The 57671-nt window shown below is 59.2% G+C and carries 48 protein-coding genes, 1 tRNA gene and 1 pseudogene (2 of these 50 cut by a window edge); 20 read left to right on the forward strand and 30 right to left on the reverse strand.

What is annotated here, in order from left to right; translation table 11 throughout:
* On the forward strand, positions 1-820 hold the end of the coding sequence (locus J3R75_RS16975; RefSeq protein WP_307264116.1) for a right-handed parallel beta-helix repeat-containing protein. Its footprint begins 2132 nt before the window's first position; the window shows 820 of its 2952 coding nt (coding positions 2133-2952); its start codon lies off the left edge, out of view; its stop codon occupies positions 818-820.
* Positions 821-1052: 232 nt separating this feature from the next.
* Positions 1053-2357 carry a PQQ-binding-like beta-propeller repeat protein gene (locus J3R75_RS16980; protein WP_307264118.1) on the forward strand — a complete coding sequence of 435 codons (1305 nt, stop codon included), beginning with the start codon at positions 1053-1055 and terminating at the stop codon, positions 2355-2357.
* Positions 2358-2434: 77 nt separating this feature from the next.
* Here the strand turns inward: J3R75_RS16980 and J3R75_RS16985 are convergent, their stop codons facing one another.
* Entirely contained in the window at positions 2435-3073 is a 639-nt protein-coding gene (locus tag J3R75_RS16985) for a sugar O-acetyltransferase (protein ID WP_307264120.1), read from the reverse strand.
* Positions 3074-3765: 692 nt separating this feature from the next.
* Here J3R75_RS16985 and J3R75_RS16990 point away from each other — a divergent pair.
* Positions 3766-4506 (forward strand): IclR family transcriptional regulator domain-containing protein, encoded by a 741-nt coding sequence (locus tag J3R75_RS16990; protein ID WP_307264121.1) that lies wholly within the window; start codon positions 3766-3768, stop codon positions 4504-4506.
* Positions 4507-5312: 806 nt separating this feature from the next.
* A complete protein-coding gene (locus tag J3R75_RS16995; protein ID WP_307264123.1) occupies positions 5313-7637 on the forward strand; it encodes a hypothetical protein in 2325 nt (774 codons plus the stop codon).
* 285 nt (positions 7638-7922) lie between these two features.
* Here the strand turns inward: J3R75_RS16995 and J3R75_RS17000 are convergent, their stop codons facing one another.
* The 3 genes from J3R75_RS17000 to J3R75_RS17010 form a co-directional block, all read right to left on the reverse strand.
* Positions 7923-9632, reverse strand: coding sequence for an ankyrin repeat domain-containing protein (locus J3R75_RS17000; RefSeq protein ID WP_307264126.1), 1710 nt, complete (start codon positions 9630-9632; stop codon positions 7923-7925).
* A gap of 35 nt (positions 9633-9667) precedes the next feature.
* On the reverse strand, positions 9668-11287 hold the full coding sequence (locus J3R75_RS17005; RefSeq protein WP_307264128.1) for a glucosidase family protein: 1620 nt from the start codon (positions 11285-11287) through the stop codon (positions 9668-9670).
* 230 nt (positions 11288-11517) lie between these two features.
* The gene (locus tag J3R75_RS17010) at positions 11518-12363 is read right to left on the reverse strand and encodes a sulfite exporter TauE/SafE family protein (protein WP_307264130.1); all 846 of its coding nucleotides are present in this window, start codon (positions 12361-12363) and stop codon (positions 11518-11520) included.
* Between the two features lie 273 nt (positions 12364-12636).
* Between J3R75_RS17010 and J3R75_RS17015 the strand changes: the two genes are divergently transcribed.
* Complete coding sequence (locus tag J3R75_RS17015) at positions 12637-12759, forward strand: hypothetical protein (RefSeq protein WP_307264133.1); 123 nt, start codon at positions 12637-12639, stop codon at positions 12757-12759.
* A gap of 297 nt (positions 12760-13056) precedes the next feature.
* Here the strand turns inward: J3R75_RS17015 and J3R75_RS17020 are convergent, their stop codons facing one another.
* Genes J3R75_RS17020 through J3R75_RS17060 form a run of 9 tightly spaced genes read right to left on the reverse strand, consistent with a single transcriptional unit; the run spans position 13057 to position 20968 of the window.
* Positions 13057-14133 (reverse strand): type IV pilus twitching motility protein PilT, encoded by a 1077-nt coding sequence (locus J3R75_RS17020; protein WP_307264135.1) that lies wholly within the window; start codon positions 14131-14133, stop codon positions 13057-13059.
* A gap of 43 nt (positions 14134-14176) precedes the next feature.
* Positions 14177-14962 carry a tetratricopeptide repeat protein gene (locus J3R75_RS17025; RefSeq protein WP_307264137.1) on the reverse strand — a complete coding sequence of 262 codons (786 nt, stop codon included), beginning with the start codon at positions 14960-14962 and terminating at the stop codon, positions 14177-14179.
* Positions 14963-15004: 42 nt separating this feature from the next.
* Complete coding sequence (locus tag J3R75_RS17030) at positions 15005-16033, reverse strand: S26 family signal peptidase (RefSeq protein ID WP_307264139.1); 1029 nt, start codon at positions 16031-16033, stop codon at positions 15005-15007.
* The gene (locus J3R75_RS17035; protein WP_307264142.1) at positions 16030-16236 is read right to left on the reverse strand and encodes a DUF2997 domain-containing protein; all 207 of its coding nucleotides are present in this window, start codon (positions 16234-16236) and stop codon (positions 16030-16032) included. The genes J3R75_RS17030 and J3R75_RS17035 overlap by 4 nt, the downstream gene beginning before the upstream one ends.
* A gap of 3 nt (positions 16237-16239) precedes the next feature.
* Positions 16240-16713 carry a hypothetical protein gene (locus tag J3R75_RS17040; protein WP_307264144.1) on the reverse strand — a complete coding sequence of 158 codons (474 nt, stop codon included), beginning with the start codon at positions 16711-16713 and terminating at the stop codon, positions 16240-16242.
* 15 nt (positions 16714-16728) lie between these two features.
* Complete coding sequence (locus J3R75_RS17045) at positions 16729-18291, reverse strand: Ycf46 family AAA ATPase (RefSeq protein WP_307264147.1); 1563 nt, start codon at positions 18289-18291, stop codon at positions 16729-16731.
* A 2-nt stretch (positions 18292-18293) separates the two neighbouring features.
* The gene (locus J3R75_RS17050) at positions 18294-18953 is read right to left on the reverse strand and encodes a hypothetical protein (protein WP_307264150.1); all 660 of its coding nucleotides are present in this window, start codon (positions 18951-18953) and stop codon (positions 18294-18296) included.
* A complete protein-coding gene (locus tag J3R75_RS17055; RefSeq protein ID WP_307264152.1) occupies positions 18940-19944 on the reverse strand; it encodes a 4Fe-4S cluster-binding domain-containing protein in 1005 nt (334 codons plus the stop codon). The genes J3R75_RS17050 and J3R75_RS17055 overlap by 14 nt, the downstream gene beginning before the upstream one ends.
* 58 nt (positions 19945-20002) lie before the next feature.
* Positions 20003-20968, reverse strand: a complete 966-nt coding sequence (locus J3R75_RS17060; protein ID WP_307264155.1) for an aldo/keto reductase — start codon at positions 20966-20968, stop codon at positions 20003-20005.
* Between the two features lie 148 nt (positions 20969-21116).
* On the opposite strand from J3R75_RS17060, the gene J3R75_RS17065 reads away from it, so the two are divergent.
* Positions 21117-21812 carry a DUF1559 family PulG-like putative transporter gene (locus J3R75_RS17065; protein ID WP_307264158.1) on the forward strand — a complete coding sequence of 232 codons (696 nt, stop codon included), beginning with the start codon at positions 21117-21119 and terminating at the stop codon, positions 21810-21812.
* Positions 21813-21980: 168 nt separating this feature from the next.
* On the opposite strand, the gene J3R75_RS17070 is transcribed toward J3R75_RS17065, so the two are convergent.
* The gene (locus J3R75_RS17070; RefSeq protein ID WP_307264160.1) at positions 21981-22457 is read right to left on the reverse strand and encodes a hypothetical protein; all 477 of its coding nucleotides are present in this window, start codon (positions 22455-22457) and stop codon (positions 21981-21983) included.
* A 242-nt stretch (positions 22458-22699) separates the two neighbouring features.
* Between J3R75_RS17070 and tnpA the strand changes: the two genes are divergently transcribed.
* The 3 genes from tnpA to tnpC all read left to right on the forward strand — a co-directional run bounded on the left by tnpA (position 22700) and on the right by tnpC (position 25106).
* Positions 22700-23038, forward strand: a complete 339-nt coding sequence (gene tnpA / locus J3R75_RS17075) for an IS66 family insertion sequence element accessory protein TnpA (protein WP_307261294.1) — start codon at positions 22700-22702, stop codon at positions 23036-23038.
* Positions 23038-23379 (forward strand): IS66 family insertion sequence element accessory protein TnpB, encoded by a 342-nt coding sequence (gene tnpB, locus J3R75_RS17080; RefSeq protein ID WP_307264163.1) that lies wholly within the window; start codon positions 23038-23040, stop codon positions 23377-23379. Before tnpA ends, tnpB begins: the two co-directional genes overlap by 1 nt.
* Before the next feature lie 62 nt (positions 23380-23441).
* Positions 23442-25106: an IS66 family transposase gene (tnpC, locus tag J3R75_RS17085; RefSeq protein WP_307261298.1), complete on the forward strand. Its 1665-nt coding sequence runs from the start codon at positions 23442-23444 to the stop codon at positions 25104-25106.
* A 64-nt stretch (positions 25107-25170) separates the two neighbouring features.
* On the opposite strand, the gene J3R75_RS17090 is transcribed toward tnpC, so the two are convergent.
* From J3R75_RS17090 to J3R75_RS17105, 4 genes are all read right to left on the reverse strand, one after another.
* The gene (locus tag J3R75_RS17090) at positions 25171-25719 is read right to left on the reverse strand and encodes a hypothetical protein (RefSeq protein ID WP_307264165.1); all 549 of its coding nucleotides are present in this window, start codon (positions 25717-25719) and stop codon (positions 25171-25173) included.
* Positions 25716-26405, reverse strand: coding sequence for a DUF1573 domain-containing protein (locus tag J3R75_RS17095; protein ID WP_307264168.1), 690 nt, complete (start codon positions 26403-26405; stop codon positions 25716-25718). The genes J3R75_RS17090 and J3R75_RS17095 overlap by 4 nt, the downstream gene beginning before the upstream one ends.
* Before the next feature lie 310 nt (positions 26406-26715).
* On the reverse strand, positions 26716-27264 hold the full coding sequence (locus tag J3R75_RS17100) for a hypothetical protein (RefSeq protein ID WP_307264172.1): 549 nt from the start codon (positions 27262-27264) through the stop codon (positions 26716-26718).
* A gap of 71 nt (positions 27265-27335) precedes the next feature.
* The gene (locus J3R75_RS17105) at positions 27336-27512 is read right to left on the reverse strand and encodes a hypothetical protein (protein ID WP_307264173.1); all 177 of its coding nucleotides are present in this window, start codon (positions 27510-27512) and stop codon (positions 27336-27338) included.
* Positions 27513-28155: 643 nt separating this feature from the next.
* Between J3R75_RS17105 and J3R75_RS19920 the strand changes: the two are divergent.
* Positions 28156-28371 (forward strand): annotated as a pseudogene (locus J3R75_RS19920) (DUF4372 domain-containing protein); the annotation flags it as partial.
* Positions 28372-29010: 639 nt separating this feature from the next.
* On the opposite strand, the gene J3R75_RS17115 reads toward J3R75_RS19920, so the two are convergent.
* The 5 genes from J3R75_RS17115 to J3R75_RS17135 all read right to left on the reverse strand — a co-directional run bounded on the left by J3R75_RS17115 (position 29011) and on the right by J3R75_RS17135 (position 35013).
* Complete coding sequence (locus J3R75_RS17115) at positions 29011-30666, reverse strand: IS1634 family transposase (RefSeq protein ID WP_307259061.1); 1656 nt, start codon at positions 30664-30666, stop codon at positions 29011-29013.
* Between the two features lie 485 nt (positions 30667-31151).
* Complete coding sequence (locus J3R75_RS17120) at positions 31152-31373, reverse strand: hypothetical protein (RefSeq protein WP_307264178.1); 222 nt, start codon at positions 31371-31373, stop codon at positions 31152-31154.
* A 1-nt stretch (position 31374) separates the two neighbouring features.
* Positions 31375-33963, reverse strand: a complete 2589-nt coding sequence (locus J3R75_RS17125) for an RHS repeat domain-containing protein (protein ID WP_307264180.1) — start codon at positions 33961-33963, stop codon at positions 31375-31377.
* Positions 33964-34096: 133 nt separating this feature from the next.
* Complete coding sequence (locus J3R75_RS17130) at positions 34097-34498, reverse strand: hypothetical protein (protein WP_307264183.1); 402 nt, start codon at positions 34496-34498, stop codon at positions 34097-34099.
* Entirely contained in the window at positions 34495-35013 is a 519-nt protein-coding gene (locus tag J3R75_RS17135; protein WP_307264185.1) for a recombinase zinc ribbon domain-containing protein, read from the reverse strand. The genes J3R75_RS17130 and J3R75_RS17135 overlap by 4 nt, the downstream gene beginning before the upstream one ends.
* 663 nt (positions 35014-35676) lie before the next feature.
* Here J3R75_RS17135 and J3R75_RS17140 point away from each other — a divergent pair.
* Together J3R75_RS17140 and ltrA are read left to right on the forward strand one after the other, a co-directional pair.
* Positions 35677-35826, forward strand: a complete 150-nt coding sequence (locus tag J3R75_RS17140; RefSeq protein WP_307260211.1) for a hypothetical protein — start codon at positions 35677-35679, stop codon at positions 35824-35826.
* Positions 35827-35828: 2 nt separating this feature from the next.
* A complete protein-coding gene (gene ltrA / locus J3R75_RS17145) occupies positions 35829-37106 on the forward strand; it encodes a group II intron reverse transcriptase/maturase (protein ID WP_307260209.1) in 1278 nt (425 codons plus the stop codon).
* A gap of 570 nt (positions 37107-37676) precedes the next feature.
* Here the strand turns inward: ltrA and J3R75_RS17150 are convergent.
* Positions 37677-37847 (reverse strand): hypothetical protein, encoded by a 171-nt coding sequence (locus tag J3R75_RS17150; RefSeq protein WP_307264187.1) that lies wholly within the window; start codon positions 37845-37847, stop codon positions 37677-37679.
* 447 nt (positions 37848-38294) lie between these two features.
* On the opposite strand from J3R75_RS17150, the gene J3R75_RS17155 reads away from it, so the two are divergent.
* Positions 38295-39881, forward strand: a complete 1587-nt coding sequence (locus J3R75_RS17155; RefSeq protein ID WP_307264190.1) for a family 78 glycoside hydrolase catalytic domain — start codon at positions 38295-38297, stop codon at positions 39879-39881.
* Positions 39882-40143: 262 nt separating this feature from the next.
* Here the strand turns inward: J3R75_RS17155 and J3R75_RS17160 are convergent, their stop codons facing one another.
* Positions 40144-40332 carry a hypothetical protein gene (locus J3R75_RS17160; RefSeq protein WP_307264193.1) on the reverse strand — a complete coding sequence of 63 codons (189 nt, stop codon included), beginning with the start codon at positions 40330-40332 and terminating at the stop codon, positions 40144-40146.
* A 210-nt stretch (positions 40333-40542) separates the two neighbouring features.
* Complete coding sequence (locus J3R75_RS17165; RefSeq protein ID WP_307264195.1) at positions 40543-41817, reverse strand: amidohydrolase; 1275 nt, start codon at positions 41815-41817, stop codon at positions 40543-40545.
* Positions 41818-42032: 215 nt separating this feature from the next.
* Between J3R75_RS17165 and J3R75_RS17170 the strand changes: the two genes are divergently transcribed.
* From J3R75_RS17170 to J3R75_RS17190, 5 genes are all read left to right on the forward strand, one after another.
* Positions 42033-44369 carry a right-handed parallel beta-helix repeat-containing protein gene (locus J3R75_RS17170; RefSeq protein WP_307264198.1) on the forward strand — a complete coding sequence of 779 codons (2337 nt, stop codon included), beginning with the start codon at positions 42033-42035 and terminating at the stop codon, positions 44367-44369.
* A 92-nt stretch (positions 44370-44461) separates the two neighbouring features.
* Positions 44462-47875: an FAD-dependent oxidoreductase gene (locus J3R75_RS17175; protein WP_307264199.1), complete on the forward strand. Its 3414-nt coding sequence runs from the start codon at positions 44462-44464 to the stop codon at positions 47873-47875.
* A gap of 42 nt (positions 47876-47917) precedes the next feature.
* Positions 47918-49255 (forward strand): lysoplasmalogenase family protein, encoded by a 1338-nt coding sequence (locus J3R75_RS17180; RefSeq protein ID WP_307264201.1) that lies wholly within the window; start codon positions 47918-47920, stop codon positions 49253-49255.
* Between the two features lie 1154 nt (positions 49256-50409).
* A complete protein-coding gene (locus tag J3R75_RS17185; protein WP_307264203.1) occupies positions 50410-52053 on the forward strand; it encodes a hypothetical protein in 1644 nt (547 codons plus the stop codon).
* 179 nt (positions 52054-52232) lie between these two features.
* On the forward strand, positions 52233-52931 hold the full coding sequence (locus tag J3R75_RS17190; protein WP_307264206.1) for an alpha/beta hydrolase: 699 nt from the start codon (positions 52233-52235) through the stop codon (positions 52929-52931).
* A 160-nt stretch (positions 52932-53091) separates the two neighbouring features.
* Here J3R75_RS17190 and J3R75_RS17195 read toward each other — a convergent pair.
* Positions 53092-53168: transfer RNA gene (locus tag J3R75_RS17195), tRNA-Ala, on the reverse strand.
* A complete protein-coding gene (locus J3R75_RS17200; protein WP_307264209.1) occupies positions 53159-53323 on the reverse strand; it encodes a hypothetical protein in 165 nt (54 codons plus the stop codon). Before J3R75_RS17200 ends, J3R75_RS17195 begins: the two co-directional genes overlap by 10 nt.
* Before the next feature lie 355 nt (positions 53324-53678).
* On the opposite strand from J3R75_RS17200, the gene J3R75_RS17205 reads away from it, so the two are divergent.
* Complete coding sequence (locus J3R75_RS17205) at positions 53679-54215, forward strand: GNAT family N-acetyltransferase (RefSeq protein WP_307264212.1); 537 nt, start codon at positions 53679-53681, stop codon at positions 54213-54215.
* Positions 54216-54327: 112 nt separating this feature from the next.
* Here the strand turns inward: J3R75_RS17205 and J3R75_RS17210 are convergent, their stop codons facing one another.
* Complete coding sequence (locus J3R75_RS17210; RefSeq protein WP_307264215.1) at positions 54328-54699, reverse strand: carboxymuconolactone decarboxylase family protein; 372 nt, start codon at positions 54697-54699, stop codon at positions 54328-54330.
* A gap of 243 nt (positions 54700-54942) precedes the next feature.
* Between J3R75_RS17210 and J3R75_RS17215 the strand changes: the two genes are divergently transcribed.
* On the forward strand, positions 54943-56721 hold the full coding sequence (locus J3R75_RS17215) for a putative glycosyltransferase family protein (protein ID WP_307264218.1): 1779 nt from the start codon (positions 54943-54945) through the stop codon (positions 56719-56721).
* A 20-nt stretch (positions 56722-56741) separates the two neighbouring features.
* Here J3R75_RS17215 and hemW read toward each other — a convergent pair whose 3' ends face one another.
* Positions 56742-57671: the 3' portion of a radical SAM family heme chaperone HemW gene (hemW, locus tag J3R75_RS17220; RefSeq protein WP_307264220.1), read on the reverse strand. The gene runs 168 nt beyond the window's last position; the window shows 930 of its 1098 coding nt (coding positions 169-1098); the start codon falls outside the window, past its right edge — the gene reads right to left on this strand; the stop codon is at positions 56742-56744.

The following is a 57671-nucleotide window of genomic DNA, read 5'->3' on the forward strand; positions in this document are numbered from 1 at the left end:
GCAGGAGCAGGCCGAAGCGTTCCGTAGCGGCGTGCAGTACGCGGCAGGCGTTGACAGGCTGGTTTGGCGCAGCGAGTGGGGGGTGCCCACCAAGGCGTTGGGGCTCACGCCTGGCGAAAAGACCACGCTCCGCTTTAACATGACGGCATACCGCAGTGAAGACGATGTCTTTGCCCAGCTCGCCGGCACCATGGGGGAGACTTGGGATCTGGAACGCGGCGCGGTGCTGATGCTCAATTGGGACGCGCCCGCAGCCCAAGCGGCGAAAGACACGCCGTTGGTGCCGGCCTTGACCGGCGCCATCGCTGCCGACTGGAAAGGCCTGGCGCTGGAGCTGGCGCAGACGCCAGCGGGGGTGCCGTTGTCGGCGACGCCGGCGCAAGCGCTGTTGGCGCGCAGTGGCGATACACTGTTGGTACGCGTGGTCGTGCCAACGGCGCAGGTGACCAAGGGCGCCACCTGGCGCCAGGATGACGGCGCGGAAGTATGCCTGGCTGGCAAGACCGCCGATGGCAAGGCCGTCGTGTGGGTGATACGCGGTTACGCAAATGGCCAGCTGGAGCTCAGCGACGAGGCCGGCGCGCCCCCTGCGGCCGGCGACGCCCAGCGACCGCAGCTGCAGTTTCAGGCTACAGTCAACGCCGGCAATTGGCAGGCCGAATGGCGGCTGCCGATCGCAGCACTGGGTCTTGACAGTACGAAGCCCGTGCCCTTCAATATCGGCGTGTTCCGCCAGCAGGACCGGCAGTGGATCAACTGGATTGGCACTGGCGGCGCGACCTGGAAGCTGGCCAATGCCGGCGCCATCCGACTGCAATGACGTGCGTTACGGCGCGCGAACGGCACCTCAACCGTGAATTTGGCGCGAGGGCGCGCGCGGTGCTGGCCGCCAGACCGCGCGCGGTGTTTGCATTGTGTCGTGTTTTGTTTGTGCTGGCATGCAGCCATTGCCGGCGGTGCGGGTCAAAAGACGATCTGCCGCTATGGCTTTCCCGAACGTCAATAGCCGGTTTGTAAGCATTCACCCCCAAAAGCCCTGAGGACCCTTGCCTATGACAACTACACGTTCTTTCTGTGTAGAGTTTATGTCACGCTCTGTTGCCAAGAGCATTCTTGGCGCTGCGCTGGTGCTGTTGGCGGCGCGCGGCGTGGCAGCTGACGACGTCCCGTACTGGCGTGGCCAAGGGCATCATGGTATTTACACTGAGCAGGGCACGCGTTCAACGTGGCCCGAGGGTGGTCCGGCGCAGCAGTGGAAGACGCCGGGTGTCGGCGCGGGTTATTCCTCGCCCGTCGTAGTAGGCCGACGGGTCTATGTCACTGGCTACAAAGAACGTGATGGGCAGCGGGTGGAAATGCTCTGCTGCCTCGACCGCGATACCGGCGCCGTGCTGTGGCAGAGCGATTACGGCCAAGCGTGGAGTAAGGACTACCCCGGTTCGCGCAGCACGCCGACCTTCAGCAAGGGCGAAATTTTTGCCATCAGCGGTTCCGGGGAGGTGGCGAAGCTCGATGCGGCTAGCGGCGCGCTGCTCTGGAAGGTCAACGCCAAGCAGCTGTACAAGGGCGTCAATGGCGGCTGGGGCAGCGCCGAATCGCCGCTGGTTGATGATCGCGCGGTGTATTTTACCGCCGGCGGTTCACAGACGACCATGGTCGCGCTCAATCGCCTGGACGGCAGTGCGCTCTGGCAAAGCCGCTCGTTCAACGATAAGGCCAGCTACGTCAGTCCCACCGAAATTATCCACAACGGTCAGCGGCAAATCGTCGGGGCAACGACCAATATGCTCTTCGGCATCAAACCCGAGAGTGGCGAACTGGCGTGGTCCTGTAATTTTGGCCAGATACTGGACGGGGGCCGGACCATCAAGCGCTACGACATCATCGCCAACTCCATCGTCTATCGCGACGGCCGGCTACTCTTGTCCAACGGCTACGGCCATGGCACGGCGATGTTCAAGCTCAATGACGATGCCAGCGCTGTGGAAACGCTGTGGACGAACCAGGACCTCAGCTCGCAGCACCATGGCTTTGTCTGGCTGGGCGACGTCATATACGGCGCTTCGCACAATCGCAAGTGGACCTGTGTTGATGCCGCGACGGGACGGACCCTGTTTTCCGAGCGGGTGCCGCAACTGGGGCAGGCGCAGGTGATTGCCGTGGACGGTCGGCTACTGGTCTATGACTCTGAGCGCGGCAATGTCATTCTTGCCAAAGCCGAGACCGGCGCCCTCGCGGAAATCTGCCGTTTTGTCATCCGTGATGGCGAGCAGCAACACTGGTGCCACCCGGTGGTCGCCGGTGGCGTCCTCTATCTGCGTCGCGGCGATGTCGCCATGGCCTATGACCTGAAATGACGCTTCGCGCGCTTGGCGGTGGACATGATATTCCGCCGTCAAGCGTTGTGGCTATGGTGGACGCCGAGTGTTGCTAATTAGATGGTTGGTCGATAGCCGGCACAGATTTCCGGCTTGTTGACCATGCTGTCGGCGTCGCTGATTTCACGAATGACCTTGCAGGGCACGCCGGCGGCGAGGGAATTGGCGGGAATATCGCGGGTGACGACGCTGCCGGCGCCGATCACGCAGTTGTCGCCGATGCTGACGCCGGGGCAGACCACGACGTTTGCGCCCAGCCAGCAGTCCTTGCCGATGTTCACCGGCTTGGCGTAGCAGAGGTGTTTTGGGTTGCCGGCTTGGTCGTACATGACCCGGCGCTCATTGGGCAGCAGCGGATGCACGGGGGTGACAATGGTCACGTTCGGGCCGAAATTGCAGTCGTCGCCAATGCTGACCGGCGCGTCGTCCTGCACCGTCAAGTTGTAATTGAAAAAGCAGCGTTTGCCAATTCGCGTATGGCGGCCGTAGTGGAAGAAGATCGGCCCCTGCATGAAACTACCCTCGCCAAATTCGGCCAGGATGAGCTTGGTCAGATGTTGGCGGACTTCCACGTCGTCTTCGTTGGTCCGGCTGTACTCGGCGCTGAGTTTGTGTGAACGCAACTTGATCGCCTTGAGTTCTGGGTCGCCGGGGCTGAATAACACGCCTGCGAATATCTTCGCTTCCTCTGACATGGATGGTCCTTTCCTGATTGGCTGAAGGGGGGGGCTATTGACCCGTACATTGGTCGCGGCGAAAGCGGTGGTTTTTGGCCGCCCTTGAACATAGGGCCAAGACGCCGGCATGCAAAGTAGCCAGGGCAGAAATTGTGCGTACGCCGTAATCGGTCTGTGATTGATAACCAAAACTGTGATGCCTCTACGAGGCACTGTCTGTTGGCGGCTGCGTCCCCAGGCTAAAGCCTGGGGTTAAGCATGGTTAAGTGCCTACGGCGCAAAAACATGGATATTGAATGACGGTGGTTTTCGGCCCGAACCGGACAAAGCAAGTCGTCAGATCGGCCAAGTTCGGCCCCGAGGGCCGCGCCATGCATAATCCCGGGTGAGGCACCTGGTGAGGAGTTTGCCGCTTCGCGGCCAGGGATGCCGGGGCGCGCTTGGCTCCGCCTGCTGGCGTCATGAGACGGCGCGGGCTGAAAGCCCGCACCACGGCCGAGAGACGGGCGCGGGACGCATCGGAAAACGGGCGCGCTTGGCTCCGCATACAGCGGGAAAGGCTGGTATCAATGAGCAAGGACTTACTTAGCGGCTAGCAGTCGCATGCCGCATGTCGTGTTTTTGCCGAAAAAAGGATTACACTACGGGCGCGAAAAACACTATTTTCCGAGATCGTGTATAGGATATGCAAGCAGGATGGCGGTTTTGAAATGGCAGAAGTACTCGTGCGCTCAGTAAAGAAGGCCCTGGATGCCCTCGATGTGATTGTCGAAGGCGCGGTATCGGGCGAGGGCGTTGGTCTCAGTGACATCGCGGCGGTGTTGGACGAGAAAATGCCCACCTTGCGTAATATCCTCAAGACTATGGAGCACTGCGAGTACGTCGCCCGGGATGGCCGGCGTTACGTTCCTGGGGCGAAATGCAGCGATATCTACCGCAGCGCCCAGAGCAGGAAACTGCTGGCGACCCTGGATCCGCAGTTACGAGCACTCGCGGCCAAAATAGGCGAATCGCTGGTGCTGTGCACCTTCATCCATGGGCAGCGCGTGTTGCTCGGGCGCTATCCGGGCTCCAATCCCGTCAGCGTGAACATTGGCGTCGCCGAGTACAAAACCGAGTATTCGCTGGTCACGACCCGCATTATGCTGGCGCAGGCGACGCCGACGGAACTCGACCTCTTCCGGCAACGCCACGGCGAGCCCGGACAAGAGTGGCCTGACGCCTGCCGGGGACATCTCGACAGCGCCCTCGCCAATCTGCGCTCGGCGGGCTTCGCGGTGGAAAAAAACAGCTCGTTCTGCGCGTTCGCCGTCGCCCTGCAGGACGCCAATGGCGCGCTGCTCGGTGCCGCCGGCGCCTACGCGCCAACGTTCCGCATGACGGCGCAAAGCGAAGAGCAACTCGTCGCCGCGCTCAAACAACTGGCCGCCACCACCCACAAGACGCTCTGATTGTATCCCCTTTTTTTGTCCGCAGATGACGCAGATTCACGCAGATTTCATTTTTATACTCGGTGTCGGGAATCGGTCAGCCATTGATAATAGCTGGGACCGTGGTGACGCCTGGGACCGATGGGACTAATTGGCGACTGTGCGCTGTGGCGAGGACTCACGGACTCATGAGGCATGATCCCATGGATTGGACTGTGGGGACTTTTGGGACTGTGGGGAATGACGCCTTGGACGCTGGGGACTGCTTGAGGACCTCTTGGACTCCTATGAAACCCGCAGCCGCAAAGGTCGGCGGAAATCAAGGTCAAATGGTTGGGCAGCGGTTGGCCGTGGGTTTCCTGCAAATTGTCCTCGGAGTTTTCCCCACTGGGGGGGGACTTACCGATTACGTCTCTCGGCCGTGGAGTGGGCGTCTCGCCCACTCCGACAAGACGGCTCATTAAACCGTCCTCGTCATCCACGCCGACCGTACCCGGCCCGTCTCCCCCGCCGCACGAGCCGTGCGCACAGCGGCTAGAAGCCGCTGCTACTCTGGGCCCGCCATGACTCCGCTGCCGCAAAGGTCGGCGGAAATCAAGGTCGAATGGCTGGGCGGCGGTTGGCCGTGTGGGTTTCCTGCAAATTGTCCCCGGTGTTTTCCCCACCGGGGGGGTACTGACCGATTGCCGGTGTCGCCTGCGGACAATTTCGGGGTGTTTGACAGCGGCAAAAGTTCATCTATAATTAACGACGTTCATTATTGTTTAAATAAACTTGTGTTTTGCGTGTCTTGGCCAGTAAGAAAAGAACGACTTGGGAGACGACAGATGGATGTTAAGGAAGCGATCAAGAGTTATGCGTATGGGCTAGGTGCGGATCTAATTGGTTTTGGCGACATCGGGCGTTGCCGGCATGCTCCGCCGATGATGAGCCCGCAGGGGCTGTTTCCCGGTGCCAAGACGGTGATCGTGATGGGGATTCACCATCCGGATGCGTGTATTGAGCTTGGTGGCGAAGAGCATCCGCAAAAGATCGGCGCCTATTCGGTGCAGTATCTGATGAATTCGCGGTTGGACGAGTTGTCCTATCGCTTGGCGACGCGGATTGAAGAGCTCGGATATGGCGCGATTCCGATTTGTTCGAGTAACATCTGGCGTTACAACCAGTACAAGGACCTCAAGGCGGTTTTTGCACCGGACGTCAGCCACATTTACATGTCGGTGGTCGCCGGCTTGTCCGACATGGGCTACAACGGCTTGGCGTTGACGCCCGAGTACGGCGCGCGCAACCGCTTTGTGACCGTGATTACCGACATGGAGATCGCGCCCGACCCGTTGATTCCGCCGGGGACGATCTGCGACAAGTGCATGCTCTGCCGCAAGCACTGCCCGAGCCTGGCCCTGTCCAAAGAACTCGACGGCGAGAAGGTGCTGCGCATTGACGACTACGAGTACCGCTTCGCCAACAAGAATCTCTGGCGCTGTGCCTGGGGCGAGCATTTTGATCTCGATCTTGATCTGGAGATTCCTGAGAAAGTTACCGAAGAAGTGATTGTCGATAACGTGAAGAAATACGGCGTGCGCAGTGGCGAGATGGGGCAGTGCCTGAAGTTCTGCGTGCCGCGGGCAGTGCGCAGCTTCGACAAGAGCTATTCGAAGACGCCAATGCGTCGCTATGCGATACAGTGGGATGAGACGATTGAGTCGCGGGCCGTTACCGACAAGCTGATCAATGACTGCTACAAGAAAGACATTGAATACGTGGTCGTGCAGTCTGCCGCCAGCCTGAAAGCGCAAGGCATCGACATTGCCGATATGCTGCCGGGCGCGGAAAGCGCCATCACGCTGGTGCGGTCGGTGCCGACGGCGCTCGGCGCCACGCGCGATGAGGCCGCGCGGGCGGCGTTTTGCAGCGCGACGGATTATCATATCGACTCGGTTGGTTACGATTTGACCCGCGACATCGAGTTTTATGGCTTCCGTTCGCTGATGACCATTGCCGCCAGTGCCTCGCATTACGACCCAATGGGTCTCACGCCAGTCAATCGCCAGATTGGCGACAAGCTCTTTGGTGCCGAAGCCGGCAAGGCCTGGCGTTTCAACACCGTCTTCACGCGCAAGAAATTTGCCGAACGTCCTTTTGCGCCGCCGGCGTCGGCGTCGCGGGCCTGTGTGCCGACGGCGTACCGGCATGGCGCCGACCTGACTGGCGTGCTGAAGGACTACGCGAAGTCGGTTGGTGCCGACCTGGTGGGCGTCGCCTCGGCGGCGCGCATTGTGTCGATCGCAGCCCAGCTCAAACCGATTTACGACGGCCAGATCAGTCTCAAGGCTGTGGATAAGGCCCATCCCTTCACGGAGTGGAATCCCCAGATCAGCGAAGAGCCGCTGAAAGTCCTGACGGCAGCGGATTATGTGCCCAATGCCAAGTCGGTGCTGGTCATTGGTCTGCGCTACCACGAGAAGGTCGTGGAGTTCGCCACCAAGCCACCGGCCGAGGCGGTGGGTCCCTATGCTTTCCAGAGCTACGTCACCCGTTGGCAGGGCGGCTTGATGGCCGCAAAGATCGTGCAGAAGCTCCAGCAACTGGGCTATCAGGCGGTCATGACGGCCGATCTGATGGGCCTGGGCAGCGCCATCGCCAGCCCGCGCGGTTATATCGAGGACCAGTTCTGTAACCGCTTCGCCGCAGTGGCCGCCGGTCTGGGCACCATCAGCCGCGCCGGACGCGTGGTCACCCGCGATTTCGGCATCCGCCAGCGCTTCATCGCCATTGTCACGGACGCCGCGCTGACGCCCGATGCCCTGCAGGATGCCACCGCCGAGCTCTGCAAGAGCTGCGACGATCTCTGCGTCAAGGCCTGCCCGACGGCCGCCATTAGCAGCGATGTCGTGCAATTCCAGTGCGAGGGCGTGACCTACGCATACAATCGCATCGACAACAGACGCTGCGACTGGAGCAAGCGCTACGCGCTGGCCGGCGACAGCGGCTTCAAATTCCTCGGGTCCAAATTGGACGAAGTACCCGAGGGCGATATCGACGCCGAGAAGTTGGCGACGGCCCTCAAGAAGCACGACCCGATCAAGAAATACCGCCCGGTGGCCTGCGAGCCCTGTGTGCTGGTGTGCCCCTACGCTCGCGCGCAGAAGTAGAGGGAGGTTTGTTTTGCGAGGGGAAGGAAATGGCTGTTAGCCATTTCCTTCCCCTCGCGCTCCCCTACCTATCCCATTTCTGGCGCTTGTCGTTGCCGCTGTCGCGGCTGCCGCCAAGCGCCGGGATGTGGGGAAGGCGAGGGCGGGAGGAGTGAGGTTTTGTGGGTGGGAGGGAAGGGAGTAAGTGAGTTTTGCGAGGGGAGGATTCATCTCCCGCTATTGATGTGGCGCTGATGTCTGATATATGGCTCAGGAAAAGCAGGTGAAGGCGGTCAGGACGGACAATCATTGCTGGGGGGCTTTTCGTGTTGCCATTCGGCGCCGCGCGGCCATGGCCATGGCGTCCCTGATGAGGTGGCGGATCTCTTCGCGGACCGCCCGCTCATCGCAGCAACTGAGAGCGTCGCTGGCGTAATCAAGCAGACTGTGGCCGGCGTAATCGCGCTGTTTAAGGGCGCTTGGCTTCGCGAGGATATCCGGCAGCAATGGCAGTAGCCCGCGTTGTACGGCGAGCATCTGCGGCGTGACGCCGTCGTTGTTGACGCTGGTGGCCCATGACATCTTGGGCGCCAGCACCTGCCAGATTTCGCAGGGGTGTTTGGACAGCACGGCGTCATGGAGCAGGGTGTTGCCGTTGCTCGTGCGCAGTTGGGTGTTGGCGCCGTGGGCCAGTAACACGCGCAGAATTTCCGGCCGCGTGAGGTGGATGACCAGCGCGCAGCGGCCCTGATTGTCCACCACGTCGGGATTGGCGCCGTGCGCCAGCAGGCATTCGCAGAGTTCGGGGCTGATGGACTTGACCAGAATGGGCGCCAAGCCGCTGTTCTCTTCGGCATAGTCGGGCGGTGCGCCGTGTTCCAGCAGCAGCATGGCGATGTCGTCATCTTCCAGCAAGACGGCCTGCAGGAGGGGCGTTCGGCCAGTGTGGTCGCAGAAATGCGGTATGGCGTGGTGCCGCAGCAGGAGCTGGACTGCGGGGAGATTGCCGCGCAAAACGGCATGGAACAGCGCGGTGCGGCCTTGCGCGTCGTGGATATTGACCAGCACGCCCTGCTCAATGAAGTACTCCACCATGGGGATGGCGTCATCATCCAGCTCGTCGTTGTATTTGATCGCAGCCATGATCAGTGATTCTTTGTTGGCGGGCCGCAACTCGACGTCGGCGCCGGCGGCGACCAGGGTCTTGACCGCGGCGAGGGAATTTGCCCGGACGGCGTAATACAGCGCCGTGCGGCCGTCGTTGTCCGTCTTGTTGACCAGATCGCGGCAGGGCGTGAGCAGGAAGTGCACGACAGCGGCGTCACCGCCCTGGGCGCCTGCGTGCAGGATGGTTCGGCCAACGTCGTCCACGGCCAGGACGTCCGCGCCGTATTTGACCAGGGTTTTCACGACGTATAGGCCGCTGTAACTGGCGGCGACGTGAAGTGGGCTGACGCCGTATTTGCCTTCCGCATTGACATCGGCGCCGGCGGCGATGGCCTTGAGGACGCCGGCAAGGTCATTGAGGAAGCAGGCCGAGACCTGGGACAGGGTGGCGTTAATGTCGTAGCAATGGCTGGGGGCGTCGTCGGGGCACATGCGGGGCAGTTGGCGGTCAGCGGTGTTGTCCTCGCCGGGTGCGTTGTCGTGCTGATCGTAGACAATTAAGCCATGTTCCCAAGGCGGCAGATCGCGCTCTTGGTATATTTCGGCGATACCGCGTGGGCGGCCTTTGGCCTCGCTGCAGTGGGCTTTGCTGATGCGGTCCATGCGGAAGTGTCGTTCCTGCTGACGGAAGTAGCAATACCCGGCCAGATACCACTGGTTGCTCCAGCTGAAGATGACTTCGGGGAGGACTTTGCGGTGACTGACCTGGCCCTTGTCGTCGCTGTAGTCAATGCGGACGATGTGGCAGGTTTTCAGGCCTCGCCAGAGAGCCTTGAAGATGTCGGCCGGAATGGCCTTCGGTATATGCGGCCGTTTTGAGTCCCGGTAGAAAAAACCGTCGTAGGTCATCGGGTCCCCCTCGGTTGTTGGACTACGTCGCGCGGTCAGTATTGCACGGTGACGGTGTCGCCGGCGGCGAGTGTGTCAACGCAGGCGTAGTGGCTTTGGCCGACCTGTTCGTCGTGCCAGGCAGCGGGCTGGCCGTTGCGGGACACGGCGGTGGCGGTGGCGCTGTCGGGCAGATAGAGGCGCAGCTTGGCGTGGTGATGGTCGGAGAGCAGCTGGACGCTCAGGGTTCGTGCCTGGTAATCGGCGGCGAAGTCGTATTCGACGGCCTTGCCGCTGCAGGCGTATTCGAGTCTGACGCAGGCGCGGGGTTCGCGGGCGGCAGCGAAGCGCGGCGACAGCGTGACGTTGGCGAAGAGCTTGCCGTTGTCGACGACGCCGGCGAGGCCGGCGCATTCGGCATGCATGAGTTCGGCGCCGCACCAGCAGCGGGGACCGCCGCCGATGTCCTTGCCATCCCAGTCGTAGAGGAAGGCGACCTTGCCATCGCCGCTGATTTTGCGGGCCATGCGCTTGAGGATGTCCACGCCGTAGCTTTCCTCGCCGGTCTCGAAGGCGCCGAGGGCGAGCTGGCCGGCGACGAATGGGGCGATGGCGCCATTGACGTACTGGCCAGCTTTGCGGCCGTGGAATATCGGGTAGGGCGGTTCGAGATTGCGGAAGTCGTCGTACTCGCCGTGGTATTTGTCGCGCATGGCGCGATAGGCGGCGATGACGCGCTTTTTCTCAGCGAAGGTGAGGATATTGCGGTTGAGGGCGTAGGCATTGGAGAGACTCATCTGCCGAGCTTCGTCGACGCCGTAGTCGACGGGGTCGATGGCAAGGAAGTGGCGGAAGAAATCGCCATTCCAGAGGTGGGTCATGACGCGTTCGCGGAGGGCTGCGGCCAGCTCTTCGTGGCGCTTGGCGGCGGCGGTATTGCCGAGGTAGCGGTGGAGTTTGGCCATGATGAGCCTGGCGTTGAAGAGGCCGGTGTTGTCGCCGTGGAAGATGCCCATGGGGTCATCGGGGTGGATGGCACGGTCGTGGCTGGAGCGCATGTTGTCCAGAAAGTCCCAGGTATCGAGGGTGCGCGGGCGTTTGGCGAGTTGGTAGTGGCTGTCCCAGCGGAGCGGGTCGCTGCAGATGTAGTCGAGGCCCTTTTCGAGTTTGGGCATGGCCTGGGCGAGCCACTGGTCGTCGCCGGTGGCCTGCCAGATCATGTGGACGCCTTCGACCATCAGGTATTCAATGTCGGCTTCGAGCTCCAGGCGGCAAAGACCGAAGGCCATGCCCTCTTCGTAATAGCAGCATTCGGGCGACGATATTCGCGTGGTCACGCCGTCTTTGACCCAGGGGCGACCGGAGTGCATGTCGCTCACGGGGGCGATGATTTCGTAGAAGAAGCCCTTGGCGTGCTGCTTTTCCAGCAGGAGATCGGGGAAGGTGCGGAGGTCTTTCTCGGTGTAGCGGAAGCCCTTCACGGTCAGGACGTAATCGCGGATCCAGTGGAGATTGACGCGGATGAGGCGCTCGCCGTAGATGAACACGCGGTTGTTGAATTTCATCGCGCCTTCGCAGAAGCCGAAAAGGTGCGACAGTTGTTCGGTGTGGTAGGCGGTGGCGCCGTTGGGGATGTTCCCGACGGCGATGTAACTGCCTGGCAGGCGATTAGTCATGCTGGCTCCCGCTTGTATCCGCAGATTTCTTTTTTTATCCGCAGATGGCGCTTTTTTTATCCGCAGGTGGCGCAGATAAACGCAGATTAGTACAGAATGCTAATGGCGGCACGGTTCGCCGCTGCTGTTTTTGCTGCAGACTTAATAAGCTAACTGCATAAAAAAGAAATCAGCGACCTCTGCGGAGAAATTCTACTACTTTTGCCTGGGCGGGGCGGCGTTGGCGGGCTTTAGTGGGCGAGGGTCTGCCAGATGGTGGTGATGCCGAGGATGAGAGTGATGACGCCGATGGCCAGGCGCAGGCGGGTGGTTTTGATGACGCGTACCGTCCACGCCGAGAATGGCACGGAGAGCAGGGCGCCAATGCAGAGCCACGGTGCCAGTCGCCAGTCGATGTCCTGGGGATGAATCCAGTACATCAGGACGCCGACGACGCAGGTGAGGCCTTCGGCCAGGGAGGTGATGCCGATGGCGTTCTTGCCGTCGACGCCGGCCAGGAGCTGTCCGCCTGTGACCACCGGGCCGTAGCCGCCACCGCTGATGCCCTTGTTGAAGGACGCCAGCAGGCCTAGGCCGACGATCCGTTTCCAGGAGAAGGCGAAGCTGCGGTTGATGGTGGCGAGGATAACAACGCCGATCACGAAGACCAGCACGCCGATATACAGCTTGAGATAGAATTTGGGCAGGTTCAAGGCGAGCATGACGGACGACACGGTGCCGACGATGGAGCAGGAAGCGATGACCAGGGTAACTTTCAGGTGCAATGGCAAGCTCTGGCTCAAGCTGCTTACCAGTCCCGCTTCGCGCATGCGCCTGCCGATCAGGCGCAACGACATGGTCTTGGGTAAAAGCGTGACATTGCCCATGGCGTGGTGGGTGAAGCCGGCAAGCAAGCCCGTGAACAACTCCGACAGCAGGACCGCCGGGATGATCTGCAATGGCGAAAAACCCATGCACAAGAGCACCGGCGTGAGGGTGGTGCCGTAGCCCATGCCGAGCGTCGAATCAACGTATTCGCCGACGAAGGCCAACGCCACAACCACTAACAACATGGTGAGGGTCAATTCCATGTCCATGGAGAAAAACCTGTCCTTGGGGGTGACGAGCAACCAGGGGAAATTGGAGGAAAGGAGGGGGGGAGTGGGAGGCGAGAGATTGGGGAATGAATGCGGCTGGTCGCCGAGAAATGGCCGAAAAGGACTCGGGCGGCCTGGCCGAAGGAGGGGGCGGCGACACGCCGCGGTACGACTTCAGGCAGGCCCCACCAAACGACGGGGCGCTAATGTCACCCGGTTTTTGCTCTTGTCAAACGTAATGGATGTATTCCGTCCAAACCGGGTAATCGGTCAGTGTACACCCCGGCGCTTCGCTGGGACAATTTGCAGGAAACCCACGGCCCGCCGCCGCCCAGCCATTCGACGTTGATTTCCGCCGACCTTTGCGGCAGCGGAGTCATAGCGGGCCCAGAGTAGCAGCGGCTTCCAGCCGCTGTGCGCACGGCTCGTGCGGCGGGGGAGACGGGCCGGGTACGGTCGGCGTGGATGACGAGGACGGTTTAATGAGCCGTCTTGTCGGAGTGGGCGAGACGCCCACTCCACAGCCGCGAGACGTAATCGGTCAGGAACCACCCCGGTGGGGAAAACACCGGGGTGGTTCCTGACCGACTACATACCGGGGGCAGGCCCCATTCTTTTTTATCCGCAGATGACGCAGATTAGCGCGGATAAAGAATTTGCGTCAACGGCGGATGAAAAAGGGACCATTTCTGCCTACGGGTCGATTTTTTTGCGGGAATATTTGGCGCGGATGGCGTCGGGATTAGCGGCGTGGCTGAGGAGGGTGTCGTAGCTGATGATGCCGCGTTCGTGGAGGTCTTGGAGAGTACTGTCCATGGTGCACATACCGCGGCGGCTGCCCATTTCGAGCTGGGTGACGAGCTTATGGGGGGCATTTTCGCGGATGATATTGCGTTCGGGGGCATCGACGAGGAGCAATTCGTAGGCGAGGACGCGGCCGCGATTGCCCACCGTGGGCAGCAGCTGCTGCGAGATGACACCGAGCAGGGTGTTGGCCAACTGGAGGACGACCTGCGTCTGCTGGGACGGCGGGAAGACGCCAACGATGCGTTCGAGGGTGTTGATGGCGCTGGAGGTGTGCAGCGTCGCTAGGACGAGATGGCCGGTTTCGGCAGCGGTCAGCGTGGTTTCGATGGTGTCGTGATTACGCATTTCGCCGACGCAGATGACATTGGGGTCCTGGCGCAGGATGTGATGTAGACCGGACTCGAAACTGAGGACGTCGGTGAACAATTCCTGTTGAATGATGATGGACTGTTTGTGGCTGTGGACGTACTCGATGGGGTCTTCGATGGTGATGATCTTCCCGCAACGCCGGCTGTTGATCTGATCAATCATGTAGTTAAGGGTGGTGGTCTTGCCTGAGCCGGTGGCGCCGGTGACGAGGATGAGGCCACTGGGGCGTTCCAGTAGCTTGTCAATGGCTTCGGGCAGCCCCAGGTCCTTTCTAGTGCGCATGGTGGTCGAGCAAGCGCGGATGGCCAGTTCGGGCGAGCCATTGCGGTGATAGACCGACACCCGGAAACGGCCGAGCTCGCCGTCGGTGAGGGAAAAACAGAGAGCGAGTTCGTTCTTGAGGACCTTGCGTTGTTCGTCGTTGATGGCTTTGTCGACGAGCTGTTGCAAGTCGTCGCCGGAAAGTGGTTCGGCCTCGCCGAGGATGATATCGCCATTGACGCGCCAGGCCGGGGGGAGACCGGCGATGAGATGGATGTCCGACGCGTCGTAATGCCGGGCCGTCAGCAGAATCTCTTTCAGAGTCATGTTCATGGTCGCTTAACCCGTGGCTGCGACGCGAGGGGGCGCGTCAAGACTATTTTTTGGCGCCGAAGAGGCGGGCAAAGAAGCCCCGGCGCGCGCGGGACTGGGCGAGGTATTGCGCGACGCTGGTCATGTCCGGAGCGAGGACGCTGGCCTCTTCGAGGGCCTGGTGCGCCTCGGCGTTTCGACCCAGGGCCAGGCAGAGCCGCCCCAGGGCCAGGTGCAATTCGGCCTGTTGGCCTTGGGTGGCCAGCATTGACTGGACAAATTTCATGCCGAGCATGACGGCGGCGTCCTTGCCGTTGAAGAGGCAGCTCTCGGCGATGAGCACGCGTGGTCGCCAATCCTGCGGCTGGCAGCTGCAGGCTTGTTCAAAGCAGTATTCGGCATTGCGGCGTGCGTAGAGGAAGATTTCACCGCGGGCAATAAAGGGCAGGGCGCTGGTGCCGGCGCTCTCCAGTGACGAGTCCGAGAAGCCGCAGGCGCGCTCGAAATCTGCGCAGCGGGCGGCCAAAATGGCCCGGACGGCGAGGAGGTCGGCGCCTTCGCCGACGATGTCGATGGCCTTGCCGTACCACAATTCGGCCTCGCGGTATTCCTGGAGATTAACGAGGCAGAAGATTTGTCCGAGCCAAGCCTGGGCGGAGCCGGCGTCGATGCTGGCGGCCTGCGAGTAGCTTTTGAGCGCTGGCTCCCATTCGAGGCGGTAGAAATGCGTGTTGGCGGCGTCGAGGAAGAACTGTGCGTCCTTGATCTGTTCGCCACGGCTGGCCGGTGCGGCAGGCTTGGCGGCGGTCGGCGCGTCGTTGATTTCCAATGCATTGAAGCGGTGTGTCATAGAAGCCATTCGGAAGCGGTGACGGTTTGACTGTGTGGGTTGCTACGGCATGGCCTGGCGGTGCCAGAGTGGCCAGCGGACAATGACCTTGCCGCGCACGCGCTCGGGTGGTAGGTTCGGCCTGGTCGCGGCTAGCTGATCTGGGTATGGGTCACCCCAATCGGCATTGATCTGCAGCCACGACGCATACACCAATACCTCATTGTCCTGCATGGTGAAAGGTTGCCAGTTCATGCCCCTCCATTCATGATTCAGTGGCTGCTGTTCGGCAGTGTGGCCGTCAATGTATACGTGCGCGTCTTTGATTGCAACGTGGTGGCTGCCGGTGGCGATGACGCGGTCGTAATAGCTGCCGAAGCGGGCGTCATAGTAGGCGCCGAAGCGGGCGGCGACGAGGTCGCCGGGCTGATAGTGATCCTGTGGTACGACGCGAACGAGCATACCGGCACGCAGGTCGCCATGCTGATAATAAGCGGGAATGATCTCCCAGCCAGCGGCGGCGATGGCACTGTGCACCAGCATGCGGTCTGCCAAGCCAGCGGCAAAGAACAGGAAAAAACTGAGCAGGCAGATGCGGAGGGTTTCGCCAAGGGGCGCGCCGGGGCGTTGCAGAGCATCGATCATCGACCAGGACTGGACGGTGGCTAACAGCCACAGACAGAGCCGCCAGTGCGGCGTGCCCAGGGTGATGACGAGCGCGACAAAAGCCAGCACGGCTGCGTACAAAAACGCGCGGCCGCGGGCGCGACGCCCCAGGCGGAATTGCCGCCAGGAGGGCAGGAAGAAGCCACAGAGAATGGCGACTGCCGCGCGAAAAGCCAGCGTCTCGCGGAAAGAGCTGGCGTCATTGTCGCCGGGTGTGTCTGGCCGTGGGTAGCTGGGCCAGACGAAGCCCTGGCGGCGTTTCCAGGCCATGAGCAACTTTTGCCAGCGCCGGCGCGACGTGGCACGCGGGGGCGTCCGGTCGGCGGGCGCTGCTGCCGCAGCAGACTGGCTGTTTAGCAGTGCATTACAGCGCAGACAGCGCTTGGCCTGATCGAGGTTTGGCAGACCGTATTGTGGGCAGATCATGTGCGGCTCTGATCCTCGATATCGACGTCGCGGTGTTCTTCGCACTCATAGAATTCGGCGGTGGGAGCGAAAGACAGCTCTTGGCCGATGATTTGGGCGAGTTCCTTGGCCAGTTCCTGGCAGGCTGGGCCCTTGATGCCGCTGACCGTGGCGCGGACAGTGCCGTCCGGCGCGATTTGGATGTCGATTTCGCGTGCTGGCATCGTTCAGTCCTCCCATCCGCGCAGTTTGATGTGGATATTGTCGTCGGCATCGACGGATTGATCGACGACGCTGAGGTGCCGTGCCTGCATTTCCTGGACGATGCGCTGGTAGGCGTATTGCTGGACGACGCGGCCGGCGATGTCGCGGCCGAACTGCTCGAGTTCGGCCTTGCTGTAGCCGCTGCCTTCCACGCAGATTTTCAGTTTGCCGCGGGCGTCGCGTGAGAAAATGACTTTGAGGCTGTCGTTGGCGAAGACGAGTTCTTCGTCGCGGCGGATGGTCGTGCCGACCTCTTCGCTGTTGGCCAGGTCGAGTTCCACGCGCGTGTTGGTTTCGGTTGCCACGTCGGTGGTGTTGTTCGTTTGGGCATTGACAGCGGTGAGACCGACTGCGCCCATGACGGCTGCGGCCGCGCTGCAAAGGACTGGCCAGGCGGCGGTGGCGACAATGGGGGCGATGACGACGACTCCGCTCATGCTGTGCTCCTTTCCTTACATCTCGAGTTTGGAGGCGGGACCAACCGAACCGGCTTCGGGTGTCGATGCTGGCCGGGCGCGGCCGCTGCACCATTCGCGCAGGCGGCTGATTTCCTCGCCGAGAGTGCGTGACAGCGGCACGGTGTTCTTGATGGCGGCGACCAGCTCATCCTGGGCGAGGTCGTGGCCGGCGTAGTAGCTGTCGTAGAGCGCCGAGATGACCGCCTCTTCGATTTCAGCGCCGCTGAAGCCGTCGCTGGCTACCGCGAGCTGCTTGAGGTCGAAAAGCTCAGGTTCGCGGCTGCGGCCGGCGATTTTCAGGCGGAAGATGTCTTCGCGCTCGACGCAGTTCGGGAGGTCCACGAAGAAAATCTCATCGAAGCGGCCTTTGCGCAGGAGTTCGGGCGGCAGGCGTTCGATGTTGTTGGCGGTGGCGATGACGAAGACCGGTGCGCGTTTTTCGGCCAGCCAAGTCAGCAGAGTGCCGAAGATGCGGGCGGAGGTGCCGCCGTCGGTATTCGCGGAGGAGCCGCCGCTGCCGAAGGCCTTTTCGATTTCGTCAATCCAAAGAATGCATGGCGAAACCGACTCGGCGGTGAGCAGCGACCGGCGCAGATTGGCTTCAGTGGAGCCCAGGGCGCTTTCGAAGAGGCGTCCGGCGTCAAAGCGCAGTAGGGGCATTTTCCAGGCGGCGGCGACGGCTTTGGCGCAGAGGCTTTTGCCGCAGCCCTGAATGCCGAGGAAGAGCGCGCCTTTGGGGGGCGGGAGGCCGAATTCGCGGGCGTTGTCCGAGAACGCGAAGGAACGTTTCCAGAGCCAGTCTTTGAGGAGATCGAGGCCGCCGATTTGCGCGAAATCGTCCTGTGCTTCGTAGTATTCGAGGATGCCGGATTTGCGGATGATCTGGCGTTTTTCATCAAGGACGACGGGTATGCTTTCGGCGGAGAGGCCACTGTGGAGGACGAGTGCGCGGGCGAAGACATTTTCGGCTTCGTTGAGGGTCAGTCCCAGCGCGGCTTGGAGGAGCAGCTCGCGGGATTCGTCGTCGAGATTGATCTTGATCTGAGGATTGTCCTTGACCTGTTCGATGATTTGGTTGAGCATATCGCCGATGACGGCGGTGTCGGGCAGTGGGTAGTCGATGACGGTGACGTCCTTGCTGAGGTCCTCGCAGATGCACATGGTGGGCGTGATGATCACCAGGGTCTTGTAGCTGTTTTTGAGGGCGGCGGCGACTTCGCGCAAGCGGCGGATGACCGAGAAGTTACGGTTGCCCATGAAAGGATGGAAGTCGTAGAAGACAAAGATCGCCGGCTCGATATTGCTGATGACGCGGTCGAGGGCCTGCAGCGGATCGCGCGTGGCCGAGTCGACCTTCTTGACCGACTGGTCAGTGAGGCCGCTGGGGACAATGCCGGTGTTGAAACTCCACGTGTAGATTTTCTTGTTGCGACGTTCGGCGATGGTGTGGAGATGGCGCAGGACGCGCTCTTCCTCGAAGGAGATGATGTTGATGACCGGATAGCGCGAGCGAATCAGCATTTCGAGGTCGTCGGCACTGCCGTTGCTGTTATTCATGGTCAGTCCAGTTCGAGGTGGTGTTTTTTCGCGGCGGGCGCGGCGAGGCGGCGACGGAAGGCGACGATGTCGTTGAACCGCATGAAGGCGTAGCCGGCGAGGGCCGCCGCCGTGATCGCGGCCAGGCAATGCCATTGGCCGGAGAGAATATACTGCAACGCCGACAAGCCCCAAAATACCGCCAGAATGGTTCGCGCGGGCAGCATGGCGAAGAAGATGGACCATGAGCATTGGCGTTGGAGGTGCCAGAGAGCGCCAAAGGCGCCGGCGATGGGCCCGTATGCCGTGGTGATGGTGCTTGGCGCGAGGACGGCGGCGGCGGCGCTGCCGACGCCTGCCACGACCAGCCAAAAGAGCGCGAAGCCGCGGCGGGTCAGGTCCTGTTCAATCATTCTGAAGAACACGGCAACTGCCAGGAGACGAAAAAGCACGCGGGTGATGGACGTGCTGGGCAGCAGCGCCGCCGTCCACAGGGTGTAGAGGTGGACCGGGAGTCTGTCCGGCCGCAGGGCCAGCTTGGCGGCAGTCCATTCGCCGGCGAAAGACTGGAAGATGAAGCCCGAGAGCAACAGCCCGATGAGGAGGCGGGTGCAGATGCCGATGCTGATGCGGCTCATGCGCGGCTGGCAGGTGCCGCAAGTACTGTGCTCAGTTTGTGTCATGGAGTGTCTTCAGGAGGTTGCGCAGGGGCGCGGAGAGGTCTTGCACCATCACCGAGCCGTCTTTGCGGATGACAATTTCGCTGACGAAGGCGTGCGCGGCGCTTTCGTCGTCGCGCAGACAGAAATCCGCGTAGAGACGCTTGAGGCCGGCCTGGGCGACGAGCTGGTCCAGGCGGTGCCACTCGTCGTCGCGGAGACAGCGGGTGCGACCGGCGGCATCGGGGATGAGCTGGTGGAAACTGACGGGGACTCGGGGCAGCTCTCGCCGCAAGAAGTCAATGACGGGCTTGCAGCAGCAGTCGCCGTGGCCACCCAGGGGCAGGTGTCTGACCAGGAGCCGCGCGGGGTCCACGCGGCGCAGGTTGGCCGTGACCGTCGGCCAGTAGTGGTCGAGGTCGCAGAGCTCGCGGGCGCAGCGGTCATTGCCGAATTTGAGGTCAGCCACATAAAAATCGACGACGCGATCCAACAGCGCCAGCGCCGCTGGCGTGAAGCAGAAATTGCTGTTCCAGACCACGGGCACTGCGCTGCGCAGGCCGGCGATGACGGCGAGGGCGCTGGACAGGGAGCAGGTCGGCTCGCCGCCAAGGATTTGCAGCGAGGTGATTTTTCCGGCGCGAAAGGCGTCATCAATGGCTGCAGCCAGCACTGTGGGGTCGGCGGGGGCACCGCCCGTGAAGTCGTCGCGGATGGCGTCGGCATTGGAGCAGTAGGCGCAGCGGAGATCGCAGTGGGCGAAATACAGCATAGACGCGGGATTGAGAAAGGCCTCTTCGCCGTAGGTGACGAAGGCCTTGGTCACGCGCGCCGAGCTGGTTGCGCCGCAATAGCCGCGTTCGCCCTCATGGCGGCGGGCACCGCAGTGCCGGCAGCAGCAGTTGCAGGGATTTTCCAGCTCACGGGCTGTCGCCAGCAACGCCGGCCAGTCGTCCGCGCCGGGGCGGTCGGCGCGCCGGCGAAGAACGGGCTGCGTGGGGGGGCGGGGTGACATGGGGCGATCCCATCTGGTGGGGTTAAAAAAACTAATATCCGCATTTATTGGCGGGGCGTTATTCGAAGTCGCGGAGGTCGGCGAAGTCGATGGACTGGTCGATATACTGGCAGGTCTTGATGACGTCGTCGAGCTGCGTCATGGTACGGCAGCGGAAGATGGGGAACACCTGGAGTTTTTTGGCCTGGAGGAGATAGAGCAGGGCCAGCTGGGTGATGCCGATGCCGGTTTGTTGCGACAGGGCAAGCAGGCGTTTGGCGCGTTCGTGGTTGCGCGGCGTGTCATAGCGTTTGCAGGCGCCATCGACGGCGCGGCCTGCGGCGATTTTTTGGAAGAAGCCGCCGGCCTGGCAGGAGTACGACATCACGGCGGTGTTGGCTTCGGCCAGGACCTTGGCCATGTCGAGTGACCAGTCGCGCATGGTGTGGTCGCTGGGCGGGTTCATTTGGCCGCTACCGACATTGATCTGCTCCTGGTCCATGCGGATGCCGTGAATCTGACCGCTCTTTTCGAGATCAATGGCTTCGTCCAGGCGCGGCGCGGTCCAGTTGGAGACGCCGTATTCGCGGAGTTTGCCTTGCTGGCGGGCTTTGTCAAGGGTGCCGAGGATATCGGCGACGGGGTTTTCGATGCCGTCGCGGTGCAGGAGGTAGAGATCGACGTGGTCGGTGCGCAGGGTCATGAGGCTGGCTTCGAGGTCGGCCATGATCTCGCGGGGATTGACGCGGGTTTGATCCATGTTGTCCAGCGCGGGATGGACGCCTTTGGTGCACAACACGATCTGATCGCGATTCTTGCGCGAGGCCATGTAGTCGCCGAGGATACGTTCGCTGCGGCTGCGCTCGCCGGGAAACCAGTCGCTGTACACGCGGGCGGTGTCGACAAAATTGCCGCCCTGGGCGAGAAAATGGTCGATGAGTGCGAAAGACTCCTGCTCGCTGCCGTCAATACCGAGGCCACTGAGGCCAAAACAAAGAACGGAGGCGCTGATATCGGTGCGGTTGATCATGCGTTTGGGGATCATGAATAATTCCTTTTGCGAAGGCCTTGACAATGAGCGGGAAAAGACGGATACTTAGTATACGACCTTGGCAATGGAAATGCTAAACCCCATTTTGTGCAGGGGGGGAAATTGTTTGGGGTGTACGGTGTGATAAAAAGGAGCGGCGACAATGGGAAAGAAATGCTTCACCTTAATTGAACTGTTGGTTGTGATTGCGATCATCGCCATTTTGGCAGCCATGTTGCTGCCGGCGTTAAGCAAGGCGCGCGAGAAAGCGCGGACGATTTCCTGCGTGAGCAACCTCAAGCAACTCGGGCTGGCCAACGGCATGTACACGACTGACTTCGCGGACTACTTGCCGCCGGTGTACAACGGTCCTACGCACAATGAACGCGTGTGGTGGGTGGGCTTGCTGCACGAGTACTTTGGCGACTACAAGACGATGATCTGCCCGTCCACCAAGGCCAATAAATCGAGCCTGTATCCCCTGGGCAACGCAAACAGTTCGCTATTGTCGCAGCACTTGTGTTATGCGGCCTTGCTGACGCATGTGTGGGTCAGCGATGGCAGTAAAGCATCGCGGACGCTGGGGCAATTCAAGGCGCCATCGGAAACCTTCGTGTACGTCGAGGCATCGAGAATCTACAGCCATTGGTGCCCGAATTGCCGCAATGACAACAACCCTTGTACTTGTCCCTGCAAAGTTGTGGGTGCTGATGGTGCTCGTAATCCCGAGACGACATTGCATGGCGATACCATGAATGCCGTGCACTGCGATGGCCACGTCGGTGGCTTCAAGGCATCGCAAATCCGCAGTTCCAGCACCAGCGAAAAGTGGTTCGGCCACGGCAGCAGCGCATTCTAATTCCGTTTGGACCGGGGGCGCCAGGACCGCCAGGACCGCCAGGACCAGCGCCGTTGTTCGCCAGGCAGGGACACCCGCTGGTGCAGCCGCCGCCGCCACAGGGCAGATTCGCACGCAGCAAAGACGGCGCACAGACAAGAAGAAGCAGGAAAAGGCACAACGTGTTTTTCATAGTTTCTCCTGCAGTCGGCTGATGGCGGCCCGGGCAGGTATCCGGAGACGCGTCTCGCAGACCCGAGGCAACGCCGAAGGGTATGCGGAGGTGCGCGGCAAGGACAACGTGTTTTTCATGGTTTCTCCTGCAGTCGGCGGATGGCGGCCTGGGCGGGGATTCGGAGACGCATGCCGCAGACCCGAGGCAAGGCCGAAGAGGATAGTCTGATAGCCGCGAAGCGGCGGCCCGAGGAGCGCAGCGACGAAGGGTATGGATGATGTCGCCAGCGGCGTCAGCCAGGCCAGATCGCTTCGGTCACCGAGAAAGCCCACGGCGGCAATTGCGGACTTGCGAAGCAAGGACAGTCTGATAGCCGCGAAGCGGCGGCCCGAGGAGCGCAGCGACGAAGGGTATGCGGAGGCGCGCAAAACCGGATTGGTCTTCACCGCGGCCAGACGGCGGGCTTCCGGCAGCGCGCCGACGGCGCCCAAGGTGGCGCAGACCTGCAGCAGAGCGACTTTGGCGGTCTCCGAACAGACCGGATCAAGCAGAGCTTCCAGGCAGGCGGCGGCGACTTCATCGCGGGTGAATTCCGGGTACTTGCCGGCCAGAAAGCCCAGCTGGGTGGCGGCGGCGCCGGCGAAACGTAAGCGCTCGCCCAGCCCATTAAGCAGGAAATTCTGATGCGTTTAGGTTAATTGGCAGTCCTGAAACCAAGCAAGGAGACTGCCCAATGACCGACCGTGAAACTGCCTGGCGTGACGCCTTGTCCGCCCATTCGTCGTCCGGAATGCCTTTGAGTCGCTATTGTCGCGACAAGGGGCTCAACTATCATCAGGCGGTGTACTGGCGTCGCCGCCTGGCCACGATTGACGGCGCCGCCGGCTTGTCCGTCCCGGATGCGCCTGCCCCGACTTTTTCGCTCGTGGAGCTATCCGAGCCGCCGCGGCAGGTCGCGGACAGCGGCGTGGCCATTGAGTGCGGACGTTGTCGGATCAGTCTGAAAGCCGGCTTCGATCCGTCGGTGCTGTCCCGGGCGCTGGCCGTCCTGTCGGGTCTGGAGGCGGACTGATGTTGTCCCTGCCGCCATCCGCACGCATCTATATTTGCCACCAGGCCGTGGACATGCGCAAGTCGTTTGACGGCCTGGCGGCGGCCTCCAGCCAGCTGCTCGCCCAGAGTCCGGATTCCGGGCACTTCTTCGTTTTTCTCAACGCCCGGCGCACGCTGATCAAAATCCTCAACTGGGACGGCGACGGCTACACCATCTGGAGCAAGCGCCTTGAGCAGGGGCAATTCAACCTGCCCAAAGCCGTCGGCGACCGTCTGCTGCTTGATTTGCGCGATCTTCACGCCATGCTTGATGGCGTGAAGCCGGGCGCGTACTACAAAAGATTCTCAAAAAAAATGTGATTTTCGCCATCTTTTTTTGCGTGCCTGCTTGCATGTATTTGTTTTTGATGTAAGTTATTGGCATGCAAAATGATACGTTTCATTTTAGCAACTTTTCTGGCGGCGGCGCCGCGCGACTTGCCGCCGAGAACGACCGCCTGCGTGAACAGCTTCTGCAGGCCACTGCCGAGAACGTCCAGCTGGGTGAAACGCTGCAGAAAATCCAGCAGATCGCCACTGCCGAGACGGGCGAGTTGCGCGATGCGCTGAAAAAATCCCTCCAGCGCCTGGCTGAACTGGAACTGCAGTTGGCCTGGCTGAACAAGCGGCTCTTCGGCAGGAGTTCCGAGCGCGTGGTCGACGAGAAGACCCCGCTGCTGCCGGGCCTGGTATTGTCGGAAACGGCCCCCAAGCCGGAACCGGCCACGATCAAAGTCCAGGGCCATGATCGCTCGCAAAAGGCCGCCGACAAGGATGCCAAGAGCGTTCCTTTTTCCGATAAACTCGAGAGCGAGGAACTCGTTCTTGATATCCCCGAAGCCGATAAACTCGGGAAGGAGTTCATTGGCTTTGACATCTCGAAAATGCTCAAGTACCGTCCTCCCTTCTACGTCCTGGTCATCAAGCGCGCCAAGTATGTGGTGCCGGGCCAGCCTGAGCTGGGCGTCGTGATGGCGCCGCCGCTGCCGAACGTCCTGTCCGAAGACTCCGACCGCAGCCACTTCGACATCAGCGTGCCCGTTCACGTCCTCCACGAGAAATTCGTCAACCACATGCCCTTCTACCGCCAGAGTGAAGACCTCAAACGCGAGGGCATCATTCTGAGCCGCGGCACCATGTGCGACTGGGCGGACAAGATCGCCTTTCTGGTGCAACCCATCATAGATCGCATGTCCGACCTGCTGCTGAAAAGCGACGTCATTCACGCCGATGAAACCTCCGCGCGAATGTTGGCGAAAGGAAAATGTCAGAAGTGTTACCTCTGGGTGCGCAAGACCGGCGTCGGCCCGCCGATCACCCTCTTTCATTTTTCGCCCGGGCGAGGTCAGGGCGAAGCGCAAAAAATCCTCGGAAATTACGCCGGTATATTCATCAGTGATGCCTATACGGGCTACGACAAGCTGCCCGGAACCCGCGCCGCCTGCTGGGCGCACGTGCGCCGCAAGTTCTACGAGGTGCCCGAACTGGACAACGAGCAGCGTCTGACGGCCCTGAAGCTGATCCGGATCATGTATGACAACGAGGCGCGGGCCGCTGACGAGGTCAAGGACGCCGAGGCCGCGCGGGCCGGCGGCGAGATCGCCATCGTCGTCCCGGCCCTGGTCGAGACGCGCCGGAAGCAGCGGGCCAATTCGGCGGAGCTGGTCGAGCAGTTCTTCGCGCTGTGCGACGACATCGTCCGCCGGCGTCTGCCACCGACCTCCATGCTCGTCCGGGCCGCCGTCTACGCGCTCAAGCAACGCCAGGAGCTCTCCGTGTTCCTGAATGACCCACGCGTGAACATCGACAACAATCCGGCCGAGAACGCGATCCGCCCCTGGGCACTGGGACGAAAAAATTGGCTCTTTGTTGGCAACGAACGCGGCGGCGAAAAATCCGCCATCATCGCCAGCCTCGTGGCCACCTGCAAAGACAACAAGGTCGACTTCAAGGCTTGGCTCGAAGACGTCCTCACTCGCCTCGGCACTACCCGGCATGACGACATTGACTCCTTGCTGCCACACAACTGGACTCCCGCACGCAACTGACACCACCCGCACACTATCGCGCCACCGCCCCGATCCGCTTCACGCGGAACGGGGCTTTTCGCGTTCAGGTGCTAATGTAATCACGCGAAACACATGCGGGGATATGGGCTGGGCGAACGCTTACGGCGAAACGGTTCGCCCGCTCGGTCCGGAGCACTTCCCACAGCGCCGCAGCCATGGCTTCCCGCCCCGCGTTGCGCGGCGCGTCCGCATACCACTTGCCGAAGAACTGCACGCAATAGTCGCGCCACGTCTCGTCGTGGCTTTGCTCGCGATACATGGCGACCAGGCGCGCGGCCAGCTCTTCCGGCCGCCGGCGTTGCCGCATCAGGGCGAACACCAGCTCGTTCTTGAGGCCGTTGAACTCCAGATCGGGCAGTGGCTGGCTCGCCAGTTTCCGATTCAAAAACTCATAGCAGGCGCTCACCTGTTCTGCCGTCAGGTTCGCCGGCAGTTCATGTATGGCCCGCACGCGGGGAACATAGCGCGTCTCCGCCGCCTGGCCGAACACCAGCTGGAGACTTTTCGGCAGGACGGCTGACGATGGCGCCTGACCCCGGACGGGGAGGGAAAAGAGACTGACGGCGACAAGGACAAAGACAAGAACTTTCATGGCCCGGCTCCGGCTTGGGGGTGCACTCTGCCGTGAAGGATGATTTCAACCGGCCGCCAGCCCGCCGGCGAAAGCATCGGCAGCTTGACGCGGTGGTGGAACAAAGTTTCCTCACGCTCGGGAGTGAAGGTCACGGCCAGGGTCCAGCGGGTGTCGGACTGCCGTTCCAGCCTGGCTGCGACGCCGGTCCCGACCGTCTCGGGTTCGCCGAACTCCGCCGGCGCCACGGTGGTCAGCAAAAACTCCTGATGGCAGGACTGACCGGCGGGCAGCGTCCCGACAGCGAGAATGCGTTGCGGACTGACCGCGACCAGCGGCACCGCCTCGCCCGTAAGCCGGACAGCGCGGACTTCCCCGCCGGTCTCCAAAAACACCATGTGCGTGAACGGCCCGGAAACGCCCTCGGCCGGAAGCCGCACCGTCAGAGAGGCCTGGCCGCGCGCCGGAATCTCCCGGTTTGACAGGTCGGCCGTCAGGCAGCCGCAACTCGTGCGCAGCGCGTCGACCACCACGGCCGCCTCGGAGGAATTGCGCAGCGTGAAGACCCGCTCCTGCGCCTGGTTGGCAGGAAAACGCCCCAGAGAAGCCGCCGAGGGCAGCAGTTCAAGAGCCCGGAGCGAAAACGCCGGGAAGAGCAGGAGGGCGAAGCAGAAAAGGATGGGCAAGTGGCGTTTTATCCGTTTCATAGTATCGCAGGTGGCACAGGAGAGCGTTTAAAATAAGGCGTCAGGTAGTTTGAAAATATTCTCGGAAATCATTTCTCTATTATTTTTTTGCATCCCCGAAAATTCACCGGTATGGGACATTTCAAGATATTGGAAATTGGATGTGTTCCCACCTCGTTTCCCTAACGAATATGGCCATCAGACCCAGCTTGCCAGCCATATTGTTCTAAAACTGATTCAAACATGAGCATATAGCCCTAGTCTTGCCTCCAACCTCCGAGAATACTATGCGTACAAGCGGTCAAGAATCCACTGATTAGAATCCGCAGCGTCAGTAAAAAATATTCATATAGTTACTCCATGTTTTTTGCCACCTAATCGTCACTCCTGGCCTGTCATCTCTTATGAAACCAAAAAGACTAATATCGTCATTAGCCTCCTTAAATATCATCAATACAAAGATATAATTGACTCTTTGACAAATATAAATATCAGATTTGGCAGAGGTTACGACATCATAAGTAAATATTTCTCCTGAATAGTCGCCCTCCTTGATATGATTAAGAAAGGATTCCATTTCTTGATTAGTTGTTTTTTCTGAAAATCCATATTTTCCCAATGTTTTATATATTTCTTCTCTTGATTTGTAATATAAATCATAACCCACAATCGTAGGGTTATCATCTACTTCCACTAAGTTTTCGATTATTTTGCGCATAAGTTCCCATGAGTCTTTGATTACAATCTCAGCATCATCGTATGTATATGATGGTGATATTTCTTTCGCACGATTTATACAGGAAAAGTTAGTTGAATATAACAATACAAGAGCACATATATAAAATACGTTAGCATACAACGATTTTCTGTTCGTCCTCATGCTATTGATTTCCTCTCATTTGAAATATTAATAGGAGATCACTAGGCCAGCATACATATCATACAAAAAGCCTATTGTGTGCAGGCGTTACGTATAGCGTTCATAGAATGTTCACACTCTTTCACTTTATTCATATATACTTCTTCTTTCCTTTTTTCTTCATTACAAACTCTATCCATTTGCAACCCTGGAGCATATTTTTCGCAATCATATTTTTTATTTTTATAAAGGTTATATTCTTTTTTCATTCTGCAATAACAATCGAGGTAATCTGTTATAGCTCGAGGCCGTCCGAAAAGCACAGTCGGTTTTTGCGAGGGGGAGGGAAGGGTCATTGACCCTTCCCTCCCCCTCGCGCTCCCCCACCTATCCCTTTTCGGCTCAGCACATTGCGGCTATCGCTTCGCGACATCCGCAATGTGCTGAGCGTCAGCGGATAAGGGCATGTGCTGAACTTTTCTCCGTTGTTTTTCGGCAGTCATATCTATTTTATGGTCAAAAGAAGGCCGGTTTATTGTCAAAAGAATGCCGGATGAAGGCTGTTTTGACAGGAAAAAGTCGTCTGGGGACTTTTCGGATGGGCTCTAGCTCTAGCACATTTCTCCCCACAAACCACCTTACCATCTGCAGCCTCGTATAATTTAATCACATCGCTAAAATTAGTTTCCGATTCCTTAACATGGAACGTCTCGTGTTCAGCAATTGTTGTTTTTTTATCCCAGCTCAATTCTTGTCCTGTACCAGGATATTTTACCTTTATCGTGCAATTGGTTGAAGCTAATATCTTATACTGATTCGGTTCACAGCCGTCCCATAACTTGACGGTGAGTTAGTAAAAAATGGATTCACAGCATCTTAATGGTAGCCTTGCAAGCAACCATAGGAGGTACCATGAATCCACTGAAAAGTACTGTGTCAGTCCTTGCGCAAATTGCAAGTTGGATACCTGACCGGATTATCGACAACCTCGCCAAAAAGTATAAAATCCAGACGCGAGCCTTCAGCGCCAACAGCCATGTGATGGCTATGCTTTATGCGCATCTGGCGCATTCATTAAGCCTGAACGACATCTGTGACAGCCTTCACAACCACGCCGGCCCCCTTGCTCGAGGCCGTCCGAAATGCATAGGTAGGTTTTGCGAGGGGGAGGAAAGGAGCATTGCTCCTTTCCTCCCCCTCGCGCTCCCCCACCTATCCCTTTTCGGCTCAGCACATTGCGGCTTTCGCTTCGCGACAGCCGCAATGTGCTGAGCGTCAGCAGGCGATAGTATGTGCTGAACTTTTCTCCGTTGTTTTTCGGCAGTCATATTTATTTTACGGTCAAAAGAACGCCGGATTATGATCAAAAGAACGCCGGATGAAGGCTGTCTTGACAGGCAAAAGTCGTCTGGGGACTTTTCGGATGGGCTCTTGCTGGAAGCCAATGGCCAATGTCTTCTGCGCTTATGTCCTTGGCCGATTTTGTGGGTACACTATAGTCACCCGCCTCGGCACCACCCGGCATAACGACATTGACTCCTTGCTGCCACACAACTGGACTCCCGCACGCAACTGACACTACCCGCACACTATCGCGCCACCGCCCCGATCCGCTTCACGCGGACCGGGGCTTTTCGCGTTCAGGTGCTAATGTAACCACGCGAAACACATGCGGAGATATGGGCTGGGCGAACGCTTACAACGGAAGTTTGAGGGCCTCGCCGTGATTTCCTGCGTGGGTCGGGGAAATTTCAGCGAAATTTCGCTCTACCCACGTAGGAAACTTTTGCTGATGGCGGATGCGCTCAATCCGGCCAGCTTGAGTAGCTGCCGGCATTGAGCCTCCGGCTGGCTCAACTGCTCATGGACTTCGTCTCCCAACTTGATTTTCCCTATTTGCAGCTCGCCCAGCTTGCTCCAGGCCGTTTGCAATGAAACACGCAGGTCTCCTTGCGGCTCCGTGAATTCCGCCAGTTTGTGGCGGGCCTTCCAGATGATCATGTATGCCAGCATGCAGACAAAAATGTGCGCCTTGACCCGCTCCGGATTCCACAGACGAATGGGGCGCATGAAGATATCCGTCGTCTTCATGGTTCGAAAGGTCTGTTCCACTTGCTGAAGTCCACGGTATTCATCCCGTGTCTGCTCGGCGCTTATGTCCAGGATATCGGTGGTAAACACATAGAAGCCGTCCATGGCGCGGTAGGACTCAATGAGTTCGTCCTTGCGGCGATAGCTGAAACGTCCTTCGCCATAGTCGACATCGAAGAAGCGCGCGCATTTCCATTTGTCGAACTTGGAGAACAACCTTTTGGCGATGAGTTTTTCCTGACGCAGACGCCCTTTTTGCACACTGGCTTCAATACCTTTGAGGACGGCCTCCGTTTTTTCGAGCATTCTATCGCGGTCGGCGCAGTTGCGTTCCTCCAACTCGGGGTTGTAGGATAGCACATAGTTGATTCCGTCATGCGACACTTGCACCAGCCTGGTGCGGTCAAACAAAGACAGCTGCAACGGGTGATCGTCATCCTCGACAAAGCGGGTGAACTCGTCGCGACTCAAGGCCGTGATGTACTTGATTTTCTCATATTCCCTGGCAGTCAGGTCGTTGCGTCTCGCCCGCGTCAGCATGCCCCGATCTCCAATGAAGACCATTTCCTCGATCCCGAACTTTTTCCTCATCGAGTCAATTCTGTCCATGACGGTGCTTTGGTCGCTGGTGTTTCCTTCGAAGACCTCCACACTTACGGGACAGCCAGCCTGGTCGGTGAGCATGCCGATGACGATTTGCTTCTTGCCTTGCTTGTGATCACGATTGTAGCCGAAAGCCTCCAGCGGGCACGCATTGCCCTCAAAATAACTGCTGGTGATGTCGTACAGGAACATGCGCGATTGGTTCGGATGATTCCGTTTGAACAGATAGTGTTCGATGGTATCCTGGCAGGGAAACAAATGATCCAGAGCATAATACATCTGCTCCAGCTTGATATCCTCGTCGTCCAAACCGCATACCCGGGACAGACCGCTGCCTGGCAGGTTTTCAAACAGCGACTTCCGGGAATGCGGAAAGGCCTCCACGACTCGATCAAGGATCAAGGCGAGAACCACTTTTCGATCCCGTTCGGGCAGGCAAGCCAGCGCGTCAAGGATGCCTAGTTCATCAGCAAAGTGATGCGCCACGGCCTCCGCGCCAAGCGGAATGGCCGACAAAAACTCGACCTTGAGATTGGTGTCACTGGATTCGCCATTTGACGAAAGAGAGTTGCTGATGGCCTTGACCGCTTCGGGAGGAAGCCCAGCCAAACTGGCCACACGCTTGAAGGTAGGCGTGCCCTTCGCTGTCCGGTAGCTGTACCCGATCCAAGAATAATGGTAGATTTTCCCGTGCTGCGTCTTCTTGAATTGCTGAACCCGGTATTTCATAGTCTGCCCCATTTTAACTAGCCTACAATACTTAAGTACAGATAGAAAATAATATAACACAAATTTTTGTCAAGTATCTAGACTACATTTCGAGCAAAAAAAAGAAAATTAGGCACGATTGTGTTGAAAACCCCTCAAACTTCCGTTACAAGTGGAAAAGGATGGGCAAGAGGCGACGCATGGTTTTGCTGTTTGAAATAGTGAACGTTTGTCGGTGATGAGGCTCAGAAAACAGACGGCTTCTACCAGTCATGGATAATGGTGCGAGGTGTCGGCGCCAAGGAATGAAGAAATACGAAAACAGAGTGATATCTATAGGTCGTGCAAGCCCTTGGTTGGAAATGAATTGGCTTCTTTCAGACGTCCACAAGAGGGCTATTAAATCAAAATTTTTGAGCCACGAAAACTCCCAGTAAGTCCTTTTCGCAAAACCGGGAAGATGCCTATACACATTTACTTCACGGATTCAGAGGTCAGTTCAACTTCTACAGCTTCTCTATGTCTTCGTCAGCCTGTGGCCACGCCTGAAGTTCTCCGGTATCGAACTCAACGAGGAATCCCCCTTCAGACAAGGCGTAGTGCGCAGCTTCGATTTCCCCAGGTTGAAACACTTTGACTATGAGGCCTTGCCGCCAGCCGTTCACAAGAACGCGATCCCCAGAACGGATTTCAACACCGTCCGAGTAAAGTAAGCGATTGTTACTCATATCAGTAAGCTCCACCTCCTCCTGCCGGAACCACGGGACCTTCACTTGGCAATGGAGAAGCACCACCGGTGGGCGGAACGTAGTCACGCTTCCAGAAACACCTGCATATCGGCCAAGGACTCTGGTGCATCTGGAAATGGTGCGTATGCGTTCCTCTATGGGGTTTATGAGGTCTTGCCGGGGGAACCGTATGCACTTCGAACGCCGTTGATCCAACGGAAGGAATACACGGGTAGCAACCGTGAGGTTTGTCAAGCTCTGCGAGGGCGCAACATCCGAGAATGCCAATGGCGATAATATCACCAATCGGGAGAGGGCCGTCTAATGCAGCGCAAGTGCCAGCCGCAGGGAGCCCAATCGCCCAGCTACTCAGTCCGTGAATATCGATGGAGTTGAGCGGATCATTGCTGATCATGAGATAGAGATTCCATTCAGCGGAAAACTCAGGAACGCCTGAACGTCCACTTGCGATGGCTGCTTCATACTCCCAAACAAAGTGTTCAAGTGGATCTGACAGACTGCCAGCAGGTATCGATAACACTTGTTCCAGAAACTGAAACTGAACGAGCATCTGCCTCGTCCGGTCAAATTCAGACGTTTCGGCATCTGGAGCCTGCGCATATCCCGCGGCACACTGGAAGCCGAGTTCGTTGATTGGGTCTCTGGATATCCACTTCCCAAAACGGGGTAATAAACATCTATAATTATACGAAACAGTCTTTGTTTCATCTGTGAAATATTCTGAACTAAATCCAAATATCAGTGGTTTTGCTTGGATTGCCACCCCAAACGGTGAAAACGCGTACCAAGCACTGGCGAGACCATTAGCACTCGCGATTTGCACCACATTCTTATTTGCATCATGGAGGTGGAAGGAGTGCGCCGCGTTGGGGACGTCGGTCATCTGTAGTAGCACGTCCAAGCCGGCATCATCGGGCTGCCAGGTGTAGCGGCGCAGGGATGAATCGGGATTGAGGGCATCCAGTTCCTCTATGAGTTTGAAGCCGTCGTAGACGAATTTGAGGTGGGTGGTGAGAGTCTGGCCGTCGTAGACCTTCTTTTCCACGCGGCGGCCCATGTAGTCGTATTGGAAGGTCAGGCGGTCGTCGCCCTTGGTGGTCTCGACCATGCGGTTTTCGCCGTTCCAGACCTGGGTCCAGCCGGTGGCGGCATTGACGGGTCGGTAGGTCATGGAGCCGTCGAGATCGTAGGTGAAATTCAACTGGACGTTGTTCTCCGTGGCGGAAGTGTACTGGTTGAGATTGTTCGTGGTGTAGGTCCAGGGTACGCCGGCTTCGCTGGCGGAGATGCGGTTGCCGATGGGGTCGTAGGAATAGGCGTAGCTGTAGGACGCGTCCACGTTGGACAACGCGCCAGTGACTTCGGAGCGGTCGTTGTAGCTGTAGGTGATGGTGTCGGGCGTCGGGTGGGCCGAGCCGGCGCGGGACATGGAGGTCCGCCGGCCGATGGCGTCATTCGTGTAGCCGTAGGTGGAGATCGCGCCGTTCTGCACTTGGGTGATGAGATTGCGGTTTGCCTCATAGGTCCAGGCGGTGGTGACGCCGTTGGGGCGGGTCATTTGCGAGACCAGATCGCTGTTGGCCAGGCGGGTGTAGTCGAAATCCCCGGCGGGGGTGGTGATCTGGTTCAGGCGACCGTACATGTCATAACCATAGCTGTAATTCGAAACGCCGCCTACGGCCAGGCCAAGTCTCCGGCCCTTCATGCCGGTGGTCGTGTAGCTGCGGGTCAAGGTTTTGTTGTACAGGCCCACGATGGCCTCGGAGACGTCCTGGAGCTGGGCGTCGTAGGTGAAGGTGCGGGTGCCGACGACATCCGTGACCGTGGCTGGCTGCCCGGCGCGGGTGTAGGCGTAGGCGATGTCGGGAGTGGCGTCGGAATAGTCGATGCCGAGGAGTTCGCCGGTGGCGACGTCGTAGGAATAGGTCGTTGTCAGCGGGTTGTCGTTGGCGTCGGTACGCGCCCAAGTGCGGGTCGCGAGTTTTCCGTCCACCGTGTAGGCGTAGGTCGGCCCATGGCCGTCGGCGTAGGTCTTGGCCGTGACCAGGCCCGAGGCGGCGTCGAATGTCCAGGTGGTGGTGTCGCCGGTTGGGGCGGGATCGGGCCAAGCGACGCCGTTCCAGGCAGTGCCACTGCGGAAGGTGGTCATCGTGATTCTTTGGCCGTAGGCGTCGTAGCCGTACTCGACCGGATAGTCGGCGTCGCCCCAGACGCGGGTCTGCTGGCCACGGGCGTTGTAGGCATAGCGGGTGTATTGATTCAGGGCGTTTTTCTTCCAGAGCAGGCGGCCGGAGCTCTCGTCGTACTCGTAACTCGTGGTATTGCCGGCGGCATCGCTTTCCGAAGCGACCAGACCAATCTTGCCGGCGGCCGTGTGATAGGTGACAGTCGCGGTTCCCGTGCGGGGAGCGGTGACGGAAGTCTGACGGCGCAGGCCGTCGTAGCCGACGGTCGTGGTCAGATTGGAGCGGGAGCGCACGGCGGTCACCAGACCGTTGACGCTGGTCTCCTGCTCGGCCACGGTCGAATCGGGATGCAGGGGCAGCTGCCCGACAGCGTTATGCAGCATTGCCCACATAGAGCGGACAGACGGCCATAGAGATGCCCAGTAGCGAAAGATCACGGTGCTGCTCCCATTGCCTTGGCACGTGCAGTGATTTTCAGGGGCGGATGCTTGACGGGCGAAAGAGCCTCAAGCAAAGTTACGCTGGCGGATAAACGCTTTTCGTCGTCTGGTGTGAAAACACCGTCAAAAAAATGATTTGGGAATCCAAATAGGCATGGACAGGAATGGAATGTCCGGTTGCATCACTCGCAAAGGTAATACTGCAAACGAGATACGTCCACCACTTTGCGCTTAAGGCGCGTTCCTGGCCTTCTTTGCGGGCCAGTTCGGAGACGGAGCGGACCTGGCCGGACTCCAGAGCGTCGCGGTACTGAAAGCCCTGGACGACGGCTTTCTGCAAGGCCGTCATGGTGTCCGGGTCAAGGGCTGTGAGTTCGGTGTCGGGCTGCACGATGACGGTTTTGTGGCCGTCGTACTTCAAGCGGGTGTCGATGGTCACCTCGATATTGCCATTGACCAGCTTCTTCACGTTTCTCACGCGCTCACCTCCTTTGTTTCAGCGATGACATGCTCCAGGCCATGGGTGTCATATTCGATGGCGACCTTGTCCGGGTGGACGGTGACCTTGGCGATGACCGTCCGCATGAATTTGTACTGCTCGACCGGGAACATGAGGTCCCAGACCTTGGCCAGGTCGCCGCAGGCGCTCAGGACCTGCCTGGACTGCAAGCGCCCGCCGTTCGCGTCGAGTTCCTTTGCTGCCTGCATGACTCCCGCCAGCGTTTCCGGCTTGGCCAGCATGACGCCGATTTCCGAAAGCAGGAGGGACTCCAGTTCAGCAGCCGGCACGCGCTTCAGCGGGCAGGTGCTGCGAATGCGCCGGGTATCCTTCTGGCAGAGATAATACCGGTAGCTTTTGGCGGGCGCCTTCCGAGTGAAACTTTCCTTCATGATCCCCCCGCAGCAGCCGCAGAAGACCAGCCCCCGCAGGGGCGAAAGGCGTTTCTGCTGGCGGCCGTTGAAGCGCGCATGCTCCTGGAGCAGCCGCTGCACGGCATTCCAGGTCGCTTTCTTGATGATGTGGCGCCCTGTGGGAGCAATTCTATGTCGTTGACCCACCTTAGGGGCCGTTCGATAATTACATTGACAGCTATACCCAGGCACGCTGAAAGCGTGCGACATCGCAAACAAAAAAAGGTGAGGTTCCATTGCCTCTTTGGCCCCAGTCAGCTGCGCCGACTGGGGCCAAAGAGGCCGAGGAACACGAGCGCAATAGGCGCTGTACCCAGGGTGGCGCGCCGCCTTCGGCGTCGCTTGCCGTGTGCCCGGCATGGGCGAGAACGATCCCCCACTCCCATAAAATCTGCGGATTAGAGGAGGCTTGGGGACTCATTGAGTGACAACAAGAGTAGCGAAAGGCAAGTAGGCGCCCGCGAGGGCGTCAGGCGAAAGAAGCCCTGGCAACGGCACGACCGCAGGGATACGAACGGACAGTGAGGCATGGCGTGGGCGATGAGCGTGCGGCTAAACGCGAAATCCAACAGTCACCGAAAGACACGCAGTGTAGAGTCCGGCGGCACGGGCCAATTACGTTCTCGCACCTTACCCGGGGAGATCTCCAGCGTGAGAGCGCTGGAGAAGTCAGCAGAGGCCATAGTAGCGTAGAAGCTGTTGAAAGGCAGTGGAGCGAAGGGCCGAAGAACAGGAAACGCAACGATGGACAAACTCGCCAAGGAAGCGAATAAGGAAGATGCAACCACTGAAACGGCTGGGACGACTGGCTGGGACGGCGGGCCGGTGGCGGCGAAGCAATGGATGTGTGGAACCAAGACGGGTATCAACCGTAGTTTTCGAGGCGGAGAATGAACATGTCAGACGTGCGTAACGAACCAATCCAAGCAACAGCACCAGGCCCGAGCCTGGAGGAGGTGTTGAACAACGAGAACGTATGGGCGGCGTGGAAGGCGGTCAAAGCCAACGACGGCGCGCCCGGAGTCGATGGGATGGATGTGCAGAAGACTGCCGAACACCTGCGGAAACATGGTCAGGAGATATGGGAAAAGGTCCGACAAGGGACATACATTCCGGGAGCCATCCTGGCTGTGGAAATACCAAAGGCGAACGGCGGTACGCGCAAACTAGGCATTCCCAACGTACAGGATCGACTGATCCAACAGGCACTTCACCAAGTGCTGAGCTTACGGTGGGAACCTCTTTTCAGCAACAGCAGCTACGGCTTCCGGCCCAATCGGAGCGCGCATGACGCGATTCGCCGGGCCCAGGAGATCATCATGTCAGGACGGATTTGGGTGGTGGACATCGACTTGAAGAGCTTCTTCGACGAAGTCAACCACGACATCCTGATGCGAGAGCTGCGTAAAGAGGTTACCGACAAACGAATACTGAAACTGATCGGCCGATACCTGACCGCCCCGATGGTTGAAAAAGACGGCACTCGGACCAAACGAACGAAAGGCACGCCGCAAGGCGGCCCTCTGTCGCCACTGCTGGCGAACATCTATCTGACCCCGTTGGACCAAGAACTGGAGAAGCGGCAGCTGCCGTTTACCCGATACGCGGACGACGTGGCCATCTATGCCGGAAGCCGCCGCGCGGCCGAACGCATTCTGTCAGATATTGTCGAGTGGATCGAGACGAAGCTGAAAATACCTGTCAATCGGGACAAGAGCAGAAGCGGGAAAAGTGATGACACGGCCTACCTGGGAATTACCATACATTCCGATGGCAAGATGGAAGTGGAGACCAAACGGCTTGAGCGCATGAAGGCCGAGGTCCGCAGGCTGTGGGACGCCAGGCAGAACCTGACGAGCGAACAGCTGCGAGGCCAATGGCGGAAATACGCCACGGGCTGGTGGAACTATTTCCAAATCGCCACGCAAAGACGCAACGTCGCCAATACGGCGGGCTGGATAAGGAGGCACATCAGAAAGTGCTTCTGGATACGCTGGCACTCAGACGCCGGTCGAAGAAAGGCGTTGGTTGCACTCGGAATAACGGGAAGGATGCTACAATGGGCAAAAACATCACGAGGAGCCTGGTGCATGGCGAAATCACAGCTGATGCAAACGGCGCTGAGCAACAAAACCATGGACAAATACGGTCTTATTGTGCCTTGGAGCGTTTAACCGGTCATAACAGAACCGGTGCTGTTCAACCGCCGGATGCGGAAAACCGCATGTCCGGTGGTGTGGAAGGGCGCGGGGCGCAATCCCCGTTGCCCCATCCGATCTGGGCTACGATGACAGCGCCCCTCCAGGGCGCTTGCCGCTTCGCGGCCAGGGAAATGTTGGCCGGCGACAAGGTATGACATGATAGAGCGTTTGCACTGCAATGTGTAAACGTAATTTATGAATGGCACCTTAGTTGCGTCGCCATCCGGGCGCCTTATTCAGGTATATGCATGGTGCCCCCCTGTGCCCCCAAAATAGCTATCTTAGTGGCATGTTGGCGCTGACAACAAAAGACTGTGGGAACGGCCAGTGGCACTAATTGAGGGGTTACGTCGACATATCAGAAAACAGGGAGGAGCACTTTCAAGACAGCTTCAGAGGTTATATAATTGACGCAGTTTTATCAATGGCAGGCGTTCATGAAAAAGGTCTCTCCGTCAAGGTATCCCGACAGCCTTCTTGACTGCATCATACAACTGCGCGAATTTCTGCTGCCGTTGTATGGACGAAATGAGGTACCACCGACTACCAGGAAAGCTCGGGGGGCTTGGACTCCATGAAATCGTCGAGCTTCTCGGTCAGGCAATCCTGAAGCTGAGCATCCAGTATGGCCTGCCAAGTCGCGTTGAACACGGCGTTGAGGTGGTCGACCAGCGTCTGGGGCGATGACAGGCGAGGATCGCGAGGCGAGAGCAAGACATCGATCGTCTAGTACTCGCAGAAACGCTCAATGACGGCCAGCAGCTCGGCGGCGTAATCAGTCAAGTCGCTGTTGGCAGTGGTCGCAAACAACTGGTAATTCGGATAGAGAAAAGAACACATCCATGACGTTCCCCGTAATGTTTGTGCGACCTTTCGTTGCGGAATCTGATCGCGTTCAGCATAATGTGGCACTTTTTCGATTTGTCTCTAGCGTGCGCGCGCAATGCTCTCGCGCGAGGCTTTTCGGACGACCTCAAACAAAATGGACTAAAAACGACAAGCGAGGCGTGGTACCAAGCGCCGCCGTTGTGGTTATAGTATGGCCTTCCGGCTGTGACATGGGTTGCCGCCGGAAGGCCATGTGCGTTTTTATGGGTGGGCGGCCAATGATGGTGCCAACCGGCTTGATGTATTGTCGAAGTTAGAAAAAGGTGGGTGGCGATGACGATGTATGATGGCGTGGTGGATCCGCGGGTGCGGGAGTATGTGAGTGTGCAGCGGGTAGTTTGTTCGCAGGGCGTTGATCGGCCCGAGCAGCTGGTGGGCAATCCGGCGACGCAATGCAACATCTGGAATACGCCGGCACTAGAGATACCAACGGCCGGCAGCTATCTGGTACTGGATTTCGGGCGGGAACTCCACGGCGGCGTGAAGATAATCTCGCAGGGCAAGGAGATTGTGCGCATCCGGCTGCGTTTTGGCGAGTCGGTGAGCGAAGTCATGGCCGAGCCCAATCAGGACCATAGCATTCACGACACGGAACTGATTTTGCCAAAAATGGGCGCGCAGGAATACGGCAATACCGGCTTCCGCTTTGTGCGTGTGGATGTCCTTGAAGGCAATCTGCGCCTGCAGAACATCCAGGCGGTGGCCTTGTATCACGACCTGGAATACGTCGGGCAGTTCGAGTGCAGTGACGAGCGTCTGAACCGGGTGTGGCAGACGGCGGCATACACCGTCCACCTGAACATGCAGGACTACATCTACGACGGCATCAAACGCGATCGGTTGGTATGGATGGGCGACCTCAATCCGGAAGTCCGCACGATGTTGACGTTGTTCACGGATTTATCGCTGATTCCCAAGAGCCTGGACTACGTGCGGGACCAGACGCCCTTGCCGCAATTCATGCACGGCTTCAGCTCCTATTCGTTGTGGTGGATACAGAACCAGTACGACTACTTTATGCACAGCGGCGATCTGGCTTACCTGACTAAGCAGCGTGACTACCTGCTGGGGCTGTTGCAGGTCTTTGCCGGCTGCGTGGGCGAGGATGGCAGCGAGAAGCTCACCGGCGCGCGCTTCCTCGACTGGCCGACGCGGGATAATCCCGCCGGCACTCATGCCGGCCTGCAAGGGCTGATGCTCATGACCATGATCTCGGCGGAAAAATTGCTGGTGGCCCTCGGTGAAGACGGCACGGCGCAGCGCGAGATCATCGCCAAGCTGCGGCGGCACGTACCGGATTGCGGGCAGTGCAAGCCTGCGGCGGCACTGCAGATGCTCAGCGGCTTGGCCGATCGCAGCGCGGTCATGGAAGCGAATCCCTGTGCTGGCAACAGCACTTTCATGGGCTTGTACACGCTGTTGGCGCAGAAGAACGTCACGGCATTGCAGGTTCTGCGGACCTACTGGGGCGCCATGCTCGATTACGGCGCGACGACATTCTGGGAGGACTTCGATCTGAGCTGGGTCGAGAATGCGTCGCGCATTGACGAACTGCCGCAGCCCGGCAAGGCGGACCTCCATGCTGATTTCGGCAACTACTGCTACAAGGGGCTGCGGCATAGTCTCTGCCATGGCTGGGCGTCCGGTCCGGCGGCGTGGCTGATGCACCGCGTGCTGGGGTTGAGCGTCCTGGAACCCGGCTGCCGACGCATGGCCTTTGCGCCGGACTTGGTGGACCTGGACTACGCCAAGGGACGCTATCCGACGCCACTCGGGCCCATCGAGGTCAGTCTCGAACGGGGCCGCCCAAGCATCATCCACGCGCCCAAGGGCGTGGTCATTGACGGCGTCGACGCCTGAGCCGAAACAAGGAATAGTTAGGTTTTGCGAGGGGGAGGAAAGGGCCGAGGGGCTTTTCGATAAATACCTTTCCTGCTATACCAGTCACCCTGAATGGGTGCGACAGTGCCAGCCAAAAGGTGGGTTCCATTGCCCATTCGGCCCCAGTCAGCTGCGCCGACTGGGGCCGAATGGGCCGAGGAACACGGCCATAATGGGCGCGCTACCCAGGGCGGCGCGCGCCTTCGGCGCCGCTTGCCCTGGGCTGGTATGTTTCGCGCTTTCAGCGCTTCTGCCGCTTCGCGGCGAGGGACAGCTGGACCAGCTGGGCCGTGGCGAGGTTCGAAAAAACGTCTTTTCGGTCATCGTAGTTGGCAGCAACGCGACCATTGAGCGCCTCGTTGGTGATGGTCGTGTCGTCTTTTCGGTCATCGTAGTTGGCAGCAACGCGACCACTTATCGTGGTAGACAACACCTTGCGGCATTCGCTTCGCGTTTGCCGCCACGCGCTGAGCGTCAGCAGCAGAGGGCTCGGGCCGGGATTTTTACCGCTGTTTTCGCAGAAGTTATGGCTATTTTGTGGCTAAAGAAAGGTCGAAAGCACGCTTACGGCGGGGAAATATCGTTTTCGGACGACCTCTAGATAAAGATATGTGCTGAACCTTTGTCCTGCCCGTTCTACTCAGGGTTTGATGCGTCGGCATGCCTCGCGGGCCTTGGCGACGATTTCGTCTTCGCCGGGCACGTGATGATTTTCCATAAGGACCCGGCCATCACAGATGACGCTGTGGACGACGCTGGTATCGGCGGCGTACACCAGGTTGGCGACGATGTTGTAGTCGCCGACCATGGCGGGGTGGTCGAGCTCCACCAGGATGAGATCGGCCAGTTTGCCTTCGGCGACGACGCCGGCGTCCAGCCCGAAGGCCTCGGCGGCGTTGCGGGTGGCCATGTCGTACACCAGGCCGTCTTTGGCCACGGTGGGATCGCCGGACGTGGCCTTGCCCAGAAGGGCGACCAGCTTCATTTCTTCGAGCATGGACAGATTGTTATTGGAAGCGCAGCCGTCGGTGCCGATGGTCACGCGGCAGCGGCCTTTTTCCACCACGGCCTGAAAATTGAAGTTGCCATTGCTGAGTTTCATGTTTGAGGCTGGCATGTGCGAGATGACGGCACCGCGTTCGCGGATGATGGCGATGTCGTCCTCGCTGAGGTGGACGCAATGCGCCAGGATGGTTCGTTCGCTGAGGACACCGAGCTGGTCGAGGTAGGCGATGGGCGAGAGGCCGCCGTGGGCGTTCTGGCAATCCTGCACTTCGCGGCGGGTTTCTGATGCGTGGATATGCACGTAGCGGCCCTGTTCGCGGGCGTCGTCGGCCAGGCGGCGCAGGGTCTTCTCGCTGACGGTGTAAACAGCATGTGGCGCGTAGGAAATGCGGATGCGCTCGGGTAAACTGTCGGCCCTTTCCAGCAGTGGGCGGCTGGCATTGAGATTGCGTGGAAGAATCTCGCCGTCCTCGCCGCAGATCATGAGCATGCCGATCATGGCGCGCATGCCCATTTCGTCTACGGCACGCAGCGTGGCTTCCGGTAGCCAGTACATGTCGTTGTAGAAGACCGTGCCGGACTTGATCATTTCGAGGTTGGCCAAGCGGGTGCCCGCGTAGATATCTTCGGCGCTGAGGCGTTCTTCGGCTGGCCAGATGTACTTGCTCAGCCAAGTGAAGAGCTCGAGGTCGTCGGCGTAGCCGCGCAAGACCGTCATGGCTGCGTGGGTGTGGCTGTTGTAGAACGCCGGCATGACCGCCAGGCGGCCATGGCCGTCAATCACCTGATCCGCTGGTGTCGTCGTCGCTGCCGCCACTGCCGGCGCAATGGTGGCGATGCGGTTATTGACGATGTGCACATCGCAGGGACGCTGCTCGTGGATGACATTCTTCAATAGTATGCTGGTCATGAGGGCGTTTATTCCAGAAAATATCTGCTTGTTTTGAGGCGGCCTTAGCGTGCGCGAAAGTGTAACGCTTCCTGCGGATAATTCCAGATTGATGCTCGAAAAAGCCTGCGCGGCGGCCTACATTACTCGTTTCCGCCGATGCCCTCCGGGCGGTGGTGAAACTGCCGCCGTGAGGAGTTTTTGTGTCCACAATCTCAGCCAACGAAGGTTTTTTCATGCGTACATTTTGTCTGATGGCGATGACCTCGGTCTGTTTGTCGGCCTTGCCGGCGGCGGCGGACACCAGAATCATGACGGATTTTACGGACAGCACGCAGTTCGTACTCAACAGCGAGCACAGCAAGCTTGCCGCTGACGGCAAGACGCTGCTGATAGACAGCCGGGGGCTGTCGGCTGATGCCGTGTGGACCTGGCAGTTGCGGACGACGCCGGGGTTGCTGAAACCCGGCACGAACTACGTGGTGCGCTTCCGTTGCCGGATCATTGACCCGCTGCCGGAAGAGCGCTGTTTGCATTTTCTCAGCCGGCCATTCAGCTATGAAGGCCCCGAACACGATACCTTGCGCCGGAATATCTTCGCCGCGCAGCCCGAGCAAATGCAGAAGATGGCTTTCCGCACCGGCACGGCGATAGACGACTACGCTTTTCAGATGCACACCCTGCGACGCATCCAGGCCGAAATTAGCGATTTCAGTATTGAGGAGGGCACCGGCGAGGACTTCACGGCGGTGACAGCCGATGCCGTGCCCTACACCGGCGACATGGGCGTGCTGCCTACTGGTGCCAAGGAGTTCACCGTGGAACGCCCGCAGCCCAAGGCCGGCGCCGCCACGGTCCGCGCCACCGATTTTGGTTTCAGCGAAGACGCCGCGGACAACACTGCCGCGCTGAACAAGGCCATCAAACACTGCCAGGAGATTGGCGCGGCCGTGCTGGAGCTGGCGCCTGGGACCTACCGCATGACGGCTGATGAGGAAGTCGTCTTCGATAAGATGAGCGATTTCACGCTGGACGGCAAGGGCGCCAAGCTGGTCTTCCTGAAGAAGCGCGGGTCCAATTTCGTGCTGCGGTTTTGCGAGCGGGTGGTGTTGCGCGATTTCAGTTTTGACTGGGACTGGGCGGTGGACCCGCTGGCCAGCGTCGTCGAAGTGGTTGGTGTCGGCGAGAACGCCGTCGATTTCAAGTTTGTGGAGTACGAGCGTTTTCCGCGGCGCGATGTACGCGTGGCCATCGTCAGCAGCTTTGATCCGACGACGCGGTCGGTGGGCATTGAGGGTGGTTTTGATCGCGGTTTTGAGTTCATCGTCGGCCGCAATGCCAAGCCTGAGACGGCATGGCTCAGCGACAACGTGCTGCGGGTTGCCGTCAGCGGCAGTAATCCCTTTCAGCCGGGCCAGTTATTTCGTATGCAGCATTATTACTACGATCGCAACGGCATTGCCATGAGCAGCAATCGCCATCTGACGATTGAGGACGTGCACATCTATTCTTGCACTGGCCACGCCTTCGTCGTCAGCGGCACCCAGCAGTACTGGCAGTTCCTACGTGTGCGCATTGCCGCGCCGGCAGACGACCCGCGCCGCGTGATCACCTGCACCGCCGACCATTGCCACATTGCCCAGTCGCGTGGTTTTTTCAAGATGGAAGACTGCGAGTTCAGCCTGGGTGCCGATGACTGCCTGAACGTCCATGACAACTCGGGTTTTGCGCGCAAGACTGGCACGCATACGGTCACGACGCAGAATGTGCGCGGCATTGGCGCATATTCGCCGGGGACCATCGTGGAATTGCGCCAGGGCGATTATTCGCCGTCGGGCTTCCGTTCGGCGGTCACGGGCACGAAACCAGTGGACGCCAGCAAGGGCATACACGAAATCAGCTTTGTGGATCCCGTTCCGGAGCAGCTTTTTGACGGCTTCGTGATGTTCAACTGGACCTACGACTCACGCAACGTGATCATCCGCAACTGCTTCTTTCACGACAACCGGGCACGGGGGCTGCTGCTGCTTGGGAGGGACATCACGGTTGAGAACAACACCTTCCGCCATAACGAGATGGGCGCGATCAAGATTGAGACCGGCTACACTTTCAACGTGTGGAGCGAGGGCTACGGCGTGTCCAACGTCGTCATTCGCAACAATCGTTTTGACACGGTCAATCCCCGGGACGTGGGCAATGACGGCAAGGCGCGCGACATCTACATCGGCGTGTACATGAAGAGCGACCCGTCGGCGGAACGCACGCTGTACCCGATACTGTCCGATCTGCTCTTTGCAGGCAACACCTTCGTGGACACGTTCGGCCTGATCGCCTTTATCAGTTCCGCCGGCAATGTGACCTTCCAGGACAACGTCTTTGTGAACAACACGCCGCGGCGCAAGCCCTTGCCGTTCCGGGCGAGCTTCTTTGTGACCCACGCTACCGATGTGCGCATTGTCAACAACCGCTATGTGGCATCGTCGCTGGTGCCGGCGCCGGGGGTGTTTAGCGATCCAGACACAGTCAAGGGCCTGGTCTTTGCGGGCAATCGCATCGTCAGCGAGAAGGACTAGGGCGCTTTCGCCGCCGGCGCGGCAAACAATGCGTAATTGGGTGCAAGCAGTCATTAACTGAGCAATAAACAGGGTTACAAAGGATGATTTCCATGACAAAAGTGATGTGTACGACCGCGTGCTGTCTGAGTGCGGGTGTTGGCTTGGTGGCGGAGAGCATTCCGCTGCAGCAACCGGCGGTGCCGCCGGTCTTTAATGCCGTGGATGTGCTGGTTCTCGGCGGCAGCAGTCGCGCCGTCGTGGCGGCCGCAGCCGCGGCGAAGCGCGGCATGCGCGTGGCCTTGATTTCCTCGCGGCCTTACGTGGGTGAGGACCTCTGCGAGACGTCCCGCTATGTCGAAATGGTCGACTACGCGCAGTCCGAGCTGCCCCTGTTGTGCGCAATGTGCCGCCCGCCGGAGCCCGTTAGCGGCCTGCTGCCGACACTGCCCTTCACCTATGCGGCCAGTATGCCCTCGGCAGCGACTCATGCCGACACCAAGGACCAGAGCGTGCTGCGCAACCGCAAGCTCCTCGGTGCCGCGCAAGGCAGCGTGCAATACGATGGCGATGTCGATATCGATATCACTTTGGAAAAAGAAACTGAGCTGGACAACGTCACGGTCTTCGCCTATCAGCGCGAGGACTTTATCGTCAAGACCGCCACGCTGTCAGTACGCCAGGACGACGGCAGCTACCGCGTGGTTAGCAGCTTTGAAAACAGCCTGCTGGATGAGAAATTTTTTGACAAGCCGAAGGCGTTGCGGGTATCGGCGCCGGGGTTGCGCGCGCGTCAGCTGCGTCTGCGTTTGCAGCGGCCAGCTGGCGTCAAGCGCCTGTTGCTGAGCGAAATTTGTGTGCAGACGCCAGCGATGGCGGCCGGCGATGAGCCCCGTCCCGAGAAGGCGTTGCCGCCGTACCCCATGCAGATCAAGCGGGCTTTGGATGCCGAGTTGCTGGACAACGGCGTGCAGTATCTGTACAACTCGCAGCTCGTGGGCGTGCTCAAAGACCAGGCAGGCGTTATCAGTGGTGCGGTTATTGCCAACCGCTCGGGGTTGCAGAGCATTGCCGCCAAGGTGCTCATTGACGCGACGGAGAACGCCATGCTGGTGCAGCTGGCTGACGTTGCCCTGCAGCCCCTGCCGGCTGGTGATTACGAGTTCACTCGCTACGTCCTGGGCGGCAGTGGCCCGGCGCCGGCGCAAGGCAGTGTCAGGCGCTGGCCGCATGATATCCAGATTACCGGCGGCCATGGTCGTCTGGAGCCGCTGCAGCCGGTGTGGGAATACCGTTTCACACTGCCGCTCAAGGAGCTCAACGTGCAGGCCGTGATGGCCGTCGAGCAGCAGTGTCGCGACTGGAGCTGGAGCTCGAACATCGTCGAGTACACGGGCCGGCTGAAGCATCGCGTGGCGAATCGCATTTTCTCCCAGCAGGCGAATGAGCGTAAGGTGGTGGTGGACGAACTGGACCTGGCGGCGTTCCAGCCGGCGGCGCTGAGCAACGTGCTGGTGTTGAGCCACAGTGCGGACCTCTGCGATGACATGCAGGAAGCCATGCTGAATATCGAGACGTCATTGCGCATTGGCATGCGCGTTGGCGAGCACGCAGCGACGTTGGCGAAGGGTCGGGCGCAAGCCGAGGTGCTGGCGACTGGTGCGGGCCTGCCGACGACGACGACGCGCTATCGCGTGCAGCCTTTGCGGACGCCGCATCGTTTTGGCGAAGGCGGCCCGGCCGTGGCCATGGACCTGCCGGTGCTGGGCAACTGGGACGTCGTGGTGGTTGGCGGCGGCACGGGCGGCGGGCCGGCGGCCATCGGCGCGTTGCGCCATGGCGCCAAGACGCTGCTGCTCGAATACCTCAATGAACTCGGTGGCATCAGCACGGCTGGCGGCATCACCCGCTACTACTACGGTCATATCTGCGGTTTCACGGCGGAGATGGACGCCGCCATCGGCAAAGTGCCTGGTACGCCGGACTGGAATCGCATCGACAAGGGCGAGTGGTATCGCAAGGAAATCCGCAAGCAGGGCGGCGACATCTGGACCTCGTCGCTGGTCTTCGGGGCCGTGCTGGACCCGGCTGGCAAGCTCAGCGGCGTCTGCGTGGCGACGCCATTTGGGCCCGGCATCGTCCTGGCTAACAGCGTCATTGACTCCACCGGCAACTCCGACATCGCCGCCGCGGCTGGCGCCGCATGCCAAGACCAGGAGATGGAACTCGGCGTGCAGGGCACGGGCCTGTCGCCCCTCAAACCCGGCGAGCACTACGTCAATACCGACTACATGTTCAGTGACGACAGCGATATCATCGACCTCTGGCGGACCTTCATTCTCGGCCGCGAGCGCTTCAAGCACGCCTATGATCTTGGGCAGCTCATCGCGACCCGGGAGCGCCGGCGCATCGTCGGCGACTTCATCGTCTCGCCGCTGGACATCTTCAACCAGCGGACCTATCCCGACACCATTTGCGTCTCGCGCAGTAACTTCGACTCGCACGGCTACACCGTCCACCCTCTGTTCACCATCAAGGGGCCGGATCATGACGCAGTCTTCGCGGACCTGCCTTTCCGGTCGCTGTTGCCGCGTGGGGTCGACGGCTTGTTGGTGACCGGCCTGGGCATCAGCGGCCACCGCGATGCCATGCCGATCTTGCGCATGCAGCCCGACGTGCAGAACCACGGCTACGCCGCCGGTGTAGCCGCCGCCATGGCCGCAGCCAGCAAGAAGTCTCTACGGGATATTGACCTCAAGGCTCTGCAGCGGCATTTGGTCGACATCGGCAATCTGCCGGAACGCGTGCTGACGGACGTGGATAACTATCCGTTGCCGCAGGCGACGCTCACCGCCGCCATCGAACAGCTTGATGACGACTGGCGCCGGCTGAGCGTTGTGCTGGCTGAGCCCGAACGCTCGTTGCCGCTTTTGCGCGATGCCTGGCGCAGCGCCGAACTGCCCGAGCAGAAGCTGCGCTATGCGCACATGCTGGGCATGCTGGGCGATAACACCGGCTTCGATACGCTACTGGCTGCCGTGCAAGCCGCTACCGACTGGGATGACGGCTGGAATTACCGCGGCATGGGCCAATTCGGCCCGAGTTTATCCTTGCAAGACAGTATGATCATCGCTCTGGGGCGCATTGGCGATCGTCGTGCGCAGGACGCCATCCTTGCCAAGACGAAGAAGCTTACGACCAGCCACAAGTTCTCGCACTTCCGGGCGGTGTCTCTAGCCTTGACGCAGGTCGGCGACCACCGCGCGGCGGCCGTGCTGGCCGAGCTGCTCAAGCAGCCTGACATGAGTGGACACGATCAGCCGATCACATCCGATCCTCGCAGCTTCGCCGAAATGGCCAATCCCGACTACCGTCGGACCGAAGAACTCCGCGAGATTTTCCTCGCGGCGGCACTCTATCGCTGTGGCGATGTGGACGGCATGGGCAAGGCCATCCTCGAACGCTATGCCCAGGACGGCCGTGGTATCTACGCTCGCCACGCCAAGTACGTGCTCGCAAATCCCTGAGGGCGCGTTCAGCCAAAGGGACAACAGGAGGTCGGTGACAACATGGCGCATCTCATTCATGCTCTGTGGCTGTTACCGGCGTTGTTTCTTGGGCTGAGCGTCAGCAGCGGTCGCTTCATCTACCTGGCCGGCTTTACGCCGTCGCTGCTGCTGGTCGGTCTGGCGATGGCCTTTGGACGGCGGCCGGTGCCGCGTGGCTGGGGCCTGGCCTTTGGTGGCTTGGCGGCGACCATGATCGGCGACTACTTCCTGGCCTATCGCGGTGCGCGTCTGGACTCCGTGCAGTTCATCTTTGGCATCTGCGGGTTTTCGCTGGCGCAGTGCTGCTGGATTGGCTTCTTTCGCGCTCATGGCCGCATATCGTGGAAATGCGCGTTGGGCCTGGCGCTGGGCATCGGTCTGCTCTATATCGCGCGGCTAGTGCCGGCGACGCCCGGGGCGCTGCTGGTATTTTTCATTGGTCTGTATTCGCTGCTGTCGATCGTCAGCTTCAGCAGTGCCTGCGGGTTGAGCGATCGCCTGTCCGGTAAGAGCGCGTGGATCGTGGGTATTGGCGCGCTGCTGTTTTCCGATGTGATGATTGGCCTGGGCGCCATTCTCAAGATCCGCTATTGGGGGCGCTGGATTGGCGGTACGTACCTGCTGGCGCTGGTGGCCGTCACGTTGGCCCTAGTGCAGGGTGCGCGTGGGACATCCTGTGGCCATGCCCGTCGGCGTCGCTACTTATGCTGGAGTCCCTATGTGATCTTCGCGGGTGCGCTGGGCGCGCTGGCCTGCTTTGTCGCCGCTGCCTGGCGTATGCCCGGTGGGCCCTATCAGCCGACTCGTCGCATGCTGAGCTATTTGGGACGGATTACCCTCAATGGCCAGCACTACGCACCCAGCCATTTTCTTTTCGGCTTTGGCCTAATTATCGCTGTGCTGGCCGTCGCGATCTTTTATCCGGCGCTGGGCGTGTTGGTGCGGCGACGCTGGCAGAAGGAGCTGATCAGCTGGTCTGGCGCAGTGCACTGCGCGGGCTTGCTGATCATCTTTTTTGTGCCGGAAGACCTGTCCATGCTCCAGCATAATGCCGGCTGCAGTCTGGCGGTCGCCGGCGCGGCCGTCACCGCATTGGTCATCTGCCGCTACAGTCGACGATTGGGCGTGAAAGTGCGCGTTGGCGCTTGTGCCTGGATGCTGGCGCTGACCGACGTATTCTGCACGTTCCTCCTCTTGCATAAACTGCGCGTCTGCCCTTTCGCGCCCTACGTGCCCACTTGCCAGAAGCTGCTCATCGTTACCTACCTGGCCTGGCTTGCCTGTCTCGCCGCCGCATTGGGGGCCACACGCAAAAAAGGCTTTGTTTCTCACGCGAAAAAGCAAAGCCGCGAGGGGTAGGGGCGGACTGGTGTGTCGGCCCCCCTGATGAAGATCTCCGTAGCCGCACGGCATGCCGTGGTAATCGGTCAGTAACCATCCCGGTGGGGAAAACACCGGGGTGGTTACTCCTATGAAACACGCTGCCGCAAAGGTCGGCGGAAATCAAGGTCGGATGGCTGGGCGGCGACTGGCCGTGGGTTTCCTGCAAATTGTCCCAGCGAAGCGCCGGGGTGGTTACTGACCGATTACGACGGAGCGGACCGATCGGACCGATCGGACCGATCAATCGTCGGAGCAGTCGGAGCAGTCGGAGCAGTCGGAGCAGTCGGAGCAGTCGGAGCAGTCGGAGCAGTCGGAGCAGTCGGAGCGGACTAATGTCCGCCATCGCCAGTTTGACGGGCAAGGTAATCGGTCACCCATTGAGAATTAAGCCACAGAGCTTCTGGCTGAGTCAAACGCGCCCGTTTCCCTGGCCGCGAAGCGGCAGAAGCGCTGAAAGCGCGAAACATACCAGCCCAGGGCAAGCAGCGCTGAAAGCGCGCGCCGCCCTGGATACAACGGCGACTACGTCCGTGTTCCTCGGCCTCTTTGGCCCCAGTCGGCGCAGCTGACTGGGGCCAAAGAGGCAATGGAACTCACTTACATACCCGGGGTTGACGTCGGCGATATGTCTGTGCGTCCGTTCTCAATGGGTGACCGATTACGGGCGCAGCATCCCAGGTGACCAAAAACATCAGTGATTGCGCCGGAGGCATGACACGTCGCATCCCGCCTCACCAGGGTGAGGCGGGAAAGCCTGCTGAGCTCGTCTGACCAGGGCTGGTATGCTTCGCGCTTTCAGCGCTTCTGCCGCTTCGCAGCGAGGTGAATGTTAGTCGACGACGAGGTCTCGCATAAAAGTGTGCTGGTGACGCGTAATGTTTTTGTGAGCTGGTCCTGGTATCAATGAGTAAGGGATTGCCACAAGCAACCTTCGGCTCGACAAGCAACGCTTGATACCCAATATTAAATCGTAATGCTAAAACGTTCAAACGGCAATGTCGATTCCCCCGCCCCCTGAGGACACCATGACTGGATACAATCCATCGCTACCCCTATTGGTTGCACTGCTTGGTTGCTGCCATATAACAGCCCTTGCCGAACAAGTCACAACTTTAGGAAAGCTCCCTGGAATGAGGATGATCACAGTGGCCGCAAACCAGGCACAAATGGCCGATGCCGATTATTATGGCCTATCCGGCCTGCAAAAAGCCATCCGGGACCTGCCTGAATTGTTGCCGGACAATCCTGCCGAAATCAGGCTCTGCGGAATGTTCCACGCCACGCTGGCTGATTACCTTCCCTGCGGAATCAATTCGGACAAAACGATCATTCCGCCCAAAAAACACCTCGTCATCAGCGGCACTGATCCGGATAAAGACGGCATTGTCGCAGTGCTGCCTGACGACCTCGATATTGCCTATCAGCAGTACTGCGTACTGACCACGCGCGTGTCCATGACGCTGAAGGACCTCACCTTCACAGCCAAAAACATCCGCTACGTGCTCCATGTGTACGGCGGTAGCGCCACCAATGCCCACATCGTCATTGACGGCTGCATGCTTCGCCACAACGGCAGCTCAGGCCTATCGTGGAAACGCTGGCCCCATCCGCGCCCCCTCGGCGTGGGCCTCTCAAGCGGCATGACTTTCATGGTCAAAAATTCTACGTTGTACAGCCACAACCTCGTGCCGATCACTCACGGTTCGAACCACCGTTTTACCAAACCAGCCTACGTTCTCTATGAGAATGTGGCCGTTAGCGCTGGCCCAGCAGTCAGTGACCTGGTCTACCTCTACTCGCAGGGATCCGCCACCATCAACACCATTGAGCTCAAAGGCGTCAGTGGCAAAGGCATGGTCCGCATCGGCGAGGGACAATGGACGCTCAGCAAAATCAGCGAGCAGCCGGCTTGTCACAATGAATTCCGGCTGATCATGCGAGACACGCCACCACGCCCATACCTGTATAACGCCAAGGGAACGGCGCTGAAAATTACGTCCAAAACCACCGGCCCTGGCTCATCAGTCCGCTTCGATGAGACATCCTCGGCCTTCCACTGCCTGATAGCCAACGGCGAACAAACGGACTACGACTATCGCGACGGCGGTAACGCCCTCCCAGGCTACGCCGTCGGCCTCTGTTCCATCCAGGAAAATCCCTACAGCTACCATAAGGGCAAAGTCATCACCGCCCTCGGCAAAAGACTCGGCGACTGCTCGCAAAACCACAAGGCGCTGGGCGTCACCATCAACGGCAAACACCATGACATCATTTTCGCAAAAAACTACGATGGCACAGACCCATTTCATCCCCCCGCATACGACAACGCCGCCATCATTGCCGATATGAACGCCGCTATCGGCAAGGTCGCCGAGGTGGCCACCTGCAACCCCGGCAGCGACTATTACCCCGAATTCGCCGGTCTGACCACGAAAATAAACCGCGACGACTCGGAGGTCCTCGCCGGCATGGGCGTGGTCTTCATGGGCCCCAACGGCTTCCGTAAAGCACGAGCCAGCGATGGCAAAATCGACGCCGTGGTCCTGGACAACGGCCGCGCCGGCGATCCCTGCAGAATCATCACCAGCGGCGAATTATGGGCCGAAGCCACCGGCCAGCGCTTCGCCGCCAAAGAACTTCACGCCGCCAAAAGAAGCCCCGGCGAAAAACTCGGCATTGCCAGCAAACACCCCGGTTACTTCGAACTCAACACCAACCCACCATGCCTGGAAGCCACAGCCGAAAATGTCCTCCACATCATCCCCCAACCGTGAGTCAGTAACAGCATGCAGAACCTTATCGGGCTCTTCTGCATCTTTCCGATCTCACGTCTTTACAGACAGGTAATATGCTAAGAATAACCTTCAAAACGCTTTGGGCCAGATGGTATTTCAGATGCCTCTGTTACGTCCTGATTATTGTTCCTGTCTTTACCATTATAGCCATTATCAACATGGACAAGCTCTTGTTTCCAATTCCCGATGCCACCTCAGCATCTGGTAATTGCCAACTTCGTTCAGAGACTGCAGTACTTGATGCCCTGTGGCTGGAAGGAAAAAAGGACTATCCAGTTATCCTCTACAGTCATGGCAATTATGAAACGCTTAAAGATATACGGCCTCTTTGTTATGAGTTCCGCTTACAGGGATATGGCGTTTTGGCGTATGATTATGCCGGATACGGTTCTTCTTCGGGAAAACCGTCGGCAAAGCAGGCATATAGCGATATTGAGTCGGCTTATGATTTTTTGATACACGAGAAAGGAGTGCCGCCTGCAAATATCCTCATTGTCGGCTATTCTGTTGGCAGTGGCCCAAGCTGCCACTTGGCGTCAATGCACGACGCAAAGGCCCTTGTGCTATGCGCGCCACTTGCTTCAGCTATACGCGTGGTACTGCCATTTTCACTCCCGGGAGACAAATTCAAAAACATCGACAAGCTATCCACCCAAAAAATACCGGTGCTGATTTTTCATGGCGAAAAAGACGATGTCATTCCATATCGGAATGGCAAACTGCTGTATGACAACTCCCTTGGGCCCAAACACCTGGTGACAGTTCCAAATGCAAGCCATAACGATTTGTTTGACTGCCTCGGAGATGATTTCTGGAGCGAAATCAAATCCTTCCTTGCAGAAATCCGCCAATTGTAGGCCTTGCCAGAAGAAGCATCAAGGCATAAGCAAGGCACGTTTTGGGCACTTTCGCAGAGCCGGGCAGGATAGCGGGCTCAGGCATCTTGTTTCGCGACACTAGCGCATATAAAAAAACAAGCCTGCCAGCAATAACTGACAGGCTTGTGATTTTGGTAACTGGTGGAGCTAAGGGGATTCGAACCCCTGGCCTATACGTTGCGAACGTATCGCTCTAGCCAACTGAGCTATAGCCCCGGCGTATCTGAAAACGTGTTTAAATTACCCGCCACGGTCGCTTTTGCAAGCAGCGGCAGGCGAAAAAAACGCTTGCCCGGTAATCGGTCACCCATTGAGAACGGACGCACAGACATATCGCCGACGTCAACCCCGGGGATGTAAGTGAGTTCCATTGCCTCTTTGGCCCCAGTCAGCTGCGCCGACTGGGGCCAAAGAGGCCGAGGAACACGGACGTAGTCGCCGTTGTACCCAGGGCGGCGCGCGCTTTCAGCGCTGCTTGCCCTGGGCTGGTATGTTTCGCGCTTTCAGCGCTTCTGCCGCTTTGCGGCCGGGGAAACGGGCGCGTTTGACTCAGCCAGAAGCTCTGTGGCTTAATTATCAATGGGTGACCGATTACCTGCGCCCTTGCATATTTCGTTTGTAGACGTTGTGCGCCGGCGGCCGTGCTATATTTTGCCGCGTTACTGGATGGCGGCGGCAGGTTTTCCGCCGCGGCACGATGAAACCCTAGCAATAGGACAAACGAGCATGGCAGCACGGCAGTTGATGATGCGTTATCCCGTTGAACGCCTAGAGGCCCTGAGTGATCCGGTCTTTGCGCCTGACTTTGTGCTCAGGCCCTTTCGCGATGGCGACGAGGCCGGGTATCTCGCCTTGATGCGCGCAGCAGGCTTTCCTTGGGCTGATGACATGATACAGACGGTGCAAGGCAAGGCCATGCCCGGTGGCATTCTCTTTGCCTGCGACGCCAAGACGGGACGGATCGCCGCTACGGCCATGGCCAACAAATTCCGCCCGGAAACACCCGATGACTACGAATTGGGGTGGGTCGCGGCCCATCCCGACTACCGCGGCAAACAACTCGGCACGAAAATCTGCGCCGCGGTGCTGATCTTCTACCGCCAGGCCGGCGTCCGACACGTCGCCCTGCACACGGATGACTTCCGCAAGCCGGCGCTGGTGACCTATCTGCGGCAGGGATGGCAGCCCGTCATTGATGACGAGGAAATGGCCGCCCGCTGGCAGGCCGTCCGCGAAGAACTGGGGATACCAGCAGCGCCATAAAGTCAGAGTATTACCTCATGGCAGGCCATGAGGAAACGCAAACGCCCGGGGCGGGTAAGTGCAAGCTGAGCCCGTCCCGGGCGTTTTTCGCTATTTAAGATCTTCGTTGAACTTATTTGATGTCGATAGTGAGGCCAATGGCCTTGTTGAAGTTGTTGAAAGCGCTCATCGCGGCGGCGACTTCAACGGCGGCGGTGATTTCCTCGTCCGTGGCGCCGGCGCCCTTGGCGATGGCGCGGTGAGCGCTGAGGCAGTATTCACAGCCATTGACGGCCGAGACCGCAATGCAGATAAGCTCTTTGGTCTTGGGGTCGAGGCCCTTGCCAGCCACATCCGACAGCTGCATCAAGGAGCCAAGAAAATCGCCATTGCGGCCCATGGCCTGAAAGACTTCCGGGACAAAGCCGAATTTCTTCTCGACGTTTTCTTGGATTTGCTGGGCTTTGGCGTCGCCAGTTTTGTTGTAGAGTTTTACGCTTGCCATAGTTATACTCTCCTCAGGTATTGTGGCCGGATTGGCGGCCGTTTTTTTCGTTATGCCTTGGCGCCGTGGCTATTGTTTTCATGGCGTCAAAAACTACTGTAAAGACATTGACTGGTCGCACATGTTCCCAGCGAGGCCGTAAATTGCCGCATCGGCGTCGCCCGCCGCTGACAAGCCCAGCCATGCTTCCGCCTCTTCCGCCTGTGATCTGATTGTTGCCACGCAAAGTGGGGAAAGTCCGTTATGAACATCGTGTCTGTGCTTGCTTCGTATCACGATCGGCTTTTGGAGCGGCTAAGTCCGGCGCGGTTTTATCCGCTGTTGCTGGCCGTGTTGTGCGTTGCTGGCCTTCTACCCTTACTGATGCCGGGCTTGCCGATGGGGCACGACATGTACTATCATTTTTCGCGTCTTCACGCCATGTGCGAGGGATTGCGGCATGGCGTGTTCCCGGTGATGATCAACGCGTCGGCTCTGCAGGGCTATGGCTATGCCAGTGGCTTGTTTTATCCCGATTTCTTTTTGTATCCCGTGGCGTTGCTGGGCGTCTGCGGCATGAGTTTGGTCAACGCGTACAAAGTCTTCCTGATCGTGTTGGTCTTGGCCAATGCTTTCAGTGCCTATGCGGTGGCGTGGAAGATTGGCCGTGATCACTTTGTGGCTTTTGCTGCCGGGTTGCTCTACACCTGGAGCAGCTACTTTGTGGTGGATGTCTTTCTACGTGCGGCGGTGGGCGAGATGACCGCTTTTCCGTTCTTTCCGTGGATACTGCTGGGGCTTTACGAGATCGTCTATCGCGACTGGCGCAAATTTTACTATCTCGCATTGGGTTTTGCGGGCCTGACGCTGTCGCACAATCTGTCGTTGGTCATTATGGCGTTGGTGACCGCCGCGCTGCTGGCTTTTTGGCATGTGCGACTCTTGTGCGAGCCGCGCCGTATCGCCGCGGTGCTTGGGGCGGTGTTGCTCACCTGGCTACTGAGCGGTTTTTATCTGGTGACGTTGCTGGAGCAAATGGCGTCAAACACGTTTATTCTGAGTAATGTAGCCACGGGGTCGATTGCGGATCGCGCCGTGGCGTTTCCGCGTCTTTTTCTAGAATTCCCTTTTATGAAACTTGAGCATTGGATACCGCCGGGCATTGGCGTGATCCTGCTGGTGGTGCTTTGCCAGCGACTGCGTTTTCGTGGTGGCGACAGCAACGCCCAGCATTTTCGTGACGCACTGTTGCTTATGGGCGTAGTCTGCCTCTTGTGCGCCAGCCATTTTGTGCCCTGGGAGGGAGCCCTGCGCACTCTTGCGGTTATTCAGTTCCCCTGGCGGTTTTACTTGCCGGCGACAGCTGGCTTGGCGCTCGGCGGGGCCCTGACTTTGGGGACGATTGTGAACGGCACGGCGTCTGCCCGCCGGCGTTGGCTGTGGCTACTCATTGTCGGCTGCGCCTCGCCATGGTGGCTGAATATTTGCTACCAGTATGCGGCGAAGATCCACGAAAAGAACATCTTCCGCACATTCACGCCCGGGGTCAAGCAGGAGGCCAGTGGCTTGGTCTATTTGCCGAAGGGCGTGTTGCCCGAAGACCTCGCCGAACGTGGCGAGAAGCTGCTGGCTGTGCCGGAAATACCGCTGAGTTTCACGCGGCCGCGGCCGGGCATGATTGAGCTGACCTACGAGGGCAACCGCAGTGACTGTGAGGTGGAATTGCCGCTGGTGTGGTACAAGGGCTTTGGCGCGGAACTCAAGGACCAGCGTGGTAAACGCACCACCCAGGTCAGCAGTAGTTCACGCCATTGCGTGACGGTACTCATTCCTGAAGACAGCGGTGCAGGGGTCATTCGGGTGTGGTATCGCGGCACGGCTCTGCAGCGACTGACGCGTTGGGTATCACTGATCAGCGCCATCGTCATGGTCGGTCTGTGGTGGCAGCAACGCAGCCGCCGCAAGGTCAGTGATCAGCAGGCGGTGGCGCAGGCCGAGGCCGAGGCGCTGGCCGAAGCGGACGGCGGCAACACCCAGGCGTGACGCCGCGCCAGACCTCGACCTCAAAGCAGTTCGGCGACGAGGTCGTCGTTGAAGAGTAGCCCCTGGCGGGTTGGTCGGGCGCCATTGGCGTCTAGGGTAATCAGGCCGAGTTTTTGCAGGCGGCGCAGAGCGTCGCCGCGAAATGCCATGGGTTCGCGCTGGCAGCGCTGGCGGTATTCATCCCACTGCCAGCCGGTGACGCAGCGCATGCCGAAGGCGAGGATTTCGGCGGCACGGGCGTCGGCGTCAATGTGGTCGACTTCGGGGGGTCGGCCATTGAGCCACTGCTGGAATTGGGCCGGGTTGGTCCAGCGGTCCTGACCGTCGAAAGACGTCGCGGCCGGTCCGCAGCCCAAGTAGCTGGCGCCATGCCAGATGCGTTGATTGTGGCGACATTCGTCTCCGGGACGGGCAAAATTGGATATCTCGTAACGACGCAGGCCCTGTTGGCCGAGTAGTTCGTCACTGGTGTCCCAGAACGCAACGAAGTCGTCGTCGTACAGGTCGTTTTGCAGCGATTGCGCCAGGGCCGTGCCTTCTTCGAGTGTCAGCGCGTATGCCGAGAGATGGGATGGCTGCCAGGACAGGGCTTGGGCGAGGTCGTCGCGCCAGTCAGCGAGCGTCTGGCCGGGGATGGCGAAGATCAGATCGAAGTTGATGCGCGAGATGCCGGCATCGCGTGCCGCGCGCATGATCGCCGGCAACTGTGCCAGGCTGCCACGGCGGCCGATGCGTTCGCGCAGTTGCGCCTTGAAGCTTTGAATGCCGATGCTCAGGCGATTGACGCCGGCGGCGGCGAGAAGGGCGATTTTTTCCGGCGTCAACGACTCCGGGTTGGCCTCGACGGTCCATTCGCAGTCTGCTGCGAGGACGAAGTTGTTGCCAATGATTGCAAGAAACTCTTGCAGTTCATCTGGTGACAGAATGTTCGGAGTGCCACCGCCCACGAA

The sequence above is a fragment of the Oligosphaera ethanolica genome, from assembly GCF_030814695.1.
GTDB lineage: Bacteria > Verrucomicrobiota > Lentisphaeria > Oligosphaerales > Oligosphaeraceae > Oligosphaera > Oligosphaera ethanolica.

Excerpts from the sequence above, each read along its gene's own strand:
- J3R75_RS16980 (WP_307264118.1), top strand. The coding sequence starts at position 1,053 with ATGACAACTACACGTTCTTTCTGTGTAGAGTTTATGTCACGCTCTGTT.
- J3R75_RS16985 (WP_307264120.1), bottom strand. The coding sequence starts at position 3,073 with ATGTCAGAGGAAGCGAAGATATTCGCAGGCGTGTTATTCAGCCCCGGC.
- J3R75_RS16990 (WP_307264121.1), top strand. The coding sequence starts at position 3,766 with ATGGCAGAAGTACTCGTGCGCTCAGTAAAGAAGGCCCTGGATGCCCTC.
- J3R75_RS16995 (WP_307264123.1), top strand. The coding sequence starts at position 5,313 with ATGGATGTTAAGGAAGCGATCAAGAGTTATGCGTATGGGCTAGGTGCG.
- J3R75_RS17000 (WP_307264126.1), bottom strand. The coding sequence starts at position 9,632 with ATGACCTACGACGGTTTTTTCTACCGGGACTCAAAACGGCCGCATATA.
- J3R75_RS17005 (WP_307264128.1), bottom strand. The coding sequence starts at position 11,287 with ATGACTAATCGCCTGCCAGGCAGTTACATCGCCGTCGGGAACATCCCC.
- J3R75_RS17010 (WP_307264130.1), bottom strand. The coding sequence starts at position 12,363 with ATGGACATGGAATTGACCCTCACCATGTTGTTAGTGGTTGTGGCGTTG.
- J3R75_RS17020 (WP_307264135.1), bottom strand. The coding sequence starts at position 14,133 with ATGAACATGACTCTGAAAGAGATTCTGCTGACGGCCCGGCATTACGAC.
- J3R75_RS17025 (WP_307264137.1), bottom strand. The coding sequence starts at position 14,962 with ATGACACACCGCTTCAATGCATTGGAAATCAACGACGCGCCGACCGCC.
- J3R75_RS17030 (WP_307264139.1), bottom strand. The coding sequence starts at position 16,033 with ATGATCTGCCCACAATACGGTCTGCCAAACCTCGATCAGGCCAAGCGC.
- J3R75_RS17035 (WP_307264142.1), bottom strand. The coding sequence starts at position 16,236 with ATGCCAGCACGCGAAATCGACATCCAAATCGCGCCGGACGGCACTGTC.
- J3R75_RS17040 (WP_307264144.1), bottom strand. The coding sequence starts at position 16,713 with ATGAGCGGAGTCGTCGTCATCGCCCCCATTGTCGCCACCGCCGCCTGG.
- J3R75_RS17045 (WP_307264147.1), bottom strand. The coding sequence starts at position 18,291 with ATGAATAACAGCAACGGCAGTGCCGACGACCTCGAAATGCTGATTCGC.
- J3R75_RS17050 (WP_307264150.1), bottom strand. The coding sequence starts at position 18,953 with ATGACACAAACTGAGCACAGTACTTGCGGCACCTGCCAGCCGCGCATG.
- J3R75_RS17055 (WP_307264152.1), bottom strand. The coding sequence starts at position 19,944 with ATGTCACCCCGCCCCCCCACGCAGCCCGTTCTTCGCCGGCGCGCCGAC.
- J3R75_RS17060 (WP_307264155.1), bottom strand. The coding sequence starts at position 20,968 with ATGATCCCCAAACGCATGATCAACCGCACCGATATCAGCGCCTCCGTT.
- J3R75_RS17065 (WP_307264158.1), top strand. The coding sequence starts at position 21,117 with ATGGGAAAGAAATGCTTCACCTTAATTGAACTGTTGGTTGTGATTGCG.
- tnpA (WP_307261294.1), top strand. The coding sequence starts at position 22,700 with ATGACCGACCGTGAAACTGCCTGGCGTGACGCCTTGTCCGCCCATTCG.
- tnpB (WP_307264163.1), top strand. The coding sequence starts at position 23,038 with ATGTTGTCCCTGCCGCCATCCGCACGCATCTATATTTGCCACCAGGCC.
- tnpC (WP_307261298.1), top strand. The coding sequence starts at position 23,442 with ATGCAAAATGATACGTTTCATTTTAGCAACTTTTCTGGCGGCGGCGCC.
- J3R75_RS17090 (WP_307264165.1), bottom strand. The coding sequence starts at position 25,719 with ATGAAAGTTCTTGTCTTTGTCCTTGTCGCCGTCAGTCTCTTTTCCCTC.
- J3R75_RS17095 (WP_307264168.1), bottom strand. The coding sequence starts at position 26,405 with ATGAAACGGATAAAACGCCACTTGCCCATCCTTTTCTGCTTCGCCCTC.
- J3R75_RS17100 (WP_307264172.1), bottom strand. The coding sequence starts at position 27,264 with ATGAGGACGAACAGAAAATCGTTGTATGCTAACGTATTTTATATATGT.
- J3R75_RS17105 (WP_307264173.1), bottom strand. The coding sequence starts at position 27,512 with ATGAAAAAAGAATATAACCTTTATAAAAATAAAAAATATGATTGCGAA.
- J3R75_RS17115 (WP_307259061.1), bottom strand. The coding sequence starts at position 30,666 with ATGAAATACCGGGTTCAGCAATTCAAGAAGACGCAGCACGGGAAAATC.
- J3R75_RS17120 (WP_307264178.1), bottom strand. The coding sequence starts at position 31,373 with ATGAGTAACAATCGCTTACTTTACTCGGACGGTGTTGAAATCCGTTCT.
- J3R75_RS17125 (WP_307264180.1), bottom strand. The coding sequence starts at position 33,963 with ATGCTGCATAACGCTGTCGGGCAGCTGCCCCTGCATCCCGATTCGACC.
- J3R75_RS17140 (WP_307260211.1), top strand. The coding sequence starts at position 35,677 with ATGGACAAACTCGCCAAGGAAGCGAATAAGGAAGATGCAACCACTGAA.
- ltrA (WP_307260209.1), top strand. The coding sequence starts at position 35,829 with ATGTCAGACGTGCGTAACGAACCAATCCAAGCAACAGCACCAGGCCCG.
- J3R75_RS17155 (WP_307264190.1), top strand. The coding sequence starts at position 38,295 with ATGACGATGTATGATGGCGTGGTGGATCCGCGGGTGCGGGAGTATGTG.
- J3R75_RS17165 (WP_307264195.1), bottom strand. The coding sequence starts at position 41,817 with ATGACCAGCATACTATTGAAGAATGTCATCCACGAGCAGCGTCCCTGC.
- J3R75_RS17170 (WP_307264198.1), top strand. The coding sequence starts at position 42,033 with ATGCGTACATTTTGTCTGATGGCGATGACCTCGGTCTGTTTGTCGGCC.
- J3R75_RS17175 (WP_307264199.1), top strand. The coding sequence starts at position 44,462 with ATGACAAAAGTGATGTGTACGACCGCGTGCTGTCTGAGTGCGGGTGTT.
- J3R75_RS17180 (WP_307264201.1), top strand. The coding sequence starts at position 47,918 with ATGGCGCATCTCATTCATGCTCTGTGGCTGTTACCGGCGTTGTTTCTT.
- J3R75_RS17185 (WP_307264203.1), top strand. The coding sequence starts at position 50,410 with ATGAGGATGATCACAGTGGCCGCAAACCAGGCACAAATGGCCGATGCC.
- J3R75_RS17190 (WP_307264206.1), top strand. The coding sequence starts at position 52,233 with ATGGACAAGCTCTTGTTTCCAATTCCCGATGCCACCTCAGCATCTGGT.
- J3R75_RS17200 (WP_307264209.1), bottom strand. The coding sequence starts at position 53,323 with ATGGAACTCACTTACATCCCCGGGGTTGACGTCGGCGATATGTCTGTG.
- J3R75_RS17205 (WP_307264212.1), top strand. The coding sequence starts at position 53,679 with ATGGCAGCACGGCAGTTGATGATGCGTTATCCCGTTGAACGCCTAGAG.
- J3R75_RS17210 (WP_307264215.1), bottom strand. The coding sequence starts at position 54,699 with ATGGCAAGCGTAAAACTCTACAACAAAACTGGCGACGCCAAAGCCCAG.
- J3R75_RS17215 (WP_307264218.1), top strand. The coding sequence starts at position 54,943 with ATGAACATCGTGTCTGTGCTTGCTTCGTATCACGATCGGCTTTTGGAG.